This window comes from Thermaerobacillus caldiproteolyticus (assembly GCF_013761245.1).
GTDB lineage: Bacteria > Bacillota > Bacilli > Bacillales > Anoxybacillaceae > Thermaerobacillus > Thermaerobacillus caldiproteolyticus.
On record NZ_JACDUT010000002.1, the window covers coordinates 173,014 to 230,244 of the forward strand.

At 40.6% G+C, this 57,231-nt stretch carries 65 protein-coding genes and 1 pseudogene (2 of these 66 cut by a window edge); 15 read left to right on the forward strand and 51 right to left on the reverse strand.

All coding sequences use genetic code 11. The annotated features are described in order from the left end of the window. The 7 genes from HNR31_RS04335 to safA all read right to left on the reverse strand — a co-directional run. Nucleotides 1-372: the 5' portion of a YlbF family regulator gene (locus tag HNR31_RS04335; RefSeq protein WP_308806371.1), read on the reverse strand. 78 nt of this gene lie to the left of the window's left edge; 372 of the gene's 450 nt are visible here — the first part of the coding sequence; the start codon lies at nt 370-372; the stop codon falls past the left edge of the window. Nucleotides 373-575: 203 nt separating this feature from the next. Then, nucleotides 576-968: a hypothetical protein gene (locus tag HNR31_RS04340; protein WP_181555041.1), complete on the reverse strand. Its 393-nt coding sequence runs from the start codon at nt 966-968 to the stop codon at nt 576-578. A 38-nt stretch (nt 969-1,006) separates the two neighbouring features. Continuing rightward, on the reverse strand, nt 1,007-1,240 hold the full coding sequence (locus HNR31_RS04345) for a YlbE-like family protein (RefSeq protein WP_181555042.1): 234 nt from the start codon (nt 1,238-1,240) through the stop codon (nt 1,007-1,009). A gap of 12 nt (nt 1,241-1,252) precedes the next feature. Next, complete coding sequence (locus tag HNR31_RS04350; RefSeq protein WP_181555043.1) at nt 1,253-1,648, reverse strand: YlbD family protein; 396 nt, start codon at nt 1,646-1,648, stop codon at nt 1,253-1,255. Between the two features lie 671 nt (nt 1,649-2,319). Then, nucleotides 2,320-3,330, reverse strand: coding sequence for a CAP domain-containing protein (locus HNR31_RS04355; protein ID WP_181555044.1), 1,011 nt, complete (start codon nt 3,328-3,330; stop codon nt 2,320-2,322). 130 nt (nt 3,331-3,460) lie between these two features. Then, nucleotides 3,461-3,886, reverse strand: coding sequence for a CBS domain-containing protein (locus tag HNR31_RS04360; RefSeq protein WP_181555045.1), 426 nt, complete (start codon nt 3,884-3,886; stop codon nt 3,461-3,463). A gap of 22 nt (nt 3,887-3,908) precedes the next feature. Continuing rightward, the gene (safA, locus tag HNR31_RS04365; RefSeq protein ID WP_181555046.1) at nt 3,909-4,532 is read right to left on the reverse strand and encodes a SafA/ExsA family spore coat assembly protein; all 624 of its coding nucleotides are present in this window, start codon (nt 4,530-4,532) and stop codon (nt 3,909-3,911) included. 183 nt (nt 4,533-4,715) lie between these two features. On the opposite strand from safA, the gene HNR31_RS04370 reads away from it, so the two are divergent. Next, on the forward strand, nt 4,716-5,078 hold the full coding sequence (locus tag HNR31_RS04370) for a YugN family protein (RefSeq protein WP_181555047.1): 363 nt from the start codon (nt 4,716-4,718) through the stop codon (nt 5,076-5,078). Nucleotides 5,079-5,085: 7 nt separating this feature from the next. Here HNR31_RS04370 and HNR31_RS04375 read toward each other — a convergent pair whose 3' ends face one another. The 8 genes from HNR31_RS04375 to cyoE all read right to left on the reverse strand — a co-directional run bounded on the left by HNR31_RS04375 (nt 5,086) and on the right by cyoE (nt 12,136). Then, a complete protein-coding gene (locus tag HNR31_RS04375; protein WP_181555048.1) occupies nt 5,086-5,385 on the reverse strand; it encodes a hypothetical protein in 300 nt (99 codons plus the stop codon). Between the two features lie 198 nt (nt 5,386-5,583). Then, nucleotides 5,584-6,051 (reverse strand): DUF420 domain-containing protein, encoded by a 468-nt coding sequence (locus tag HNR31_RS04380; RefSeq protein ID WP_181555049.1) that lies wholly within the window; start codon nt 6,049-6,051, stop codon nt 5,584-5,586. A 113-nt stretch (nt 6,052-6,164) separates the two neighbouring features. Beyond that, nucleotides 6,165-7,067 carry a cytochrome c oxidase assembly factor CtaG gene (ctaG, locus tag HNR31_RS04385; protein ID WP_181555050.1) on the reverse strand — a complete coding sequence of 301 codons (903 nt, stop codon included), beginning with the start codon at nt 7,065-7,067 and terminating at the stop codon, nt 6,165-6,167. A 134-nt stretch (nt 7,068-7,201) separates the two neighbouring features. Beyond that, complete coding sequence (gene ctaF / locus HNR31_RS04390) at nt 7,202-7,534, reverse strand: cytochrome c oxidase subunit IVB (RefSeq protein ID WP_181555051.1); 333 nt, start codon at nt 7,532-7,534, stop codon at nt 7,202-7,204. A 4-nt stretch (nt 7,535-7,538) separates the two neighbouring features. Next, a complete protein-coding gene (gene ctaE, locus HNR31_RS04395) occupies nt 7,539-8,159 on the reverse strand; it encodes a cytochrome c oxidase subunit III (protein ID WP_181555052.1) in 621 nt (206 codons plus the stop codon). Beyond that, a complete protein-coding gene (ctaD, locus tag HNR31_RS04400) occupies nt 8,159-10,027 on the reverse strand; it encodes a cytochrome c oxidase subunit I (protein ID WP_181555053.1) in 1,869 nt (622 codons plus the stop codon). The genes ctaE and ctaD overlap by 1 nt, the downstream gene beginning before the upstream one ends. Nucleotides 10,028-10,061: 34 nt before the next feature. Further along, nucleotides 10,062-11,129 (reverse strand): cytochrome c oxidase subunit II, encoded by a 1,068-nt coding sequence (gene coxB, locus HNR31_RS04405; RefSeq protein WP_181555054.1) that lies wholly within the window; start codon nt 11,127-11,129, stop codon nt 10,062-10,064. Between the two features lie 80 nt (nt 11,130-11,209). Next, nucleotides 11,210-12,136 (reverse strand): heme o synthase, encoded by a 927-nt coding sequence (gene cyoE / locus HNR31_RS04410; RefSeq protein ID WP_181555055.1) that lies wholly within the window; start codon nt 12,134-12,136, stop codon nt 11,210-11,212. A 421-nt stretch (nt 12,137-12,557) separates the two neighbouring features. Here cyoE and HNR31_RS04415 point away from each other — a divergent pair, with 421 nt between their 5' ends. Further along, complete coding sequence (locus HNR31_RS04415) at nt 12,558-13,523, forward strand: COX15/CtaA family protein (RefSeq protein WP_181555056.1); 966 nt, start codon at nt 12,558-12,560, stop codon at nt 13,521-13,523. A 188-nt stretch (nt 13,524-13,711) separates the two neighbouring features. On the opposite strand, the gene pyc is transcribed toward HNR31_RS04415, so the two are convergent. The 3 genes from pyc to HNR31_RS04430 form a co-directional block, all read right to left on the reverse strand. Continuing rightward, on the reverse strand, nt 13,712-17,155 hold the full coding sequence (gene pyc / locus HNR31_RS04420) for a pyruvate carboxylase (RefSeq protein WP_181555057.1): 3,444 nt from the start codon (nt 17,153-17,155) through the stop codon (nt 13,712-13,714). Between the two features lie 67 nt (nt 17,156-17,222). Continuing rightward, nucleotides 17,223-18,443 (reverse strand): FtsW/RodA/SpoVE family cell cycle protein, encoded by a 1,221-nt coding sequence (locus HNR31_RS04425; protein WP_181555058.1) that lies wholly within the window; start codon nt 18,441-18,443, stop codon nt 17,223-17,225. 123 nt (nt 18,444-18,566) lie between these two features. Next, the gene (locus HNR31_RS04430) at nt 18,567-18,854 is read right to left on the reverse strand and encodes a YlaN family protein (RefSeq protein WP_181555243.1); all 288 of its coding nucleotides are present in this window, start codon (nt 18,852-18,854) and stop codon (nt 18,567-18,569) included. 154 nt (nt 18,855-19,008) lie between these two features. Between HNR31_RS04430 and HNR31_RS04435 the strand changes: the two genes are divergently transcribed. Next, the gene (locus HNR31_RS04435) at nt 19,009-19,506 is read left to right on the forward strand and encodes a peptidyl-prolyl cis-trans isomerase (RefSeq protein WP_181555059.1); all 498 of its coding nucleotides are present in this window, start codon (nt 19,009-19,011) and stop codon (nt 19,504-19,506) included. Nucleotides 19,507-19,549: 43 nt separating this feature from the next. Here HNR31_RS04435 and HNR31_RS04440 read toward each other — a convergent pair whose 3' ends face one another. Continuing rightward, nucleotides 19,550-20,881 (reverse strand): PhoH family protein, encoded by a 1,332-nt coding sequence (locus tag HNR31_RS04440; RefSeq protein WP_181555060.1) that lies wholly within the window; start codon nt 20,879-20,881, stop codon nt 19,550-19,552. A 156-nt stretch (nt 20,882-21,037) separates the two neighbouring features. On the opposite strand from HNR31_RS04440, the gene HNR31_RS04445 reads away from it, so the two are divergent. Beyond that, the gene (locus HNR31_RS04445; protein ID WP_258561015.1) at nt 21,038-21,619 is read left to right on the forward strand and encodes a YhcN/YlaJ family sporulation lipoprotein; all 582 of its coding nucleotides are present in this window, start codon (nt 21,038-21,040) and stop codon (nt 21,617-21,619) included. 33 nt (nt 21,620-21,652) lie between these two features. On the opposite strand, the gene HNR31_RS04450 is transcribed toward HNR31_RS04445, so the two are convergent. Then, nucleotides 21,653-22,108 (reverse strand): pyridoxamine 5'-phosphate oxidase family protein, encoded by a 456-nt coding sequence (locus tag HNR31_RS04450; RefSeq protein ID WP_181555062.1) that lies wholly within the window; start codon nt 22,106-22,108, stop codon nt 21,653-21,655. Between the two features lie 135 nt (nt 22,109-22,243). Between HNR31_RS04450 and HNR31_RS04455 the strand changes: the two genes are divergently transcribed. Beyond that, nucleotides 22,244-22,444, forward strand: coding sequence for a YlaI family protein (locus tag HNR31_RS04455; protein ID WP_181555063.1), 201 nt, complete (start codon nt 22,244-22,246; stop codon nt 22,442-22,444). A gap of 421 nt (nt 22,445-22,865) precedes the next feature. On the opposite strand, the gene HNR31_RS04460 is transcribed toward HNR31_RS04455, so the two are convergent. The 3 genes from HNR31_RS04460 to typA are packed head-to-tail and all read right to left on the reverse strand — an operon-like array spanning nt 22,866 to nt 25,346. Continuing rightward, the gene (locus HNR31_RS04460) at nt 22,866-23,153 is read right to left on the reverse strand and encodes a hypothetical protein (protein ID WP_181555064.1); all 288 of its coding nucleotides are present in this window, start codon (nt 23,151-23,153) and stop codon (nt 22,866-22,868) included. Nucleotides 23,154-23,157: 4 nt separating this feature from the next. Continuing rightward, nucleotides 23,158-23,481 (reverse strand): YlaH-like family protein, encoded by a 324-nt coding sequence (locus tag HNR31_RS04465; RefSeq protein ID WP_181555065.1) that lies wholly within the window; start codon nt 23,479-23,481, stop codon nt 23,158-23,160. A 20-nt stretch (nt 23,482-23,501) separates the two neighbouring features. Continuing rightward, on the reverse strand, nt 23,502-25,346 hold the full coding sequence (gene typA, locus HNR31_RS04470) for a translational GTPase TypA (protein ID WP_181555244.1): 1,845 nt from the start codon (nt 25,344-25,346) through the stop codon (nt 23,502-23,504). A 114-nt stretch (nt 25,347-25,460) separates the two neighbouring features. On the opposite strand from typA, the gene HNR31_RS04475 reads away from it, so the two are divergent. Further along, a complete protein-coding gene (locus tag HNR31_RS04475) occupies nt 25,461-25,646 on the forward strand; it encodes a DUF5325 family protein (RefSeq protein ID WP_181555066.1) in 186 nt (61 codons plus the stop codon). A gap of 32 nt (nt 25,647-25,678) precedes the next feature. On the opposite strand, the gene HNR31_RS04480 is transcribed toward HNR31_RS04475, so the two are convergent. From HNR31_RS04480 to HNR31_RS04495, 4 genes are all read right to left on the reverse strand, one after another. Further along, complete coding sequence (locus HNR31_RS04480) at nt 25,679-26,473, reverse strand: inositol monophosphatase family protein (RefSeq protein ID WP_181555067.1); 795 nt, start codon at nt 26,471-26,473, stop codon at nt 25,679-25,681. A 136-nt stretch (nt 26,474-26,609) separates the two neighbouring features. Continuing rightward, nucleotides 26,610-26,801 carry a hypothetical protein gene (locus HNR31_RS04485; protein ID WP_181555068.1) on the reverse strand — a complete coding sequence of 64 codons (192 nt, stop codon included), beginning with the start codon at nt 26,799-26,801 and terminating at the stop codon, nt 26,610-26,612. 164 nt (nt 26,802-26,965) lie between these two features. After that, on the reverse strand, nt 26,966-27,238 hold the full coding sequence (locus HNR31_RS04490; RefSeq protein ID WP_181555069.1) for a UPF0223 family protein: 273 nt from the start codon (nt 27,236-27,238) through the stop codon (nt 26,966-26,968). Nucleotides 27,239-27,255: 17 nt separating this feature from the next. Next, the gene (locus tag HNR31_RS04495; RefSeq protein WP_181555070.1) at nt 27,256-28,215 is read right to left on the reverse strand and encodes an NAD(P)H-dependent flavin oxidoreductase; all 960 of its coding nucleotides are present in this window, start codon (nt 28,213-28,215) and stop codon (nt 27,256-27,258) included. Nucleotides 28,216-28,382: 167 nt separating this feature from the next. On the opposite strand from HNR31_RS04495, the gene HNR31_RS04500 reads away from it, so the two are divergent. Together HNR31_RS04500 and HNR31_RS04505 are read left to right on the forward strand one after the other, a co-directional pair. After that, nucleotides 28,383-29,855 carry an aminotransferase class I/II-fold pyridoxal phosphate-dependent enzyme gene (locus HNR31_RS04500; protein WP_181555071.1) on the forward strand — a complete coding sequence of 491 codons (1,473 nt, stop codon included), beginning with the start codon at nt 28,383-28,385 and terminating at the stop codon, nt 29,853-29,855. Between the two features lie 192 nt (nt 29,856-30,047). Then, nucleotides 30,048-30,671, forward strand: coding sequence for a LysE family translocator (locus tag HNR31_RS04505; RefSeq protein WP_181555072.1), 624 nt, complete (start codon nt 30,048-30,050; stop codon nt 30,669-30,671). Between the two features lie 146 nt (nt 30,672-30,817). Here the strand turns inward: HNR31_RS04505 and HNR31_RS04510 are convergent, their stop codons facing one another. Next, entirely contained in the window at nt 30,818-30,940 is a 123-nt protein-coding gene (locus HNR31_RS04510; protein ID WP_181555073.1) for a GapA-binding peptide SR1P, read from the reverse strand. 150 nt (nt 30,941-31,090) lie between these two features. Beyond that, nucleotides 31,091-31,393, reverse strand: a complete 303-nt coding sequence (locus HNR31_RS04515) for a DUF3055 domain-containing protein (protein WP_181555074.1) — start codon at nt 31,391-31,393, stop codon at nt 31,091-31,093. A 126-nt stretch (nt 31,394-31,519) separates the two neighbouring features. Here HNR31_RS04515 and HNR31_RS04520 point away from each other — a divergent pair, with 126 nt between their 5' ends. Continuing rightward, entirely contained in the window at nt 31,520-31,954 is a 435-nt protein-coding gene (locus tag HNR31_RS04520) for a DUF1885 family protein (RefSeq protein WP_181555075.1), read from the forward strand. Nucleotides 31,955-32,060: 106 nt separating this feature from the next. Here the strand turns inward: HNR31_RS04520 and HNR31_RS04525 are convergent, their stop codons facing one another. The 6 genes from HNR31_RS04525 to HNR31_RS04550 all read right to left on the reverse strand — a co-directional run bounded on the left by HNR31_RS04525 (nt 32,061) and on the right by HNR31_RS04550 (nt 38,441). Next, nucleotides 32,061-32,303 (reverse strand): hypothetical protein, encoded by a 243-nt coding sequence (locus tag HNR31_RS04525; RefSeq protein ID WP_181555076.1) that lies wholly within the window; start codon nt 32,301-32,303, stop codon nt 32,061-32,063. A gap of 205 nt (nt 32,304-32,508) precedes the next feature. Next, nucleotides 32,509-33,918, reverse strand: a complete 1,410-nt coding sequence (lpdA, locus tag HNR31_RS04530; RefSeq protein ID WP_181555077.1) for a dihydrolipoyl dehydrogenase — start codon at nt 33,916-33,918, stop codon at nt 32,509-32,511. Between the two features lie 4 nt (nt 33,919-33,922). Then, nucleotides 33,923-35,230: a dihydrolipoamide acetyltransferase family protein gene (locus HNR31_RS04535; protein WP_181555078.1), complete on the reverse strand. Its 1,308-nt coding sequence runs from the start codon at nt 35,228-35,230 to the stop codon at nt 33,923-33,925. A gap of 90 nt (nt 35,231-35,320) precedes the next feature. After that, complete coding sequence (pdhB, locus tag HNR31_RS04540; RefSeq protein ID WP_181555079.1) at nt 35,321-36,298, reverse strand: pyruvate dehydrogenase complex E1 component subunit beta; 978 nt, start codon at nt 36,296-36,298, stop codon at nt 35,321-35,323. Between the two features lie 3 nt (nt 36,299-36,301). After that, nucleotides 36,302-37,411 (reverse strand): pyruvate dehydrogenase (acetyl-transferring) E1 component subunit alpha, encoded by a 1,110-nt coding sequence (gene pdhA, locus HNR31_RS04545; RefSeq protein WP_181555080.1) that lies wholly within the window; start codon nt 37,409-37,411, stop codon nt 36,302-36,304. A 391-nt stretch (nt 37,412-37,802) separates the two neighbouring features. Continuing rightward, nucleotides 37,803-38,441 carry a YkyA family protein gene (locus tag HNR31_RS04550; RefSeq protein ID WP_233414571.1) on the reverse strand — a complete coding sequence of 213 codons (639 nt, stop codon included), beginning with the start codon at nt 38,439-38,441 and terminating at the stop codon, nt 37,803-37,805. A 113-nt stretch (nt 38,442-38,554) separates the two neighbouring features. Between HNR31_RS04550 and def the strand changes: the two genes are divergently transcribed. Beyond that, a complete protein-coding gene (gene def / locus HNR31_RS04555) occupies nt 38,555-39,109 on the forward strand; it encodes a peptide deformylase (RefSeq protein WP_181555081.1) in 555 nt (184 codons plus the stop codon). Nucleotides 39,110-39,153: 44 nt separating this feature from the next. Here def and HNR31_RS04560 read toward each other — a convergent pair whose 3' ends face one another. Beyond that, the gene (locus HNR31_RS04560; protein ID WP_181555082.1) at nt 39,154-39,930 is read right to left on the reverse strand and encodes a Cof-type HAD-IIB family hydrolase; all 777 of its coding nucleotides are present in this window, start codon (nt 39,928-39,930) and stop codon (nt 39,154-39,156) included. A 534-nt stretch (nt 39,931-40,464) separates the two neighbouring features. On the opposite strand from HNR31_RS04560, the gene HNR31_RS04565 reads away from it, so the two are divergent. Both HNR31_RS04565 and rnjA read left to right on the forward strand, forming a co-directional pair. Further along, entirely contained in the window at nt 40,465-40,674 is a 210-nt protein-coding gene (locus HNR31_RS04565; RefSeq protein ID WP_181555083.1) for a DNA-dependent RNA polymerase subunit epsilon, read from the forward strand. Between the two features lie 2 nt (nt 40,675-40,676). Then, the gene (rnjA, locus tag HNR31_RS04570) at nt 40,677-42,344 is read left to right on the forward strand and encodes a ribonuclease J1 (protein WP_181555084.1); all 1,668 of its coding nucleotides are present in this window, start codon (nt 40,677-40,679) and stop codon (nt 42,342-42,344) included. A 382-nt stretch (nt 42,345-42,726) separates the two neighbouring features. Here the strand turns inward: rnjA and HNR31_RS04575 are convergent, their stop codons facing one another. The 4 genes and pseudogenes from HNR31_RS04575 to HNR31_RS04590 form a co-directional block, all read right to left on the reverse strand. Continuing rightward, nucleotides 42,727-43,416: a M15 family metallopeptidase gene (locus HNR31_RS04575; RefSeq protein WP_181555085.1), complete on the reverse strand. Its 690-nt coding sequence runs from the start codon at nt 43,414-43,416 to the stop codon at nt 42,727-42,729. A 1,075-nt stretch (nt 43,417-44,491) separates the two neighbouring features. Next, nucleotides 44,492-44,895: pseudogene (locus HNR31_RS04580) on the reverse strand (TrkA C-terminal domain-containing protein); the annotation flags it as partial. A gap of 289 nt (nt 44,896-45,184) precedes the next feature. Continuing rightward, nucleotides 45,185-45,643, reverse strand: coding sequence for a TlpA family protein disulfide reductase (locus HNR31_RS04585; protein WP_181555086.1), 459 nt, complete (start codon nt 45,641-45,643; stop codon nt 45,185-45,187). Nucleotides 45,644-45,708: 65 nt separating this feature from the next. Continuing rightward, nucleotides 45,709-46,257 carry a peroxiredoxin gene (locus tag HNR31_RS04590; RefSeq protein WP_181555087.1) on the reverse strand — a complete coding sequence of 183 codons (549 nt, stop codon included), beginning with the start codon at nt 46,255-46,257 and terminating at the stop codon, nt 45,709-45,711. 310 nt (nt 46,258-46,567) lie between these two features. Between HNR31_RS04590 and HNR31_RS04595 the strand changes: the two genes are divergently transcribed. Continuing rightward, complete coding sequence (locus tag HNR31_RS04595) at nt 46,568-47,371, forward strand: mechanosensitive ion channel family protein (protein WP_181555088.1); 804 nt, start codon at nt 46,568-46,570, stop codon at nt 47,369-47,371. Between the two features lie 144 nt (nt 47,372-47,515). On the opposite strand, the gene HNR31_RS04600 is transcribed toward HNR31_RS04595, so the two are convergent. The 4 genes from HNR31_RS04600 to HNR31_RS04615 all read right to left on the reverse strand — a co-directional run bounded on the left by HNR31_RS04600 (nt 47,516) and on the right by HNR31_RS04615 (nt 50,794). Further along, a complete protein-coding gene (locus tag HNR31_RS04600) occupies nt 47,516-47,758 on the reverse strand; it encodes a YkuS family protein (RefSeq protein WP_181555089.1) in 243 nt (80 codons plus the stop codon). A gap of 58 nt (nt 47,759-47,816) precedes the next feature. After that, on the reverse strand, nt 47,817-48,947 hold the full coding sequence (locus HNR31_RS04605; RefSeq protein WP_181555090.1) for an N-acetyldiaminopimelate deacetylase: 1,131 nt from the start codon (nt 48,945-48,947) through the stop codon (nt 47,817-47,819). A 195-nt stretch (nt 48,948-49,142) separates the two neighbouring features. Continuing rightward, a complete protein-coding gene (gene dapD, locus HNR31_RS04610; RefSeq protein WP_181555091.1) occupies nt 49,143-49,853 on the reverse strand; it encodes a 2,3,4,5-tetrahydropyridine-2,6-dicarboxylate N-acetyltransferase in 711 nt (236 codons plus the stop codon). A 71-nt stretch (nt 49,854-49,924) separates the two neighbouring features. Continuing rightward, on the reverse strand, nt 49,925-50,794 hold the full coding sequence (locus HNR31_RS04615; protein ID WP_374058288.1) for a LysR family transcriptional regulator: 870 nt from the start codon (nt 50,792-50,794) through the stop codon (nt 49,925-49,927). A 119-nt stretch (nt 50,795-50,913) separates the two neighbouring features. On the opposite strand from HNR31_RS04615, the gene HNR31_RS04620 reads away from it, so the two are divergent. Then, nucleotides 50,914-51,648: a sulfite exporter TauE/SafE family protein gene (locus HNR31_RS04620; RefSeq protein WP_181555092.1), complete on the forward strand. Its 735-nt coding sequence runs from the start codon at nt 50,914-50,916 to the stop codon at nt 51,646-51,648. Here HNR31_RS04620 and cbpB read toward each other — a convergent pair. From cbpB to HNR31_RS04650, 6 genes are all read right to left on the reverse strand, one after another. Continuing rightward, nucleotides 51,638-52,090 (reverse strand): cyclic-di-AMP-binding protein CbpB, encoded by a 453-nt coding sequence (cbpB, locus tag HNR31_RS04625; protein WP_181555093.1) that lies wholly within the window; start codon nt 52,088-52,090, stop codon nt 51,638-51,640. The genes HNR31_RS04620 and cbpB overlap by 11 nt on opposite strands. 123 nt (nt 52,091-52,213) lie before the next feature. Continuing rightward, nucleotides 52,214-52,411 (reverse strand): antirepressor AbbA, encoded by a 198-nt coding sequence (abbA, locus tag HNR31_RS04630; RefSeq protein WP_181555094.1) that lies wholly within the window; start codon nt 52,409-52,411, stop codon nt 52,214-52,216. Nucleotides 52,412-52,512: 101 nt separating this feature from the next. Then, nucleotides 52,513-52,659 (reverse strand): hypothetical protein, encoded by a 147-nt coding sequence (locus HNR31_RS04635; RefSeq protein WP_181555095.1) that lies wholly within the window; start codon nt 52,657-52,659, stop codon nt 52,513-52,515. An 80-nt stretch (nt 52,660-52,739) separates the two neighbouring features. Then, nucleotides 52,740-53,879, reverse strand: a complete 1,140-nt coding sequence (gene chrA / locus HNR31_RS04640) for a chromate efflux transporter (protein WP_181555247.1) — start codon at nt 53,877-53,879, stop codon at nt 52,740-52,742. Between the two features lie 171 nt (nt 53,880-54,050). Next, the gene (locus tag HNR31_RS04645) at nt 54,051-54,284 is read right to left on the reverse strand and encodes a hypothetical protein (RefSeq protein ID WP_181555096.1); all 234 of its coding nucleotides are present in this window, start codon (nt 54,282-54,284) and stop codon (nt 54,051-54,053) included. Nucleotides 54,285-54,343: 59 nt separating this feature from the next. Continuing rightward, nucleotides 54,344-55,561 carry an EAL domain-containing protein gene (locus HNR31_RS04650; RefSeq protein ID WP_181555097.1) on the reverse strand — a complete coding sequence of 406 codons (1,218 nt, stop codon included), beginning with the start codon at nt 55,559-55,561 and terminating at the stop codon, nt 54,344-54,346. Between the two features lie 144 nt (nt 55,562-55,705). On the opposite strand from HNR31_RS04650, the gene HNR31_RS04655 reads away from it, so the two are divergent. Next, entirely contained in the window at nt 55,706-56,494 is a 789-nt protein-coding gene (locus tag HNR31_RS04655; protein WP_181555098.1) for a C39 family peptidase, read from the forward strand. Between the two features lie 188 nt (nt 56,495-56,682). Here the strand turns inward: HNR31_RS04655 and fadH are convergent, their stop codons facing one another. Beyond that, nucleotides 56,683-57,231 carry the 3' portion of a 2,4-dienoyl-CoA reductase gene (gene fadH / locus HNR31_RS04660; protein WP_181555099.1) on the reverse strand. 216 nt of this gene lie beyond the right edge of the window, so the window shows 549 of its 765 coding nt (coding positions 217-765); its start codon lies off the right edge, out of view; the stop codon is at nt 56,683-56,685.

Below are 57,231 nucleotides of genomic sequence, written 5' to 3' on the forward strand. Positions count from 1 at the left end.
TGTCGGCACTTTGATTTGCTCAGATACAGCTTTTCCAAGCAACACGCTAATTTCATCTAATAACGATTGCAATGCGTTTTCCGCTTTTTTAAAAGCGGCCACCGTTTCATGAAAATCAAGCTCCCTTTTCACCTCACGTATCTCTTTCATGACCGTGTGGTAATCAGGATGATATTTGCCAAAGCGTTGCACTTCCTCATATCGCTCTTTCGCTTTTGTAAAACGTGCAATAAGCTCTTGGGCAACGCGATCACTCTTTAATCGTTGCAAGCAGTGGCGATATTGCTCGGCTAATTCGGACTGAACAATCATTTTTCCCAATAACTCGGCTTTATTTAAAATCTCGAGCCGCTCGAGCGTTGCAATCATCACGTGAATTTCGCACCTCCAATATAATCATATCACGAGAACAGTAAATAAGAAAAGCAAAGCGGCAAGTTTGGCTGTCAAAGTTCACCATTGAAGTGCTTGACACCCCGGAGCAAGCTGATCGGGCGCTTGCACTAAACAGCTCTTTTAAACTTATACTTTCTTATCATTAAAAAAAGTCTGACCTATTTGTCAGACCTTCCTTGCTAAGAAATATTCACCTCAAATTCATGGGACAAGCTTGATTTCCTCCCACCATCATCAACGAGTTCTAATCGAATCGTATGTTTTCCTGTAGGCAATCCTCTTATCACAAATGCCGCTGTAAACACTTCGTTAATTTTCTTTCCATTTAAGTATACATCGATATGTCCAGCACCTTTTTGAAATGTAAACCCGGTAACAATACACTCAACAAATACGTCTTTTCCCTTTATTTCATGTTTAACATGCATCGGACTGGTGGGCTGATGCTGAGAAACGACCGGAACAATTCTATTCGAATTCGTTTCTGGTTCTGGCTTATCATTTCCGCATGCTGTCATTATTAAAAGAAAAAATAAAGAGAATACCGTTATGATTCGTTTTCGCAAAGACATCACTCCTTTACGAAGTAGTCTTTGCGTTTTTTCAAAAATTAATCGCGCATCTCTTGAAGCATATGAAGCATTAATGAAGCCATTTGCAACGAATTGACTATTTTTTCTACTTTATGCGGAATTGTTTGTTCATAATAATGAAGGGCGGCAAGCTCGAACGACTGTAGTTCGTTTGGAAAGCGTGAAAGCGTTCGATACCAACGCGGCTGCTCACGAATAAAATTTTTTAACATCGCCTTTGCTTGAATATACTGCATAACTTCCTTTCTCATCCGCTAATACCTCTAGTCCTTTCGAAATGAAAATGGATGTTGGTCATGGGGAAGAGTCCCTGATGGCTGAGATTGCTTCATTCCTTGAAACTGTCCGATGACATTTTGAATGGCCGTAATCGCTTGTTGAACATTAGCAATATGTTGTTGCATTTCATTGACATCCATATTTTTTATCGTTGACACAATTTTATTGATAACACTGTTCATTTTTTCAGTTTGGTCAACTTTTTCATTCTTTTCATTTTTATACTTTTCCCAAATTTCATCATCTTCCCCGAACAAATACCATTCCTCATAAAACTCTTTCCATGTTTTTTGACCGTTACGCACTTCTTGAATAATTTTCGGATGTTTTTTGACAAACCGTTTAAATTTCTCTACTGAAGGATGTAGATTTTTTGCCACACTCCCTCTACCCCCTCTTGTTTAATCAACACGTATCTATCATATACTATCAAAAAAATGCATATGGCGTGCGCCCATTTTTCGATACGATGTGAGCAAAAATTATTTTTACTATATGACACTTCCGCTAAGGAGCAAGCTGATTTCTTCGGAATCAGTGGGACTCTTTGAAGTAGACGGAAGTCCATTTCCGACATCCGTAGTTCTCAAAATGCAGAGTGTGCCATTCCTCCTCCCACAGCACTTCCGTAGGCTAATGACCCATAGCTTACGTACCACTGCTACAGGCGTTTTTCTGTGTATCGAGCCATTAGGCTGTCTAAAGACGGTCCTTTCTCAATCAAAACCGGTTCATCCCAACGCTAAAGCCGATGGACTTTCTCGGCTGTTTTCTGTAAAGAAAGGAATTTTATCACCGTTGGCTTCATCTCGGAAATATGCACGAAAAAACCCAGGGCAAAGAAACGATTAAGAACATTCAAGAGAAAAAAGAACGATATTACCATGATCATCGTATACAGGAAGATCCTTTGTTATAATATGGAAATGGAAAATGAAAGCTTGAATGCAAATTCCAATTATCGATTCGTCCCCAAGCCCTTTCTTTCGCATCGGTGAAACGATTATTATTATGGGGGATTGAAAAAAACGGATTGCCGCTAGTCACTTCACTACCACGGTTTAAGGAAATTTTGTGTATAATATTTGTCAGCCACTCCAACACCGAGATGGGTAAATTGTCCGTTTAATAGTGTTTCGCGATGACTTTTGCTATTTAACCAACCTTCAACAGCAGCAATGGCATCAATATGCTGCGCAGCAATATTCTCACCGGCCATCTGAAATTTGATTCCTGCTGATAACAGTCGATCTTTTAAATCACCGCGGGTCGGTGATTCATGAGAAAAATACCTGTTTTCCTTCATATCTTTACTATGCTCATAAGCAACTTGTGCCGTTTTCTCGTGCCAATGCAGCGGCTTTACGCCATAGCGCTGGCGAATCACATTCGTAATATCAAAAATCTGGTAGGCATTAGCCATTTCGACCTTCTTTCGCTCTTCCGGTGATAAAGGCGATGCAGACGGTAAAGTACCTCGATAAACAAGTTCATATGGTCGCAGTTTTACGAGCGTTTCTCCATTCATTAACCGAATACTGGAAACTTTTCCGGTAAAACGATCAATATAAAGTTGTACATAGACGTTAGAAACTTTTACAATCGGCTGGGAAGCGAGATCCTGTTCCGATAGCTCAAAACGGTAAGTACCCGTACGCAATGATACATCTACATTCGAGGGTATCGGAACTTTGTTAAATACTTCTTGAAGCGGTTGACCGATTCGAAATGGCTTTACATTGACTTGTTCTCCACAGGTAAAAGCCGTCACAGCGCGACCAGCCCTGATGCCGATTTGCAAATACGTGTTAGCATGTTTATTATAAATCCACCACTTATAACCATACGCTGAATCATCGATTCGTGTTGGCTGCCCGAATTGTTTTTTTACATCTTCTTCCGTTTTTCCAATAATAGTCAAAAGACCGTTAACCACCTTCGGCTCTTTTATTGGATGATCCTTTGTCTCGCTCTTTTGAGGCGGGCTTAGCGGTGGTGTTGCGCTCGGAACAAAATAGTAAAATCCTATGATAAACAATAAAATAAACAAAAACCATTTCATAGGGCAACACTCACTTTCCTCATAAAATCCCTTATTGTCATTATATCCGTTTTTTTCGAGTGGACAAACGTAAAAAACGAAATTCCCCTTTTTACAAGGGGAATTCCATTCATCCAAACATCGTTTTTATCTAGTGCAGCTGGTTCTGTTCCGAAATTTCGCTTAAAGCACGACCAGCCCTTTCATCTGAATAGCGGTTCGTTGCTAAATCACCAAGTGAAACAATCCCGACAAGCTTTCCATTCTCGACAACAGGCAAACGACGAATTTGATGTTGTGCCATTTGCTCTGCCGCCTCTTCAACGGATGTATCCGGTGATACCGTAATCAAATGTTCACTCATTACTTCGGTAACCTGACTAGAACCTGGTCGCTTCTCAGCTATTCCGCGCACTACTAAATCACGATCAGTAATCATGCCAATTAATTGACCATTTTCAACAATAGGAATCGCTCCGACATTTAAATCTCGCATTTTTACTGCCACTTCATATACGTTATCAAGCGGTGTACAACACTCTACATTCGTTGCCATTACGTCACGTACTGTTTGCATTTTTTCCTCTCCTTTTCATCACCTATTTGCCAATGAACATTTGCGTCCAATAATGTCCGTAAGAACCGCCTTTGGCATAGCCGACGCCGATATGTGTAAAGTCTTTTTTCAAAATGTTCGCACGATGTCCCGGACTATTCATCCAAGCATTGACTACTTCTTGTGGTGTACGTTGACCAGCTGCAATATTCTCTCCTGCTGTACGATAACTAATTCCAAAGTTTTTCATCATCGTAAATGGTGAACCATACGTCGGTGAATCGTGCTGAAAATAATTTTTATCGCGCATATCCGCTGATTTATAGCGAGCGACCCGAGCTAATTGCCAGTCGATTTGTAGTGGCGGCAGTCCGTATTTAGCCCGCTCTTGGTTCGTTAAACGCACAACTTCGTTTTCAATTTGTTTGACATCGTTTAAAATCGGAACATATACTTTTTGTCCAGGATAAATTAAATTTGGGTTAGGAAATTGCGGATTGGCTTCAATAATTTCCGATAACCCAACTTGATAACGAACAGAAATTTTCCATAAAGTATCCCCCGGTCGGACAATATATGTAGTTGTCCCTTGACCATAAGCATTTTGTGGAATACTTACACTCAATAACATCGCACTAAACAAACATGCCAGCAAATACTTTTTCATTTTTTACTCTTCCTCCTTTCTCCCTTTAGTTTCACCAAAATAATGAGCGCATATAAATTTTTTTATTATCACCAATAATGAAGTATTGATTGAAAGTTGAACGCTTTCATACTATTATAAATGAAGAGGTGTTTCGTTTTTCCATTTTTCAGGACATTGTTTGTTTGATAGGAGGAATATAAGATGAGATTTGAAAATACTGGAATCGAAAATCAGACAGCGGAATTATCTCGTTTAGACGATTTAATGGAAGAATTAGGATTTGTAAGAGCGGGCCAATGGGATTACGAACGAGTTACATACGATCGAAAATTTGAAATTAAAAATGACGTTTATTATCTTCGCGTTCAAGGCTACGCTATTGAGGGTGATGTCGATTCCCGCTATGCGCTTATTAAGTTACTTACCCCAATCCTTGGGAAATATTACTATCCACACGGCGTAGAGTATGGCGAAGACGAAAACTTCCCTTCTTCATTAGTTAATCAATGCCAAAATATTTTAGCTCAAGTAAAAGAGGGGCTAACAAAAATTCAAAACGCATGAGAAAATCTCATGCGTTTGTTATAAGTCGTTTGACTATAAGATGCACATGTTCTACGGTAAAAGGAGTCATTGCTGCAATTTCGTCCATAATCTGCTTTTGCAGCTCTGTACATAGCGGAATAATGGAAGCACCGTACCTTATTGCTAATGCAATCCTCACCGTGCAGCAAGAATGGGTATGAAAAAAAATCTCCACCGTCGTTTCTTCCACAGCAATCTCGCTTTTTTCATTTAAACACATCATAATAATTGTCAATAATGTGGAGTGGGCCACACTCGGTCGCCGAAATCGAACTGTTCCCTTCATTCCTCCCCCTCCATACCGTACAGATGGTCGAACAACATTTTTATATTTATATGCACTTTGCTATTCTTTGTTTACTCTAGAAAATAAGAAAAGGGCAAGCGTTCTGCTAGGTGCAGTGGATCAATATTCTCTGCCTAGCGTTTCAGTCTACATTTATACTATTTATAAGGAAAAAACCCGACACATTTCGTCGGGTTACTAAAATCCTAAGATCGCTTTAATCATGGAAGTTGTTTCGCCACCGTGATAAAACACATAAAGAAGCAAATATACAACTACGCCAGTAATCGCTGTAAAAAACCAAATCACACTCGTAATCGGACCTAACCGTTTATGTCTAATGAGATTACTTTTTAATCCTGATAAAATCGTAACAAGGCCAAAAACAGCTCCAGCCGTCGCTAAACAAATATGAAATATTAAGAAAATGGTGTAGTAAATTTTGACGCTTTCGGGACCACCGAAGCTGGTATTCCCAATAAATACGGTTCTTGATACATAAATGATAAAAAACAATAGCGCAAACAACGCTGCCCATAACATCACTTTTTTATGTGCTTCGATTTTTCGTTGGCGTATTAAATACCATCCGTACCCCACCAACGCTGCACTAATAACAATACAGCTCGTACTAATCGTCGGCAAAATCGGTAATGAATGCTCCATACCTTTTCCTCACTTTATCTTGTCATACTATTAACGTATCTTATTTTAGTAAACATTCCATGTTTTTTCAATAAAAAATCTTGTACATCCGATAGGTGAAAGACAAATGATGCTTATGATTCAGAAAGATGAGACGATACAGCAGTTTCCAATTGTTCCTTCTCGCGCTCTTTTTGATACCATTCCATAAAAATGAAAAAGAGCATCGTCCCATACACAATTTCTTGAATAATTTTCATAAGTACTCCGCCGAGCTGCTGATCATGAATAAGCGGCATTGAAAGGAACATCTGCGGTCCCGTTAATTCAAGAGAAGCTAATGTTCCGGCCGGAACGCAAAGATGAAGCGCGTTCAGCCATGTTTGCGGATCGTAGTAAGTCGCATATAGCGGCTTATCGGCGAAAATAATTAATGCGCATGCGGGTGTGATCAAGATACCGTTTGCAAAAATATATACGACCTTTTTAATTCCCGTAAGCGTCTGCCAATCAGATAATTTATTAACTAAAGGCCACCACATCATGAGTGCCGCAAAGAAAATGACTGTTGTAACTGCAGCGTGTAAAAATATATTTGTTTTAACAATATCGAAAATGAACGGAACGTGATAAAAAGAGAAAAGCGCATTAAATAAAATAAGTGAGATAAGCGGCTTTGTAAAAAATGCGACCGTTCTCTTTACCGCTTTTATACGAAACATACGCTCAAACATCCAATTTGGAATTCCTAAAATGAGTAACTGGGGAATAATTAAGTTTAATACCGCCATTTGTGTCATATGGGCACTAAACATCAAGTGCCCCAGCAAATCAAGCGGCGAGCCTTTGCAAATATAAAGCAGCACAATGCCCACGACAAAGTATGCTTTCTGCTTGTTCGTTGGTGGTCCTTCGTTTGTAAAACGAGTGCGCCAAGGCCCCACTATCATAAAATACAGCCATGTAATCAGCAATAGCGATATAAGGAAAAAGGGGCTCCATAGCGCAACAAAACCAAACATGCTTAATGATATCATGGATATTTTCACCTCAATTCTTTCCCTTTCATTATACTACACTCATATCGTTTGTCTATTGTTAAGCGCTATCAATCAACCTGCTTGCACAATAAAAAAGGAAATCAGCAAAAACTGATTTCCTCCATTATTTATTACCACCAAACAATCGTCATAAACGCCCAAATCGTCAAAAATGCCACAAACACACCGGCATAAAGAAACACTGACGGAACTTCATGACCTTTATGGCTCATATGCATAAAATAATACAATTGAAACGCAACTTGCACAGCTGCAAGAAGAAGAATAAATGGAACTGAAAACCAAGGTGAAAATTTGTCATAGCCAACCGCAAAAAATGCAATAAGAGTTAAGAAAATCATCAACACAAATGAAATCACTTGGTGTTTCATATCTTCCGCATTTTTCTTGCGGCGATACGCTAAGTCCACATTTGGGTTTCCTGAATTTGTATGCTGTTCCATACAATCACCCCACCATTCCCATTAAGTATACAACCGTGAAAATGAACACCCATACAACGTCAATGAAGTGCCAATAAAGGCTTGCTACATAAAACTTCGGTGCGTTGTACAGATTTAAACCACGCTTTGCGTTGCGAATCATAAGCGTCAATATCCATAATAAACCAAAAGTTACGTGAGCTCCGTGCGTACCAACTAGCGTATAGAAAGAAGAAGAAAAGGCACTTGTTGAAAATTTAAATCCTTCATGCACATACTCATTGAACTCGAAAATCTCTAACCCTAAGAAGCCTGCACCCAACAGTACCGTAACGCCAAGCCATAGTTGCATTTTCTTAAAGTCAAAGTTTTTCATGTGATACATCGCGTAAACGCTCGTTAAACTACTTGTTAATAACAGCATTGTTGCAACAAATACGAGCGGCATTTTGAATAATTCCTCTGCAGTCGGACCGTTAGCCGTTTTATCCCGCAACGCTAAGAAAGTGGCGAAGAGGGAGGCGAACATTACTGTTTCGCCACCCAAGAAAGTCCAAAATCCGATAAACTTATTTTTCCCTTCGAGGGTTGCTTTTTCAGGCGATGCAGGGAATGTTTCAGCCGTTAATTTTTCTTCAACGTGCATTATGCCTTAACCCCCTTGTTTTCAGCTTCAAGAATCTCTTCTTTATGAATATGGAAGCCATGGTCATCGATGACTGAACGTAAGAACATGGAGCCAAGCGTAATCAATAAACCAGCGATTCCTACGAACAAACTCCAAGAATGCTGCTTATGATACATGAAGCCAAACGCTGCAATAAATAAACCAAGCGAAATGATAAACGGTAAAATTGAAGGGTTAGGCATATGAATATCACCAAGCGGTTCTGCTGGTGTTAAGCCTTTTCTACCTTCCATCTTCTCTATCCAGTAAGCATCTAAACCACGCACAAGAGGAGTTTGTGCAAAGTTATATTCTGGCGGCGGAGAAGCGACTGCCCACTCAAGCGTACGTCCATCTCCCCATGCATCTGCATCCGCTTTCTTTCCTTTTACTGTTGTAACAACAATGTTTATTAAAAGAACAACCGTTGCTGTTGCCATGAAGAACGCACCGATCGTACTAATTAAGTTGCCCGTTTCCCATCCTTGGCCAGGTAAATACGTAAATACGCGGCGTGGCATTCCCATTAATCCAAGGAAATGTTGGATAAAGAATGTTAAATGGAATCCGATAAAGAATAACCAGAATGTTACTTTACCAAGCTTCTCGCTTAACATTTTACCAAACATTTTTGGCCACCAGTAATGAGCGCCTGCCAAGAGTCCAAATACGACCCCACCAACGATTACGTAGTGGAAGTGTGCAACGACGAAATAGCTGTCGTGATATTGATAGTCTGCTGCTGCTGCCGCGTTCATAACCCCCGTTACTCCCCCCATAACGAAAGAAGGGATAAACGCAACCGCATATAACATCGGTGTTGTAAAGCGGATGTTTCCGCCCCACATTGTAAATAGCCAGTTAAAGATTTTAATACCAGTAGGAACTGCAATCGCCATTGTAGCAACTGCAAAAATTGCGTTTGCTACTGGTCCTAAACCAGCTGTGAACATATGGTGAGCCCACACCATGAATCCTAAAAAGCCGATTAATACAGTTGCAAATACCATTGAAGAATATCCGAATAAACGCTTTTTAGAGAAAGTCGCAAAAATTTCCGAGAAAATACCGAATGCTGGTAATACTAAAATATATACTTCCGGATGACCGAAAATCCAGAATAAGTGCTCCCAAATAATCGTATTTCCGCCCGCAGCCGGGTCAAAGAAGTTTCCGCCAAATAATCGATCCATCATCATTAAAATTAAACCAACCGTCAATGGCGGGAACGCAAATAAGATTAACGCAGAAGCAACGAATGTTGTCCAAGTAAACAGCGGCATACGCATGTATGTCATACCTGGAGCACGCATAGTCACGATTGTTACAAGGAAGTTAATACCACCAATTAATGTACCGAACCCTGAAATCTGTAAACCTAATACGTAAAAGTCAATTCCGTGTCCCGGTGATTCTAATGATAAAGAAGCATAAGATGTCCACCCCGCATCAGGAGCACCACCTAAAAACCAAGAACAGTTGAGGAATACACCTCCAAAGAAAAACAACCAGAAGCCTAATGCATTTAAAAATGGAAACGCAACGTCGCGTGCACCAATTTGAATCGGTACAACGGCGTTCATCATCGCAAACACGAGCGGCATGGCTGCCAAGAAAATCATTGTCGTACCGTGCATCGTCAAAATTTGGTTATACAGTCCGCCGACTACGAAATCATTATTAGGAACAGCAAGCTGGATACGAATAAGCAGCGCTTCAACGCCACCCGCTAGGAAGAAAATACCACCAGCAATTAAGTAAAGGATGGCGATTTTTTTATGGTCAACCGTTGTAAGGTAGTCCCATATTACGGCACCGACACCCTTTTTACGAGCTAACGTACTCACGATTTAACCTCCCTTTTTATATAAATCCCCTTCATTACTCGACTTTTAGACTCATTAAATATTTCGTCAGAGCATTAATTTGCTCATCAGTCAAGTTTCCATATGTACCCGCCATTTTATTCCCTGGTTTCACACTATTAGGATCTTTCAACCATTTTTTTAAGTTGGCTTCAGTATGATCTAAAATACCAGCAATGCGTTCGCGATCGCCAAAGTTTGCTAAGTTTGGCGCCGTACGAGCTTGTTCTGGGCGCTTGTCAACCGGAGTAACGGCATGACACCCAATACAGCTTTTATTGAAGATTTCTTCACCTTGTTTAGCAACTGGATCAGTTACAACAGGCTTAGCGTGTTTCATTTTTTCTACCCATTGATCAAATTCTTTTCTAGGCAACGCTTTTACTTTAAAGTCCATTAACGCGTGCGACGGACCGCAAAGCTCCGCACATTTTCCGTAGAAAATACCGCCCGCTTTGTCTGCCGCCTTTTGGTCAAATTCTAACCAAAATTGGTTTTTATTCTCTGTGTTTGTATCCATTTTTCCGCCGACGGCTGGAATCCAGAACGAGTGTTTTACGTCAGATGATTTTAAGTTAAAATACACTCGCTGGTTTGTCGGAACAACTAAATCTTGGCTTGTAATAATGCCGTAGTCAGGGTATTCGAATTCCCACCAATAAAGATTCGCACGAACATTGACCACAACGGTATTTTTGTCGCGCTTCTCCTTATTCATTGGCTTCACATCAGCAAGCTTAAATGTTGCAGAAACCGTCGGAACTGCCAAAATAATTAAAAGTAAAATCGGAATGACAGTCCAAATAATTTCAAGCTTATGGCTTCCTTCCACTTGCTTTGGAATTTTCTTTTCTTCACCTTTACGTTGCCGGAAGCGAATGACAACGTATACAAAGATAATCGTGACAACAATAATTACAAGAACCATAATGGCCGTACTGAGCAGCATAAGTGAATACTGCATATGTGCTACTTCACCGGCTGGCTGAAGCGTCGATAAAAACGGCTTGCCACAGCCAGCTAATAGAAGCGCCATTACACTAAAAAGAGAAAATAAGCGCCAATTGAGTAGCCATTTTTTCATAGCCTAATCAAACCCCTCTTTCTTTAAATAAAATATATAAATTCTTTCTCTGAAGTATTAGAAAGAATTATAAACAAGCTTTAGTCAATCGTGACAATGACCATCGTAACAAATAAAATTGTTAAATAATTTAACGAATAGATAAACATCCATTTTGCCCATTTAATGTCATCTTTCATTTTAAATCCGTAAAGTCCTAAAACAAGCCAACCCACATTTAATAACGTAGCAATGATTAAAAATGGGACGCCTAGAGAAAACAAATAAAATGGAAGTGGCAATAAGCAAGCAACCCAAACGACAATTTGCCGCTTTGTCATCGCAAAACCATGAACGACTGGCAACATTGGAATTCCTGCAGCGCGATACTCCTCGCAACGCTTCATCGCCAAAGCTAAGAAATGAGGTGGCTGCCATAAAAACATTAGCAAGAATAAAACGAGCGGAACCACATGGAAGTGCGGGTCAACTGCTGTCCAACCAATCACAGGAGGTACCGCACCAGAAACGCTCCCAATCACTGTATTTAACGTGTAATTCCGCTTAGACCACATCGTATATAAAAATACGTATGTGATAACGCCAATCAATCCAACGATAGCTGCTGTTACCGTTGTCATTAACAAGCTAAGCGTTCCCACGACCGTAAGAAGAATGCCTAGCCATAGGACACGCTTTGGATCCATCGTTCCTGTAACAGTCGGTCTTGTTTTCGTCCGCTCCATTAAATGGTCAATATCGCGGTCGATAAAGTTATTTAAGCTACAAGAACCAGCAATGATCAGCGCAGACCCAAAAAGGGTGAAAAACACGATCTGAAGGTTTTCTAGAAAACCTTCTCCCATAAAATAAAAAGCTAGCCATAAACCTGTAAACGTAGTAATTAAATTAGAATTGACAATTCCAATTTTCACAACAGATAAAATTTCTTTCCACACATTTATATGCTCGTGAGGACGTTCATTCGCTTGAACAGTCGCTTCATCGATTGCTCTCGGATTAGCCATGATTCATTCCTCCTTACTGCAGCGTAAAACCATTGCGCCGACTTACCAAAAACTATATATCTTACCGTATTGTAACACATTTTTAAATGAAACGTGTTGTCTCTATATATTAAATCACATTTTCTTGACGAATTGTGAATTTTTTTTGAATAATTTGTGTCAAATTTTCGTAGCAGTGGAAATGGCACGTTATAAATAATAAAAAACGAAAGCGCTTTAATTATATATTTCATTAATATTTCTAGCAAACTTATCGGCAATATTCAAGATTTTTCAATATAATTAAGCGGAGATTTGTTTTTCCAGCAAGATATATTGTAAAATGGTGTTGATTTATGCTAATGTGTTTGGCATAGCTAAACCTATACCTTACTAGATTATTGACATCATTTCGATTTTTCTATACAAGAAGGTGAAGATTTTGCAGCGTTCATTAAAATGGTTTTCCTTATTAACGACATTGGCGATGTTATTTGTGCTGATTGGAGGGGCTTTAGTAACAAAAACTGGATCTGGCATGGGGTGTGGTCGTTCTTGGCCGCTTTGCAACGGCGAGCTTATTCCCTCCACAATTACTCCCGAATTAGTCATCGAGCTTAGCCATCGCGTCGTGTCCGGTCTAGCCGGAGTGATGGTGCTCGTATTATCGGTTTGGGTATGGCGCGCGATTGGGCATATTCGCGAAACAAAGTTTTTAGCGATCGTTTCGTTTGTTTTTCTCGTCCTTCAAGGTTTAATTGGCGCAGCAGCTGTCGTATGGGGACAGTCTGGTTTTGTTCTTGCCTTACATTTTGGAATTTCGCTTATTTCGTTCGCCTCTGTGTTCTTATTGACATTGTTAATTTTTGAAGTCGATAAAAAATTTGATGCCGAATCGTTAGTCATCGATTCAAAAATGAAATTTCATATTTACGGAATTATCGCTTATTGTTATATCGTCGTCTATACAGGCGCGCTTGTGCGTCATAAACATGCGAGCTTAGCGTGTCCTAGTTGGCCACTTTGCTCGAATACGCGCATCATTCCTGTTCAACTTCACGAATGGATTCAAATGGGGCATCGTCTAGCTGCTGGTTTGATTATCATTTGGATTTTCATTGCGACTGTTCGCGCCGTGAAGTATCATAAGCATCAACGCGTGATTTATTGGGGATGGATCGCTGCATTCATTCTTGTATTGTTGCAAATGGGAACCGGCGCACTCATCGTGTTTACAGAATTGAATTTATACGTTGCCTTAGCGCATGCCCTCTTTATCTCTTGTTTATTTGGCGTACTCAGTTATTTAATGCTGCTAGCTGTACGCAGCAAGCGCAATCAGCAACAACAACTGTCATTGAAGCAAGAACAAGAGGTACAAACCATTTCGTCAATGATTGTAAAATAAAAAAAGCGCTGGATGTTTCCAGCGCTTTTTTCTTATCCAGCTCTCCGCTGCCAAATGACCTCCCTCTCGGCGTCAAACACCCCTGCGGATGAAGAACATTTATCTTCAAGGAAGCTAGGATAGCAACATTCACCGCTTACTCGCAGGACGTGGCAGTATTAGGAAAAACTGAACCGCTTTCTCTTTTTTTATTTTGTCAGCTCAATCAGCAAATCACCTGTTTGAATCGCATCTCCATTTTTCACATAAATATCTTTAATAATTCCAGAAAACGGTGCTTGCACCGTCGTTTCCATTTTCATCGCTTCTGTAATCATCAAATGATCGCCCTTGTTTACTTTTTCACCTTTTTCCACTAACACTTTCACGACCGTTCCCGGCATAGTTGCTGCAATATGATTTGGATTCGTTCGATCTGCTTTTACCCGCTCGGCAACGGCTGACTTAATGCTTTCATCGCGAATGATGACTTCACGCGGTTGTCCGTTCAATTCAAAATAGACGACACGCGTGCCATCCGCTTGCGGCTGACCGATGGCGACTAATTTGACAATTAGCGTTTTTCCTTTTTCAATTTCGACTTCAATTTCTTCTCCGAGCCGCATGCCATACAGGAACGTCGGCGTATCAAGAACGGAGATATCACCGAATTTTTCGACCGTTTGTGTATATTCAAGAAATACTTTCGGATAAAGGGCATAGGCGATCGCATCAAAATCCGTTACTTCCCGATCTAACGTATGGAACAATTCTTCTTTAATTTTGTTAAAATCAACTGGCTCTAACAATTCTCCCGGTCTGACCGTAATCGGTTCACGCCCTTTTAAAATGATGCGCTGCAACTCTTTCGGGAAGCCGCCGTGCGGTTGTCCTAAATACCCTTCGAACATTTCGACGACGGAATCCGGAAAATCAAGCGTTTCCCCGCGCTCATAAATATCTTTTTCCGTCAAATTGTTTTGCACCATATAAAGCGCCATATCCCCAACGACCTTAGAAGACGGTGTCACTTTGACAATATCGCCAAACATATCGTTAACGCGGCGATACATTTCTTTTACTTCATCCCAACGGTCTCCGAGTCCGACAGCTTTCGCTTGTTGCTGAAGATTGCTATATTGTCCGCCTGGCATTTCATGCATGTATACTTCCGTATGCGGAGCATTCATGCCGCTTTCAAACTCTTGATAAAACTTGCGAACATCTTCCCAATAACGAGAAAGTTGTTCTAGTCCATTAATGTCGATATGTGGTGCGCGTTCTGTTCCTTCTAACGCGTAATACAACGTATTGGCACTTGGTTGCGATGTTAACCCTGCCATGGAACTAACGGCCACATCAACAATATCGACTCCCGCTTCAATCGCTTTAGCGTACATATAAATGCCGTTTCCGCTCGTGTCATGCGTATGAAGATGAATCGGAATGTCCACCGTTTCTTTTAGCGCAGAAATAAGCACATAGGCCGCTTGCGGCTTTAACAAGCCTGCCATATCCTTAATCGCCAAAATGTGTGCACCGGCTTTCTCTAATTCTTTTGCCAACGATTTATAGTAATCGAGATTATACTTTGGACGCGCCGAGTCTAAAATATCCCCGGTATAACAAATAGCTGCTTCCGCAATTTTTCCGGTTTGTCGAACCGCATCAATCGCAACCGTCATTCCTTTAACCCAGTTTAAACTATCAAAAATGCGGAAGACATCAATGCCGGCATGGGCAGACTTTTCGACAAACTCGCGAATGACATTGTCTGGATAGTTTTTATAACCAACTGCATTGGCCGAACGCAGCAGCATTTGGAATAATACATTTGGAATTCGTTCACGCAACTTCAATAAGCGGTCCCATGGGTCCTCTTTTAAGAAACGATAAGCAACATCGAACGTTGCCCCACCCCACATCTCAAGCGAAAACAAGTTTGGCAATAATCTTGCTGTCGGTTCTGCAATATGAACTAAATCGGTCGTCCGCACTCGCGTTGCCAACAGCGACTGATGCGCATCGCGGAATGTCGTATCTGTTAAAAGCACTCGATTTTGCTCTTTAATCCAAGCGACAAGCCCTTCAGCGCCTTTTTCCTCGAGAATTTGTTTTGTTCCGTTTGGTATCGGCTTAGAATGGTCCACTTTTGGAATACGCGGCTTTTCAAAGACCGGTTTCTTTTTCTTGCCGATTCCCGGAAATCCATTAACCGTTACATTGCCGATATACGTAAGCATTTTCGTACCACGGTCTTTCCGTCTTGGGAAAACAAATAATTCCGGTGACGAATCAATAAATGATGTGTCATACTCTCCTGATAAAAACTTCGGATGTTGAACGACGTTTTCTAAAAACGGGATATTTGTTTTAATGCCACGAATACGGAATTCACGCAAGTTACGGAGCATTTTTCTTGCCGCTTGTTCAAATGTCAATGCCCACGTAGATAATTTTACAAGCAATGAGTCGTAATATGGTGTAATGACTGCTCCTTGGAAGCCATTTCCGGCATCCAGTCGGACACCGAATCCGCCGCCAGAACGGTATGCCATAATTTTGCCGGTATCAGGCATAAAGTTATTTAACGGATCTTCTGTAGTGACACGCGACTGAATTGCATAGCCGTTAATGCGAATATCCTCCTGTTTTGGAATGCCGACTTTCTGGCTATGAAGCGAATGTCCTTCGGCAATGAGAATTTGCGACTGGACGATGTCAATTCCTGTAATCATCTCTGTAATCGTGTGCTCGACTTGAATGCGAGGATTCACTTCGATAAAATAAAACTGGTCGCCAGACACAAGAAACTCTACCGTTCCTGCGTTCACGTAACCGACGTTTTTCATCAATTTGACTGCTGCTTCACAAATGTCATGGCGCAGCTTTTCTGATAGTGAAACGCTCGGTGCGACCTCTACCACTTTTTGATGGCGACGCTGCACGGAACAATCACGTTCATATAAGTGGACGATATTTCCCTCATAGTCCCCAAGAATTTGCACTTCAATATGTTTCGGTTTTTCAATGAGCTTTTCGACGTAAACTTCATCGCTACCGAAAGCGGCTTTTGCTTCCGATTTTGCACGCTCATACGCTTCTTTTACTTCCGCCTTGGAGCGAACAATCCGCATTCCGCGTCCCCCGCCACCTAAAGCAGCTTTGATGATAATCGGATAGCCGTATGCTTCTCCAAAACGAATCACTTCTTCTAAACTAGGCACCGGCCCATCGCTGCCTGGAATGACAGGGATTCCCGCTAATTCCGCTTGATGGCGCGCTTTTACCTTATCGCCGAACATATCTAAATGTTCTTCGTTTGGTCCAATAAAAATAATTCCTTCTTCTGCACAACGTTTCGCAAATTGAATATTTTCTGAAAGAAATCCGTAGCCCGGGTGAATCGCATCGACGTCATGGGCTTTTGCAATTTCAATAATTCCCTCGATATCTAAATATGCTTCGATTGGCTTTTTTCCTTCGCCAACTAAATACGCTTCATCGGCTTTATAGCGATGGTAAGAGCCGGCATCTTCTCTTGAATAAATGGCAACTGTTCGAATGCCGAGCTCATTACACGCACGAAATACACGAATGGCAATTTCACCGCGGTTTGCGACAAGTACTTTGTTGATTCGACGAATTTTCATGACACTTGCTCCTCTCCCTTCTTTCTAATAAAACTATAACGGTTTTTTCAATTTGTAAATACGTTTTCTAAAAAGTCAGACCTCTTTTTTGCAATTTTTTTGTTGGATTCATAGGTTTTGCGTTTTCTTTATACTTCGCTTCATACTTCGTAAACATCGATACGTTCACTAATACACCGAGCGAAATCATAAAAAGAACGAGAGAAGAGCCACCATAACTCACAAGCGGCAGCGGAACGCCAGTAATCGGAATCAGTCCTGTCACCCCGCCGACATTAATGAATGTCTGAATCCCGATCATCGCGGAAACACCAACCGCAATCAAACTGCCAAATGCATCGTTGCACTTTCTCGCAATCCATAATCCGCGTAGCACGATAAATGCTAGTAATCCTAACACAAATGTTACTCCAAACAGCCCTAATTCTTCGGCAATAATCGACATAATAAAGTCCGTATGCGACTCAGGTAAATATCCGTACTTTTGAATACTTTTCCCCAATCCGAGCCCCTTGATTCCGCCTAAACCGATGGCTATATAAGAATTGACTAGCTGAAACCCTTCATCATCAGCGTATTTAAACGGATCTAGAAAGCTATAAATACGCGACATGCGCTCTTTTGAAAAAATTTCATCTCCGATGAACGGGAAGAGAAGCGGAAAAACGACAGCCATAATCATCATAAAAAACAACAATTGTTTCCATAACAAACGGAAGCTCAATCCTGACGAGAGGATTAGGCAGGCAGCAATTAATAAAACAATCGTCGCTGTCCCGAAATCCGGCTGAATCGCAATAAGAAAACAAATAAATAACGTATAATAAATCGGAAATACTTTCGCCCGGGCTGGTTGTGATAGCCTTTTCTGCTTATTGGCAAATACAGCAGCCAAATAAATGATTAAGCCCAATTTTGCCAGCTCAGCCGGTTGCAGGTTAAAAAAACCTAACTGAAACCAGCTCGTCGCATTGTTCGCCGTATGACCGACGAACGCGACAGCAATCAAAATGACAGGCATTAGAAAAAAAATAAATTGCACAATTTTTTTGTTCGCCCATATTTTATACGGTACAATGAGCGCAAAGAAAAACCCGATCATCGCAATAATCAACCATATTTTTTGTCTTTGATAAAAATAATCGCTTGATACTCCAAAGCGAATAACGGCTGACACCATGCTGGAACTATACACCATAATCAGACCGAACGCTGAAAGCATAAAAATTGCAATAATTAAAGGGTAGTCGTAAGATTTTATAATTTTTTTCATTAACTGCTTATCCATCTTCCCTCTTCCTTACCCACTATTGTACTATAATTAATTCGTAATAAAGTTCGCTTTTCCTTCCAAAAACACAAAAACTCAAACGATTGTCACCATTTCAACCGTTTGAGTTAACGTTTATCATTATCGTACGCGTTTTTTCGTAGAGGCTTCATGAAGCGTCGAAAGCTCCCGTTCTAATGTATCAAGAAGCGCTTTCCCATCTTTTTCATCGACAAGACCTAAGCGAATCGCAAAATCGATTTCACGGGACAACCCAAACATTTGCGTATCAAGCACTTCTTCGTAAAGAGGGCATTGGGGCATTGTTAAGTTATCCATCTGTACTTGAATAAGCTTGACAATTTTATCCGCATCCGATTTTAGAAGCGCGTACGCTTTTTCACGGTAATTCATCGCATCATCTGTCACATCCATCCCTCCGTTCTCCCCTAATCCTTCTATAAATCTTAACGTGAAATGCGGAATTTTGCAAGATGAAAGACTTGTCACGAATGATTGGACATGACAAACGGCTTATTTATCATTATACTAAAAGCAGTGAACCGTATAGAGGAGGATCGCCATGGACTACATTATCCCCATTACCGGAAAAGTAAAATTCTCGATTACGCTTGATCCCGGTGTATGGATTTTCGATGACCGAAAAGTCGATTTGCTTACCTATTTTTCTGGCCAAAGCGAGGAAGAACCACAAGAAGAGGATGAAATAAAAAAGATTTCTGCTTATTGGGACCGTGAAATTCAGGAAGGAGCGGTATCACCGCCAACATTAAAGACAGAAAAACGATTTGCGAAGGAAAAAATCATTACAGGAACATTCGCCATGCCCCTTGTACCGTTTTTACGAAATGCTGAGCCTCTTCCAGAAGCAACGACGCTTACAATTGTAACAGAGCATGAGGAAATAACGATTCCACTTGAACAAGCATATGAAGCCATTCTTGGGTTTTCGAAAGACGGAAAACCTTTAAAGGAAGATGGACCTGTCCATTTTTACTTCGGAGATGGTTCGAACCGTGAGAAACCGATTACGCATGTGCGTCAATTCATTGTAGGCTAAATTCGGATGTCTCATCCACGATGAGACATCCGTTTTATGCATCTTACAATAAATCAGCGGCCAGCTGCGCAAGTCCAGAACGTTCTCCTTTAATAAGGCGAACGTGCCCAGCAATTTTTTGATCTTTAAATTTTTCAACGACATACGTAAGCCCATTATTATATTCATCAAGGTATGGATGGTCAATTTGTTCCAGATCCCCCATTAAAATAATTTTACTTTTTTCTCCGACGCGAGTTAAAATCGTTTTCACTTCATGTTTCGTTAAATTTTGTGCTTCATCGATAATAATGAATTGCTCCGGCAAACTGCGCCCGCGTATATACGTGAGTGCCTCAACCTCAATCGACCCCATTCCCGCTAAAATCGCATCTAATTCTCCCGGCTTTTTCGTATTAAATAAATATTCAAGGTTGTCGAAAATCGGTTGCACCCACGGCCTTAATTTTTCTTCTTTCTCGCCGGGTAAAAAGCCAATGTCTTTTCCGACCGGAACAATCGGACGAGCGACGAGCAATTTTTTATATGTACAAAGATCTTCTGTCTGCATCAACCCTGCCGCTAGTGCAAGAAGCGTTTTTCCCGTTCCGGCTTTTCCGACTAAGGTAACAAGCGAAACATCATCGCGCAGCAATAGCTCAAGCGCCATCGTTTGCTGAACATTTCGCGGGCGAATCCCCCATACATGTTCATGATGAAAGATGAGCTTCTTCACCTTTTTCCCTGTATAATCTACAATCCCAAGCGCAGATGTAGAACCGCCCAATGTATCTTTCATGATAATAAATTGATTCGGATAAAACGGGTGATTAGCAATTTCTGACAGAACCAATTCCCCTTTTTCATAAAAGCGACTTAAATGTTCAGCGCTTATGTATAGCTCGAGAAACCCTGTATAAATATGGTCAATATCGACAACACGATCGCTTAAAAAATCCTCCGCTTGCAACCCAATCGCATCCGCTTTGACACGGACAAGCGCGTCTTTACTTACTAAAATGACGGATCTCCCATTTTCTTTCGTTTGTTCTTCAAGAGACAAATTTTTTGCCACTGCTAAAATACGATTATCATTTGTTTTTTCAACAAAAATTTCCTGAAGCTGTTGAAAGGAGCGATGATTTAACTCGATGCGCAACACTCCACCGTTCTCTAAAGGAATTTTTTCATGAAGTTTTCCATTTTCGCGCAAACGGTCGATGAGTTTTGACACTTGACGCGCATTCCTCCCAATTTCATCCATATACCGTTTTTTCGAGTCCACTTCTTCCAATACAACAGCTGGAATGACAACTTCGTTATCCTCAAAGGAAAAAATAGAGTAAGGATCTTGCAATAATACATTTGTATCTAAAACATATATTTTTTTTCCCAAATTCCCACGCCCCCCTACTTAATTTATTTTTGGACGATCTGTTTGGACGGGACTTTTGTTTATATAGTATGAGGCAATGCATAAAGATAGAAGAATGTCTGCAAAATAAAGTAAAAAAATACAACCGAGGTGTAAAACATGAAGATTGGGCGTCAGATGCTTGTTTTATTTTTTATGATGGTTGCTTTAAGTGCCTGCAATGTCACTAATAAGCAAAACGAGGCAAACGAACGATCATTGGTTCAAGTGAAAAATACCGCTGATGAGAAAATAACGAATAAATCAGGGCAAGCGATTGCAAAACATCTTGCTACATTAGCTAATCGCGTGCCAAACGTAAACGACGCAACAGCCGTTGTCGTTGGAAAGTATGCGATCGTCGGTATTGATGTCAATTCCAACATCGATGCTTCACGGGTTGGAACCATCAAATATTCCGTTGCAGAAAGTTTGCAAAAAGACCCATACGGAGCTAATGCGATTATTATCGCTGATCCTGACTTATATGCACGGTTAAATAATATTGCCAAGCAAGTAGATAACGGCCGTCCCGTACAATCCTTTATGAATGAGCTTGCCGACATTGTCGGGCGCGTTATGCCTGAAGTTCCGAGCGATTTATTTAATCAAAAAAACGAGCAACCGACAAAAGAAAACGACTCACAACTAAACAAACGCGAAGAGCAGCAGTTAAACAATCGACAAGAACAGCAATCCAATGATTATTTGAATAAATAAGAGCTTAGCCGTCATCGGCTAAGCTCTTATTTATTACGCATTGCGTAAAGCGGCCATCACTTGATTGTCTAACTTAGCAGCCGCCTGAGCATCATATGTTTTCTCATACTTCGGTTCCACCGAAATTTTCGAACCGTAAAACATGACATCACGTACTTCGGTAATGGCCACTTCTACTAAGGCTAGCTTAAGAGGAACCCCTTCTATTTTTTCGACTTTAATGCTTGCTTTCCCACTAATCGAATACGTCGATTCGTTGGCGATAAGATTGACGACAATAAGCGGATTTTGTTGAATGTTTTGCACGATGCGCGAACGGTTATCAACGGCAAAATAAATGCGGTCATCACTCGGTGCGTAAATCCACGAAACTGCACTGACATTCGGGCCGCCCGTTTCATGGTCAATCGTCGCAATCGTGACAAACCGCTCTTTTTGTAACGCTTGGAATAACGGTTCAATCAATTTTGTTTCCACTACATTTGCCATGAAAAATCCCTCCAAAACGGTATTTATTTTAATGATATCTATTTTCTCCAAAAGTGGAAAGGAAAAAAGGGTTCGATCGCTAATAAAAAAGCGTGATATAATGAAAATAAGTTTATCAAACGATGAGGTGGACTAATGAGAGTAAAATGTGTGCTTTGCGATCAAATTGATGTCCTTGATGATGAATCATTGCTTGCGAAACGGTTGCGCAACCGCCCGATTCATACATATATGTGTGAGAAATGTTATGAACGTATTGCCGAAAAAACAAAAGCGCGCCTGGCAACAGGAAAATTTCGGGTTTATCGCTCCAAAACATCTCATGATGAATGGTAAAAAACAGGTTATAGAAGGTAGCGCGACATCATATTAGGGCTGGTGTTAAAGGCGGTCCAACCGCTGACCAAAATTCAAGTATATGTGAATATCGGTTTTACTCTGGTTCTTTGTATGGTTCCGAGTACATCGAATTTTTCTTTTATTACTTGTTTCTATTTATTTTGGAATTACATTTACGTTGATCGTTGAAAAGAAACAAGCCGCTCTTTTATGAAAAAACAGCTTATCGCATTTATGCTGATAGCTCTCTTGGCTTGTTCAAAAGAGACTCCTAAAATCGATGACATGCGCGCTCTATTCGCTGGACAATTGCACACCTTTTATATACATTTAGCCGTGTGCTGTTCAAAACAACATAAGCACCACCGTTGATGTCAATAATTTCGTACAAAAAACCGAGCTCGTTACAGCTCGGTTTTTATAACGGATAATTCATATATTTTTCAGGTTCACGCTTGATTTGCTCTAGCATTACATCAATAAGCTCGGCGGGAAAACGAGTTGTTTTTCGCTCCTTCTCCTTATCATAATGAACGATGTACATATCTTTTTCTTTTTTCACGGTCATGTTCGTGACATGAAAATCGTTCTTCAAAATTTCCACAAAGAACGCAGCTGTTTCTTGAGCAGCCTGATCATCAGGCCGCTCATTCGCAACAACTTGAATCGTCAGCCAATTATAAAGGGCATCTTGCAGGGACTTCATCGTTTCACCGCCTTATCTCTGCGTTTGCCTCTCGCTTTTTCGCTTGATGAAGACGAACTTTATAAATGATTAAGACAAGCGCAGCGACAACCAATCCTTCAGCAACCGGTAAAAACACAGCAAAAAAGGTTAAAATTGTACATCCTAACGCCAGCAACACATAAATAATGACGTTTTTTAACAACGGCAGCTTTTTGGCAAATCCAAGGCGGTACACAATAGCCGAAAGAATAAGAACGGTAACATAAAGAAACCACATCCCTTGTTCGGGATGCGTATGAACTTTATATAATGAAGCAAAAAAGGAAAGCCGGTCAACCACATTCATCGTTTTCCCTCCTTATTATTTTATTTTGCTTGCTCCGCTGCTTTCTTTTTCTTCGCAAGCTTTTCCCGCTCGTTTTTATCTAAAATTTTCTTGCGCAGGCGAATCGATTGCGGCGTCACTTCACAATATTCGTCATCATTTAAGTATTCTAATGCTTCCTCAAGCGTCATCAAGCGCGGCTTTTTTATCGTTACCGTTTGTTCTTTTGTGGAGGAACGAATGTTGGTGGCATGCTTCGTTTTGCAAATATTAACAACCAAATCATTTTCGCGCGTATGCTCCCCGACAATCATTCCTTCGTATACTTCCGTTCCCGGCTCAACAAAAATTGTGCCGCGATCTTCCACTTGCATAATGCCATATGTCGTCGCTTTCCCTGTTTCCATCGAAATTAATACCCCTTGACGTCGACCGCCGACTTGACCTTTTTGCACTGGTGCATAATGATCGAACGAATGATTCAAAATTCCGTACCCGCGCGTCAGCGACATAAATTCTGTGCGGTAGCCAATTAAGCCGCGTGCCGGCACCATGAAAATGAGGCGGACTTGTCCATTTTCGTTATGAACCATATCCACCATTTCTCCTTTACGCATACCGAGCGACTCCATAATCGCTCCTGTATACTCTTCAGGAATATCAATTTGCACCCGTTCAATCGGCTCGCAAAGCACGCCACCGATTTCTTTCATAATCACTTCCGGTTTCGACACTTGTAATTCAAAGCCTTCGCGACGCATATTTTCAATTAAAATCGATAAATGTAGCTCTCCACGGCCAGAAACAATCCATGCATCTGGTGAGTCCGTATTCTCTACGCGCAAACTGACATCCGTTTCTAATTGCATGCGTAGACGTTCTTCAATTTTTCGCGCCGTCACATACTTTCCTTCCCGACCAGCAAACGGGCTATTGTTCACTAAAAACGTCATTTTTAACGTCGGTTCATCAATGCGCAATGCCGGCAAGGCCTCTTGATGATCAATCGGACAAACCGTTTCTCCGACATTAATATCTTCCATTCCCGATACCGCAACAATATCTCCCGCTTCCGCCTCGGTAATTTCGATTCGTTTTAAGCCTATAAAGCCAAACAGTTTCGTCACGCGAAACGTTTTCACTGAACCATCTAACTTCATTAATGCGACTTGCTGTCCAACTTTCATCGTGCCGCGAAAGATGCGACCGATACCAATTCGCCCGACATAATCGTTATAATCAAGAAGAGCCACTTGAAATTGTAACGGCTCTATCCGATTATCAATGGGAGCAGGAATATGCTCAATAATTGTCTCAAATAACGCTGTCATATCGCTATCTTGCTTGTGTGGGTCAAGGCTAGCCGTTCCATGTAATGCCGATGTATAAACGACAGGAAAATCAATTTGTTCCTCTGACGCTCCTAATTCAATAAATAAATCAATAACCTCATCGACAACCTCTTCCGGCCGCGCAAACTCGCGATCGATTTTATTAACGACAACAATCGGTGTTAACCGTTGCTCAAGCGCTTTTTTCAACACAAAGCGTGTTTGCGGCATACATCCTTCATACGCGTCCACTACAAGCAGAACCCCATCAACCATGCGCATAATGCGCTCTACTTCTCCGCCAAAATCAGCATGCCCCGGCGTATCTAAAATATTAATGCGCGTATTTTTATAATGAATCGCTGTATTTTTCGCCAAAATCGTAATGCCGCGCTCCCGTTCTAAATCGTTTCGGTCTAAAGCGCGCTCTTCTACATGTTCGTTCGCACGGAACGTTCCGGATTGGCGCAACAATTGATCTACTAACGTCGTTTTCCCATGGTCAACATGGGCAATGATTGCGATATTTCGAAGATCTTCTCGCTTTTTCACTATGGTCACTCCTATGTGTATAATCGCTCGTTTATTATATCATAAAAGAGGATAGAAAAGCGGTATGTTTTCGTGTAGACTAAAGGGAAGAAGGCATTATGAGGAAAGGGGATTTCCATGAAATCATTTCACCCGATATTTTTATTCTTTGCCATACTAGCAGCATCATCAATTATGGCGATCGGTATTTTCATCGCTGAACAAAGCGTGATCGGTATCATCGTTTCTATTATTGCCTTTATCATTATTATGGGAGTAGGGTTTGCGACGAAAAAGCGAATGCGCGAAAAAGGATTATTGTAAAAACGGGGCAACGAAAAAGCTTGTCCCGTTTTTTAGTGATGTATATATTTTTGTAAAATTTCTTCATGAAGTCCCGGTTTGGAGACGAATACAGAATTTTTTCCAAGCAAATTAAGCGGCTCACCATATAAGTTCGTCACAATACCACCGGCTTCTTCGACGATGACAAGTCCACCAGCAAAATCCCACGGCGACAATCTCATCGTAATGTAGGCATCTAAACGACCAGCAGCGATATACGCCATTTCAAGAGCGGCAGAACCGTATGAGCGCGTTCCTCTCGCTTCTTTAACAAGCGGAGCGAGCACGTTCGGGTCAATATGTTTATTTTCAGTAATCCATGTTGCATTGACAGAAATGATGGACTCACGGATGGAAACCGGCTGTAAGCGTGGAAGCTGTTTGTCATTAAGAAAAGCCCCTTCGCCTTTCTTCGCATAATAAAGCTCATCGTGAACAACATCATAGATATACCCAAGCATTCCTACACCATTTTCAAAAATGCCAATGGAAATCGCAAAATTTCGCTGTTGATGAATAAAATTCATCGTCCCATCAATCGGATCAATGATCCATACAATCCCGTCTAGTGTTGATAATTCATCACCAAATCCTTCTTCCCCAAGCACATGGTGATCCGGAAAGGTGCTTCTAATTTTCTCAATGAAAAATTGCTCTGTTTCGCGGTCGACATTCGTCACTAAGTCTTTTCGATCGGATTTCGTTTGAATCGTTAGCTCGGTCTGAAACGTTTCCTGAATTCGTTTTCCTGCTTCTTTCACCCATTGCTGAGCGTATTGGTCAATCTGTTTCCACTTCGTATCCATGCTTGTTCCTCCTACACCTTGTTGTAAAAATACAGCAGCTATAAACATATATGTACGAATATAAATTAGAATAATGCAATTTTGCGCATTCAGCAAGAAAAAACGAACCGTTTTGGTTCGCAAGTACGCCTTTTGCTTATACTTGAAGGAGACGCATTAGCTCTTGGCGTAATTTCTCTAATCTCCGCTTGCATTCTTTTTTCTTTTCTTCATCATTTTCTATCATCGCCTCATAAAGAGTCGCCAATTCGTAATCAAGTTCGAGTCGCAACACTGCCATCCGTTTTTCTCCATCCGTCCGCTTGACCTGATTCACTGTTTTTTTCATGAGCTAGGCACCCCTTTCCGTATAGTCCCCGAAGCCGCCAACATAAATAACAAAATTTTCTGATACTTATTTTGTTTATATATATTATGTTGCGAAAGGGGGCTATGCAACAAATTTGTGCCTTTGTCTATTCTCTATTGTGTACAATGCTTTCCAAAAAACTTTTACTCCATTTTAATCCAGTCACCATTTTTGGCTTCTTTCGCTTTTTTAATGACATGGTAAGAGGAATAGCCGCTTGTTTTGGTAAATTCGTCACAAAGTTTTTTCTCCTCGCTTTTGCTCGGAACAATCTCCTTAAAGCGGCGGTAAGCGCTCATGAGCTGTTCTCGTTCCATTCCTTTTTCATATACGGTTTCCACCGCTTCAAAAAATTTAATGACATCAATAATTTCTTGCGTTGTCCAATCGTACGAAATCGGGTATGAATAATTCATTGATGACACCTCCACCGTTAGTTTGCCCATCGATTGCGAATTTGTTCCGCCTCGCCGATCATCCGCTTAAATAATTCCGCTACTGTCGGAACATCACGAATCAGCCCCATCACTTGTCCGGCCCATGCGAATCCTTCGTTCGTTTTTCCTTCATAAATAAATCGACGATTTGCTTCTCCACTTATGTATTCTTTTAATTGTTCATACGTTCCACCTTGTTTTTCAATCTGCAAAATTTTCTCTGTCCATTCATTGGCGATAGCACGTCCCGGTACACCCAGACTTCGTTTAATCACAACCGTATCATGCTCAGAACCTTTAACCAACATTTCTTTATACACCGGATGAGCATGAGCGCATTCTTTTGTTGCGATAAATCTCGTGCCCATTTCAATCCCTTCTGCTCCGAGTGCTAACGCTGCCATTAAGCCGCGCCCATCGCCAATTCCACCTGATGCGATCACCGGAATTGAAACCGAATCGACAACTTTCGGAATTAACACAAATGTCCCGGTGTCATGTTTTCCTAGATGTCCACCACCTTCTTGGCCGACGACCATCACAGCATCCGCTCCTAGCTCCTCCGCTTTCACCGCCTGACGCACAGCCGCAACGAGCACTAATTTTTTCACATTCACACCTTTTAACTGATCAAAAAAAGGAGCCGGATTTCCCCCCGTTACCGATATAACAGAAACCTTTTCCTCTATCGCTACTTCAAGCATATGCGCAAATGGACGACCATGTTGTCCGATCGCGAAGTTCACACCAAAGGGACGGTCCGTTTTTTCTTTCACTTTTTTAATTTCCTCGCGTAATTTCTCTGGTGTTTCTAATGACATCGCTGTAATTTGTCCCAATCCGCCCGCATTGGAAACAGCCGCTGCCAAATCGGCGTAGGCTAAATACGCAAGTCCGCCTTGAATAATCGGATATTTAATGCCAAGTAATTCTGTTACTCGTGTTTTCCATTGCATCGTTTCTCCCTCCTCTGTATCCAGTATACTATGTTTCTACCCTCTTTACCTATTTTCCTGTTTCTTCTTATCCAAATGTCAAAAATGATTCTTTGCAAACCAGAAAATAAGTGCTATAATGCATTTGTTTTATTTCTACTTTATGCAAAAAGAGGTGTGAAGAATCGTTGTCACAGTTAGAAACACCGTTATTTACTGGACTCTTAGAACATATTAAAAAAAATCCTATTCAATTCCATATTCCCGGACATAAAAAAGGAACGGGAATGGATCCTCAATTTCGTGAATTCATTGGTGAAAATGCATTAGCCATCGACTTAATTAACATCGGCCCATTAGATGACTTACATCAGCCAAAAGGAATGATTAAGCGGGCGCAAGAGCTTGCTGCTGAAGCGTTTGGTGCCGATTATACATTTTTCTCTGTACAAGGAACAAGCGGGGCGATTATGGCGATGGTCATGTCCGTTGCAGGCCCTGGGGACAAAATCATTGTTCCGCGCAATGTTCATAAGTCTGTTATGTCAGCAATTGTGTTTTCCGGAGCTACACCAATTTTTATTCATCCGGAAATTGATAAAGAGCTCGGAATTTCTCATGGAATTACACCGGAAGCGGTAGAAAAAGCGCTAAAACAACATCCGGATGCTAAAGGGGTTCTCGTCATTAACCCAACTTACTTTGGAATTGCTGGAGATTTGAAAAAAATCGTTGAAATCGCGCATTCATTTGGCGTTCCTGTCCTTGTTGACGAAGCTCATGGAGCACATATTCACTTTCATGAGGACTTACCCCTTTCAGCGATGCAAGCAGGGGCTGATATGTCAGCATCAAGTGTTCATAAACTCGGCGGTTCAATGACACAAAGCTCGATTTTAAATGTTCGTGAAGGACTTGTATCGGCGAAACGGGTTCAATCGATTTTAAGCATGTTGACAACCACTTCTACTTCCTATTTGTTGTTAGCATCATTGGATGTCGCTCGCAAACGCCTCGCTACGGAAGGACGGAAATTAGCGGAAAAAGCGATCCGTCTTGCGGAGGAAACTCGCAAACAAATTAACGAAATTCCATATTTATATTGTGTCGGAAAAGAAATTTTAGGAACAAAAGCGACATATCACTATGACCCAACGAAATTAACTATCTCAGTGAAAGAGCTTGGATTAACGGGATATGATGTCGAGAAATGGCTGCGTGAAACGTATAATATTGAAGTCGAGCTATCCGATTTGTACAACATTTTATGTATTGTTACACCGGGAGATACCGAACGAGAAATGAACATTTTAGTTACTGCTCTTCGCCATTTATCAGAGCAATTCCGCCATCAAGCAGCCAAAGGGGTTAAGCCGAAAGTGCTGTTGCCAGACATTCCAGCTCTTGCGCTAACTCCACGCGATGCATTTTATGCGGAAACAGAAGTCGTTCCATTTAACGAATCAGCGGGACGAATTATCGCAGAATTTATTATGGTGTACCCGCCAGGAATTCCTATTTTTATTCCGGGTGAAATTATTACACAAGAAAACTTAGACTATATTAAAAAGAATTTAGAAGTCGGGCTGCCGGTACAAGGGCCAGAGGATGATACGTTGCAAACGTTACGTGTCATTAAAGAGTACAAACCGATTCAATAAAGAAAAGCGCAAGCGAACCGTGCTTGCGCTTTTCTATTTTAAAGGGAAGCTCAATTTTCCTTCTCAAATCCACTTCTCTTCTCCATTCAAAAAACAGCTTGTCAAATTTAAATACCGAGGAAATTGATTCTTTATCCCTGACCTATTTGATGTATAATTGACATCAAGTAAAAATAAACGGGGGGATTGAAATTGGAATTAACGTCAATATTATCATTTTTAGGAGTGGCAATCACACTCACACTCATACCTGGCCCAGACATTTTGTTTGTGATTACCCAAAGTATATCACAGGATAAAAAAGCAGGTATCGCAACTGCACTCGGTCTTTGTTCAGGGTTAATTGTACATATAACGGCTGCAACCCTTGGAATTTCAGCAATCGTTTATCAATCAGCAGTAGCTTTTGCAGCAGTAAAATATGCTGGAGCTGCTTATTTATTATATTTAGCTTGGCAATCATTTAGAGAAAAAGAGCCTGATTTTATAATAAGCAACAACGAGCCTTTAAAGTATCAATTATTGTATAAAAAAGGAATTTTAATGAATCTTCTTAATCCGAAAGTTTCTTTATTCTTTTTAGCATTGTTACCTCAATTTGTGGATAAAACAATAGGGCATGTATCGATACAGATGCTCATTTTAGGAATAATTTTCCTCGTTCAGGCTTTAGTTATTTTTGTAACCGTTAGCGTGCTTTCAGATAAAGTGCGTTATCTATTAATAAATAATCGATTTTTCTCAAAGAAAATCAACATAATAAAAGGTTTGTTATTAGGATTTATTGGATTACAAATTGCATTCAGCAAAAAATAAAATATTCAATAATTTGCTTTTCCTGTTATAGGTAAACACAAATCAGCAAGTCTCTTTTATAACAGAGCCTAATAAAAAGAAACGCGCATGTGCCCCTTCACATGCGCTTTATCTATGAAACCTTCCCCCATCGCTTGACCGTGAATTTATTCCTGTTCATCTGTTTGATGACAGTCACATTTTGAACATTTTCCGTAAAGCGTTGTTACTTTTTCATCTTCAAAGTGACCAATTGTAGAGTTACATGTTTGGCAAACAATTGTACCCATCCCCACAACCCCTTTGTGATGATATAATGATTGATTAATTTAATAATAATATATCACATTACTATTGTCAACCCTTAAATTGTATGTCACATTTATTTTTTAACATACAAAAAAACGGGCGTAAAGCCCGCTTTTTTGTATTAATTAATATTAATATTCATATTCTGGATGTAATGGTGTTGGCGGAATGACATCGGAAAAAAATTCTGCCAAATCAGCAGCTTGTTCTTTTGTCTCAATTCGGAAAATACGTTGCAAATAATCGTGGTTTTCAACATCTTTTGGATCGAGGAGGGTTGAGCGGCCTGTTTGCATACAAATGACAAGAGGTTTTCCAAAAAACATATTCGTGTACACAATCCCAAAATCATAACGCCTATCTTTTGTTGTAAATCCGACGAACCGTACTTTTACGTTTTCATAATCATCGTAAAGCTTTTCGAATAGATTCATAAACTCCCTCCTTTATAAATATACTGAATTTCATTATAATTCAAACATTATTTGAAATCAATAGCGGAATTTTCATAAAAATGTTACAATAATAAATGGGATGTTAAACATAGAGGTGATGTTCATATGTCAACCCATGCATACATAAAACTTGTTCCGCAATCGAAGCAGAAAACGATTACATTAGAAGAGGTAAAGCAATTCCTTCATTATTATCAAGACATTACAAACAAAACTGGAAAACAACTGGACTGGGGATATAAAGAGGCCGCTTTTCCTTATCAAATTATTGAAGCATCGGAAAGAAAAGAACAATGGTTGTATTTGAAAGGAGATGGATCCCGTTATCGGACAATCATCATCGGTGTCGGACAAGAACAAACAACAAATGAAGAAACAGGGGAAACAAGCGAACAATCGTTTATTCAAATAACCCTTCCTCACGGAGCCACACACGGAGATAAGGGGAAAGCAAATGAGTTTTGCAAATTTCTTGCGAAAAAACTAGAAGGAGAACTCCACTTATTTAACGGCAGAGTGATGTACTATTACAAACGATAGCCCGATAAAGCTATCGTTTTTATGTCTTTATCGTGAATCCTCATGTTCCCCCTCCATTTGAGGTGAACATTTTTGCCGCATATATTTTGTGCTCTCCTCCTTTTTCTTAGTGAAGAGTTTCCCAAAAAAAATGTTGGCAACTAAAGTAAACGCCAGCCGTAAACATCGTTGTAAAGATCGCTTTTCGTGTGCGCAAACCAATTTTTCTCGCTAATAAAAAAGCCATGTACAAAAATATGCAAAGCAACAATCCTTTAAAAAAAGCACGATCACGTCCGGATAACCATTCAATGAGCGAAAAGCTGCTCCAAATTAACATTTGTATCAAAAAGACAACATACTCTTTCATCGGACAGCCCCCTCTCCTCTTACCATACAATATGTACGTACGAGGAAAAATATAATAGAGGACAAAAAAAGAAAAAGGGGAAACTCCCCTTTTTCTATAAAGATTATCCAATACAGAGCGATTTGTGACAAGCCAAGTCCCGTCAGGGTGGCAATCCCCCAGCCATGAAGAACTTTGGCTTCAAGAACGAATCGTCTCTGCCTTTCTATTTAATAATATGAATTGGGCTACCAAGAACGGCTTCTGCTGTTTCCATCGCAATTTCCCCTAATGTTGGGTGAGCATGGATCGTCATAGCAATGTCTTCTGCCGTCATACCAGCTTCAATCGCAAGTCCTAATTCAGCAATCATGTCAGAAGCGTTTGGACCAACGATTTGTGCCCCGATGACAACACCATCGTCTTTGCGAACAACTAGTTTCATAAAGCCATCCGCATCATTTAAAGCAAGTGCACGACCGTTAGCTGCAAATGGGAACTTCGCAGTTGTTACTTCAATTCCTTCGTCTTTTGCTTGTTTTTCAAAGTAACCAACTGAAGCGCACTCTGGGTCAGAGAATACAACCGCTGGAATCGCAAGATAATCAACTTCAGACGGATGCCCTGCAATCGCTTCAGCAGCGACTTTTCCTTCATAAGAAGCTTTATGAGCAAGCGGCGGACCAGCAACAATATCACCGATCGCATAAATATTTGGAACGCTTGTACGGCATTGTTTATCGACTTCAATGAGACCGCGCTCTGTCATTTTAATGCCTAATTGTTCTAAGCCAAGTTCTTCTGTATTCGGACGGCGTCCAACTGTTACAAGCACATAGTCAGCATCGATTGTTTTTGCTTCTCCTTTTACCTCAAATGTAACGGTTACGCCGTCTTCACGCTCTTCGACACCTTTAGCTAGCGCATTCGTATACACTTCTACGCCTTTTTTCTTTAAGCGACGCTTAACAACTGCGCTCATTTGCTTTTCGAAGCCAGAAAGAATTTCGTCCGCACCTTCAAGAATTGTCACTTTTGTACCAAAGTTAGCATACGCTGTACCTAATTCAGTACCGATATAACCTCCACCAATGACAACCATTGATTTAGGAATTTCCGGTAAGTTTAATGCGCCAGTAGAGTCAAGTACACGTTTTGAGAATTTAAATGCTGGTAGTTCAATTGGACGAGAACCAGTTGCAATAATAGCGTTTTGGAATTTGTAAGTTTGCGCGCTGTTTTCTGTCATGACACGCACAGTATTTGCGTCAACGAAATATGCTTCACCGCGGACAATTTCTACTTTGTTGCCTTTTAGCAAGCCTTCAACGCCGCCTGTTAATTTTTTGACAACGCTTGCTTTCCATTCTTGAACTTTTGAGAAATCAACAGTTACATTTTCTGCTTTAATCCCCATATCTTCGGAGTGTTTAGCAGTCTCATAACGATGGCTTGCAGAAATTAATGCTTTCGATGGAATACATCCAACATTTAAGCAAACACCACCGAGATTTGCTTTTTCCACAATCGTTACTTTTTGACCTAATTGCGCAGCGCGAATCGCAGCGACATAACCACCAGGACCCGCTCCAACAACGAGCGTTTCTGTTTCAATTGCAAAATCGCCAACTACCATTGTTTTACGCCTCCATTAATAATAATTCTGGATCGTTCAATAAACGTTTAATGTGATTTAATGCATTTTGTGCAGTTGCTCCGTCGATCATACGATGGTCAAAGCTTAACGACAATGCCAATACTGGAGCAATTACAATTTCGCCGTCACGGACGATCGGTTTCTCACTAATGCGACCAATACCGAGAATTGCCACTTCTGGATGATTGATTACCGGAGTAAACCATTGACCGCCGGCAGAACCGATATTCGTAATTGTGCAAGATGCGCCTTTCATTTCGTTCGGAGCCAATTTTCCTTCGCGCGCTTTTGTTGCAAGCTCATTAATTTCTTTCGCAAGTGCGAAAATTGATTTACGATCCGCATGCTTAACTACCGGTACAAGAAGCCCTTTTTCTGTATCAGCAGCGATACCGATGTTGTAATAATGTTTGTGAATGACTTCTTCTGTTGCGTCATCAATTGATGTATTTAATGTTGGGAATTCACGCAACGCTGATGTCAAGGCTTTGACAACATAAGGCAAGAACGTTAACTTGATACCTTTTTGCGCCGCAACTTCTTTGAACTTTTTGCGATGAGCCACAAGTTTTGTGACATCCACTTCGTCCATTAATGTGACGTGCGGAGCTGTATGTTTCGAATTGACCATCGCTTTGGCAATTGCACGACGGATGCCGCTCATTTTCTCGCGTGTTTCAGGGAATTCTCCTTCAAGTACAGTTGTCTGAGCAGCAGGTTTTGCTTCTGCTTTCGCAGCTTCTTTTGCTTCTACTGGCGCTACTGCTGCTTCTTGTGCTGGTGCTGCTTTTCCACCTGCAAGGAAGGCATCAATATCGCTTTTTAGAACGCGACCGTTTTTGCCTGTACCTTGGACAAGGCGAATATCGACTCCTTTTTCACGAGCGTATTTACGCACAGAAGGCATCGCAATAACGCGACGATTTGGATCAACTGCCGCTTCCGTTTGTGCAGACGCAACCGCTTGTTGAGCCGAAGCCTCTTCTTGTTTAGCTTCTTCTCCTTTTGGCTCATCATCATGGTCTTGTCCCTTAAATTTTAAATTTTCATACCCCGGAGCGTCAAATTTTATTAACGTTTGTCCAACTGTCGCAACTGTTCCTTCATCGACTAAAATTTCTAATACTTTCCCTTTTACAGGAGATGGGATTTCTACAACCGCTTTATCGTTTTGCACTTCGCAAAGTACATCGTCTTCATTTACTTCATCGCCAGGTTTTACAAACCACTTGACGATTTCACCCTCATGAATACCTTCACCGATATCCGGCAATTTAAATTCAAATGCCACTGTTCGTCGACCTCCTATTGTCTTTTAAAACATTTCCGTTCTGACATTGCTGGGGAGGAGGGAGTTTCAGACGTCTCCCTACCCTATTTATTAGAAATTCATTACTTTTTTCGCTGCTTCGATAACGTCTTTAAAGTTCGGTAACCAAACTGGTTCTGCTTGTGAGAATGGATAGACTGTATCTGGTGCAGCCACTCGCAATACAGGCGCTTCTAGGCTTAAGATGGCGCGCTCGTTAATTTCTGCAACAACGTTTGCTGCAATTCCTGCTTGTTTTTGTGCTTCTTGCACGACAATAGCGCGACCTGTTTTTTCAACAGAACCGATAATCGTTTCAATATCTAACGGTTGAACAGTACGTAAATCAACAACTTCCGCAGAAATTCCTTCTTTTTCAAGCTCAGCAGCTGCTTTTAAAGATTCATGTACCATTGCACCGTAAGTGATAATAGATACGTCTTTTCCTTCACGTTTGATGTCCGCTTTGCCGATTGGAATCGTATATTCTCCTTCTGGCACTTCTTGACGGAAGGAACGGTATAATTTCATATGCTCTAAGAAAATAACTGGATCGTTATCGCGAATCGCAGAAATTAACAATCCTTTTGCTTCATATGGTGTAGAAGGAATAACAACTTTTAAACCAGGTTGTTGTGCGACTAATCCTTCTAAGCTATCTGCGTGCAATTCCGGTGTATGAACGCCGCCACCAAATGGAGAACGGATTGTAATTGGCGCGTTGTAACGGCCGCCTGAACGATAGCGCATACGAGCCATTTGTCCAGAGATTGAGTCCATGACTTCATATACAAAGCCGAAGAATTGGATTTCAGGCACTGGACGGAATCCTTGAAGCGCTAGACCGATCGCAAGACCGCCAATTCCAGATTCAGCGAGCGGCGTGTCAAATACGCGGTCTTCCCCAAATTCCGCTTGCAATCCTTCTGTCGCACGGAACACGCCACCGTTTACCCCAACGTCTTCCCCAAATACTAACACGTTCGGGTCGTTTTTCAATTCGATGCGCAACGCATCATTGATTGCTTGAATCATTGTCATTTGCGCCATGGCTTACTTCGACTCCTTCTCTTTGTAAATTTCATACTGTTCTTGTAAATGGAACGGTAATTCTTCGTACATGATGTTAATTAAGTCGGTCACTTTTTGTTTTGGTGTTTCATCTGCTTTTTTAATCGCTTCTTTAATATCTTCTTTTGCTTGTTCGATCACGCTGTTTTCTTCTTCTTCGCTCCATAGACCTTTTTTCTCCAAGAACTTGCGGAAACGAACGATTGGATCTTTTTTCTCCCATTCATTTTCAAGTTCTTTAGTACGGTAACGAGTCGGGTCGTCACCTGCCATTGTATGCGGACCATAACGGAAACATAGAGTCTCAATTAATGTTGGACCTTCACCATTAATTGCACGTTCACGAGCCTCACGCACAGCTACGTATACGGCTAATGGGTCCATTCCGTCGACTTGAATACCAGGAATACCAGCTGCTACCGCTTTTTGTGCGATCGTTTTTGCTGCTGATTGTTTTTCTACTGGTGTAGAAATCGCAAAACGGTTGTTTTGAACGACAAAAATCGCTGGCGCTTTGAATGCACCTGCAAAGTTAACTCCTTCATAAAAGTCACCTTGAGATGCTCCGCCGTCACCTGTATATGTAATCGCTACTGCTTTTTTGCCGCGTTTTTTCATTCCTAAGGCAACACCAGCAGTTTGGATAATTTGCGCACCAATGATAATTTGCGGTGGCAATACGTTGACACCCTCAGGAATTTGGTTACCGTGGAAGTGACCGCGTGAGAATAAAAACGCTTGATAAAGCGGAAGTCCATGCCAAATCATTTGCGGAACATCACGATATCCCGGTAAAATGAAGTCTTCTTTTTCCAATGCGAATTGGCTTGCGAGTTGGCTTGCTTCCTGTCCTGCTGTCGGCGCGTAGAATCCTAAACGACCTTGACGGTTTAACGAAATCGAACGTTGGTCAAGCACGCGTGTATACACCATGCGACGCATTAATTCTTTTAATTGTTCGTCGCTTAAATTCGGCATCGCTGCTTCGTTTACGACTTCGCCTTCTTCATTTAAAATTTGGAACGTTGGAAACTGCTCGGAAACTTTTTCAAGTTGTTTCTTGAAATTAAATACGGATGTTTTTGCACCCATTCGATTCACCTCTACCTTTCTTAGTATAAAAAAATAAAATCATCCATCACTGAAAGCGCTGCATTCATCATTAATGTACCCAAAACTGCTTATAAAAAGACAATATTCGCGCTTTACCGAACGCACCCGTAGCAAGAAGTGGCAGCTCATTCTCCTGTATTAATCATTTTCACAAAAAAATTAGTACAATTTCTATTTACATTTTTAAGTTTACACCTTCTCACTTTATACGTCAATTACTTTGAATTATCGTTATTCTTAGAATGATGGTATGTAATTTTTTGAATAATGAAATGAATGTTAAAAAAACTGTTATAGTATATACATCGTTCTGTATTATATTCTGTTTTATCAGATCTGAAAGAAAGAAGACTGCCTTATTCGACAGTCTTTATGATTCCAACTCATTATATAAGCGCTTCTTTTCCTTGTTATACTTTTCCGTATAAAGATTAAACTTGTTATTCGCCTCGTTCACTTCTTTATAGACATTATTAATTTGTTCAATTTGTTTTTGCAGTTGTTGAAGTGTCGCATGTTGATTTTGCAATAGCTGATATAGAACTTTTTCTAATGTTAACGCTTGTCGATAACTTTGATATAGTTCCTCGTATGCTTCGTAACGTTGGATGGCAACGTCTATTAACCCGTTTGCTTGTTGCTTCATCTCCTCATCGCGTACATTCGAAAGGTTATCTTTAGCGATATTTAGCTGTTCTTTCGCTAATTGCACCGTTTTATATTCTTTTTTTATATACTTTTCGCGATCATCTAAAATTTGTAACGCTTCTTTCGATAATCGCGCAACTTTTGGAAACTGTTTCATTCCATATGACATCATTTCGTTATAAAGTTTCATTTGTTTTTGTTCTAGCTCTGCAAGAACCGTTTGTTCCTCATTTAAATTTCGCTCATATTTTGCTATCTTTTCCATTGAAGACAACAGTTCATTTTCTGGGGCTAACACATTGCACGCTTGAAGTAAAATGATTATAACAGCAAAGATGAAACTCCATTTTCCTACTTTCAACTATGTTCCTTCCTTTCCGCACGTTCTTTTGTTTTTTGTTTTTGCTTTACGATAAAAGTGCACTTTTGCTAGACTTATTCCATATATATCACTGTATAAAGGAGTGAAAAGCAATGATTACGATGAAAGATATCATTAAAGAAGGTCATCCAACCTTAAGAAAAGTTGCTGAAGCAGTTTCTCTTCCTGCTTCGGAAGAAGATAAAGAAATTTTGCGAAGCTTGCTTGAATATGTAAAAATGAGCCAAAACCCAGAGATGGTTGAAAAATACGGGTTACGCCCAGGGATTGGATTAGCTGCACCACAAATCAATGTATCGAAACGAATGATCGCTGTTCATGTGACAGATGAAAAAGGGACATTATATAGCTATGCATTATTTAACCCGAAAATTATTAGCCACTCCGTACAGATGTGCTATTTAACAAGCGGAGAAGGATGCTTATCTGTTGATCGGGACGTGCCCGGATATGTGCCTCGCTATGCTCGTATCACAGTCACAGGCACGACGCTCGAAGGTGAAGAAGTCACCCTTCGTTTAAAAGGATTGCCAGCCGTTGTATTTCAACACGAAATTGACCACTTAAATGGAATTATGTTCTACGATCATATTGATCCAAAAGATCCGTTTAAAGTTCCAGAAAACGCGATTCCGATTGAACGATGAATGAAAAGAAGGCCTATCTCACTTATGAGATAAGCCCTTTTTTGTTATTTTATTAATTCCAGCTGCTTCAATCCATATAAAATTCCTTCTTCACTCACCGGTTTCGTCACAAAATCGGCCACTTTCTTCACTTCTTCCTTCGCATTTCCCATCGCGACCCCAGTTCCGACAAATTGAAGCATTTCCATATCATTCAATCCGTCCCCGAATGCATACACATCTTCTTTGGAAATTCCAATTCTTTCAATAAGCCGGCGAATTCCTTCCGCTTTTGAGCCACCAAACGGTACAATATCCGTCGACACGTTATGCCAACGAACAAAGCGAAACTCAGGATACGCATTCACATACACATGCTCCTCTTCAGATTTGCAAAATAACAATGCTTGATAAATGTCGCGGTTCTCGTAATAGAGCGGATCAAACGGAGGATGGGCAAATTTTAAACTTTCCATGCTCACATGGATGTACGGATGGTCTTCCATACTTGCTTTCATCTCATCCGCGTCCATAAAAACGAGGGGATGTCCGTTTTGATGAGCCTGCTCCTTTAATTCATGAAGCTTATGACGGTTTAATGGATGTTTGTAAATCACTTTCCCTTCAAACACGACATATTGGCCGTTGAAGCTCACAAAGGAGTCAATGTTTAACCGTTCCCTTAAGTCAGCAAACATAAACGGGGCTCTCCCCGTCGCAATCGCTACATACACACCGGACTCTTTCAGCTTTTGAATAGCAGCCATCGTCGAATCTGGGAGATCTTTCTTTTCATCTAGCAACGTACCATCAATATCAAAAAATACAATTTTTTTCTTCACTGTCTCTCACCTTTGTCAAAAATCTTTCCCTCTCACGCCCATTGTACGCACCTTACATCATTACCCTACTGAAAAAAGGTGGAAATGTCAAATCAATCATATGAGAATTGTTCCATTTTTATCCATGAAAAACAAGCTCTTATGCTCATATAATATAAACAAAGACAAGAAGAACATTTACTTTCGACAAGAAATGAGTACAATAAAAAGTAAGGAGTGATGAAAGATGTTGAAAAAGCTAAAGAAAAAGCTGCTTCAACAATGGAAAGATCTGCTCCGTAAAAAGTCAATCGCCTAGTCCTTACCATAGCCCTTCCAAAAACGAAGGGCTTCTTTATAAAGAACAAGCAAGTGAATGAAAATATGCGATTTCGTCAAAGATGATAAAAGAAAAAGTGTACCCCTTCCCCTATTGTTTTCCCATTTCTTTTTAGTTCCACTCTTTTGTGAAATGAAAAAACATGAAAATAACCTATATTTTATATATAATAAAAAAGTTAAGGAAATAATCGGCTAGTAAGGAGAGAGTTTGTAATGATTTTTAAAGTTTTTTATCAAGAAAATCCTGATGAAGTGCCTGTGAGAGAAAAAACAAAAACACTGTATATTGAAGCAGAATCAGAACGCGAAGTACGCCAAAAACTAAAAGATCGAACAATGAATATTGAGTACATTCAGCCGCTAGAAGGGGCTCATTTAGAATACGAAAAACAAAGCCCCAATTTTAAAGTATTGGAGATTTGATAATGAAATTTTTAAAAGCAAACCAAGTTGGCGTCTTTGCTCTCGGCGGATTGGGTGAAATCGGTAAGAATACATATGGCGTACAATTTCAAGATGAAATTATCATCATTGACGCGGGGATTAAATTCCCTGAAGATGAATTGCTTGGAATTGACTATGTTATTCCTGATTACAGCTATTTAGTAAAAAACGCCGAGAAAATTAAAGGACTCTTTATTACTCACGGGCATGAAGACCATATTGGTGGCATTCCGTATTTGCTTCGACAAGTCAATGTGCCCATTTACGGTGGAAAGCTAGCATTAGGGCTTATTCGGAACAAATTAGAAGAACACGGATTGCTAAGTCAAACAAAATTGATTGAAATTCGAGAAGATGATGTTATTCGCTTCCAGAAAACAGCAGTTACGTTTTTCCGTACAACTCATAGCATCCCGGACAGTTACGGAATCGTCGTGAAAACTCCTGCCGGGCAAATCGTCCATACAGGAGACTTTAAATTCGACTTTACTCCTGTCGGGGAGCCGGCGAACTTAACAAAGATGGCGGAAATCGGAAAAGAAGGTGTCCTCTGCTTACTTTCTGACAGCACGAACAGTGAGATTCCGCATTTCACGATGTCAGAACGCCGCGTCGGTGAAAGCATTCATGATATTTTCCGAAAAGTCCAGGGGCGGATTATTTTTGCAACATTCGCTTCAAACATTCACCGACTGCAACAGGTAACCGAGGCGGCAGTTTTGAATAACCGAAAAATTGCTGTGTTCGGTCGCAGTATGGAAGCGGCGATTGAAATTGGACAAGAACTCGGTTACATCAAATGCCCGAAAGACACATTTATTGACGCTGGTCAAATCAATCGCTTACCAGCTAACCGTGTGACGATTTTATGTACAGGAAGCCAAGGAGAGCCAATGGCAGCGTTATCGCGCATCGCGAACGGCACGCATCGCCAAATTCAAATTATTCCTGGTGACACCGTCGTGTTTTCATCTTCTCCGATTCCAGGAAATACGGTGAGTGTCAATCGTACGATTAATATGCTTTACCGCGCTGGTGCCGAAGTCATTCATGGACCGTTAAATGATATTCATACATCTGGTCACGGTGGACAAGAAGAACAGAAACTGATGATTCGTCTCATGAAACCGAAATATTTCATGCCAATTCACGGGGAATATCGCATGCAAAAAATGCATGCCAAACTGGCAGTCGATTGCGGCGTGCCAGAAGAAAATTGCTTTATCATGGATAACGGCGAAGTGCTAGGCTTAAGCGAAGACGAAGCAGGGATTGTCGGAAAAATCCCGTCTGGCTCCGTTTATATTGATGGCAGCGGTGTCGGTGATATTGGCAATATCGTCTTGCGAGACCGCCGCATCCTTTCTGAAGAGGGGCTTGTTATTGTCGTCGTCAGCATTAATATGAAAGACTTTAAAATCGCGGCAGGTCCTGATATTATCTCTCGCGGATTCGTCTATATGCGCGAATCCGGCGACTTGATTAATGATGCGCAAGCATTAATTACGAAACATCTTGAAAAAGTATTAGAACGAAAAACAAATCAATGGTCAGAAATTAAAAATGAAATTACCGATACACTCGCACCATTCCTATACGAAAAAACAAAACGTCGGCCAATGATTTTACCAATTATTATGGAAATATAAAAAAAATTCAAGCGCCCTGCTTATTCCGAAAACGCGCTTGAGGACTCGCAAGGAAGCTGTTATCATCACTGCGAGACCGAAGCGTCGTGAGGAGCTGGGCGCTTTCATTAGACATCAATGACGCATACTTTTTATTTCACAAAAGCTCATCTAAACCATATTTCACAAGAGATACACATTATATGAAGAGGATAGATACATGCAGAATAATTCTCTGCTTGTTCTATCCTTTTTTGTACTACAACATTTGAACTTTACTGCTATACGATTTTTTCAAATACAATCTGTTGTTCAACGAACGATACCCGGCTCACTGAAGAAAAACGTTGCCGCAGAAGCCCTATTGGAATCGTTTATTCATAAAAAGGTTAATTCTTTCTAGTTATGCCTTTTGCAATAGATTCAACAATTCTTGTTCTGAAACGGGATGATAAAGGGCTTGATCTGCGTTAGTCATTACAGCCCAGTATCTGTCACCGTATGACCAATGCCACCATTCCGTAAAGTAATTAACAAAACCAACAGACTGAAGAGCATGTGCGAGGATCTGGCGATTTTGAATGGCTTGTCTGCTGATGTTTGTTGCATCAAAAAAAGTTGCGTTGTCCGTTTCTTGTGGTATGGCATCAAATGGTGTACCAAGATCCAATTCGATACCATTTGAGTCAATGAGGGTTAAGTCTACTGCACCACCTGTTGGATGAGGAGCTACATTAGGAGGTGCTACATATTTCGATGCCTCAGCAATGAAATGATCTAAATCTTGATTTAAAGAATTTTCTTTCACCCGCCGTAATGCCCGCTCAAAGGCTCGCTGTTGAATATGTAAAGGCCTGTATCCTTCCTTAATGAAAAAATGGATATCTTTTGGAAGAAATTTTTTAGCTAAGGAAAGTTTATTAGCTACTGAAAGGCGGACAAAAGAAAAGTAACGACTCCTGTTAGCAAGAGATGGATCCACAATGATATCTGGATCAAAGTGAACAAGGTCAACAAAGGGTTCTTGAGAAGGATGTACATTCATTGAGGAAACTAATGGATCACTCATTAGGATTTTTCTTAATTCTTTCATAAAATATCCCCTTCTTGTAATAGTTTAGCTGCCTACAAAAGCTCCAGATTCCTCCGTTCAATTTCTCCGTAAACAAATCTAAGTCTTTCATATGACAAGCAATATTTTCTATTATATATTATTCAGCCTATGCTTTCTATAAATATTTAGAAAATTCTATTATTTAACTGTATTGTCCCGATAGCGGAATAAGGAATGGGGGTGATACTGAATCGAGTTTTCACAGATTTAACTTCTGCGAAATTATATCTCAAAATATTGTTTGTTATTTTCAGCAATGTACTGTTCTGCTTGGATGAGTCTTTGCACAGTTCTTCCTTAGATAGCTTCATGTTCCTTGTTTCGATATTCTTTAGGTTTCGTTCCGTACTTATGCGCTGATAGTCGATAGTCTCTAGTTCAACAGAGCGTTTTTGAGAATAGATTTTTGAGAATTCTCTTCTTGCTTAAACATTTTGCTGTGTTGTTTATAATACTTATACTCTTGATAAACTAGTCAGGGCTCTTCACTTTCGTAGCTGATTGTGTCATGATAAGAAGTATCTCTAATGTTCGTTTAATTCCTACGGCAGAAAGAATCGATAAAACTTCATCAGTAGGAGAAGTTAGAGTGACAGCTTCGTACATCAGTTTAACCAACTCTTTTTCATGAACATCTAGCTTCATGTCATCCCTATGATGTCGTTCTACATTCCTCACAGGAACAATGTTTATCTCAGGAATTTTCCCTTCTTCTTTGTCACTGTTTATATATGAATGGGATAAGTTTACCTTAACGAAGCCAAAATTTTATTGTCTCTTCATGTTTTCCTAAGAGAATAGCTACTTCTTTAAGTGTGTATTACAACACCTCAAATATGAATATACGTCGTGAGCTTTTGTCCTAGCCATACCGCAACTATATTGTTGCAAACAATTAGCTTTAATGTGTTGTCGTGGCAGTAAATGGGGTCATTTAGAGGGCTTATAAAAACCAAAAAAGTACACCACTATACTTTAGCGATGTGCCGTTTGATATTAACAGTAATATTTTACAGAGCAGGAACAGCTTTTTTATTTTTATAACATGTACATGTTATTCATTGCTTACAACTTTCGTTTCAAAGCGGTCAATATCTTCATCCGCGCCGATGACAACAAAATATCGCCTTTGCGGATCATTTCCGATGCAAGCGGTGAAACGATCACATTATTTCCCCGCTTAATCGCAACGATATTAATGTCATAGCGGTCGCGAATATCCAGTTCAAGCAACGAATGATCGTCTAAGCGTTCACCTGCAACGATTTCATGCGATGCTCATCGGAAAGCTACAAATAGTCAAGGACGTTGTTGGAAATAATGCTATGGGTGACGCACTCCCTCATATCACGCTCCGGATGAACGATTTGGTCAGCGCCGATTTTCATGATAATCGTTTTTTGCCTTTACAGTAATATGTTTCACACCTAACTCTTTTAAAGCGCTTGCTTGAATGTTGCTGCTCTTTCACTTCGATACGGATATAGGTCATTCTCGTTTTCTTAACCGATGGCTTCTCAGTTTGCGCATTTGTTCATTCACTTGTTACTTTATCCTTCACTACCGTTTCATCTTCTACCGCTTTTAACTTGTTCGCCTGCTCTGTCATCTCTGACGATCAGGCAATGAAACTAAAAACAACGAATGTACATCCCCATCGTCTTCTATTTCATGCATGAAAGCAAGCAGCATTGCTCAAGGAAAGAAAAAAAGACCAAACATGGTTCCATGTTTGGTCTTCGTTACATTATGCTTCTGTTTTTTTATTTTCTTCAAGAACGCGGTTCACGCGTTTTTCCAACATCTTCATCCCGCTTCCTCCCGCTTGGAAATGGCGGAGTTTTCCTTCTGCATCAAACACGTAGTAAGCAGGAACATACTGGTTTTCGAACGCATCCGTTATTTTATGCTCGTTATCAACTAAAATCGGTTGAGTGATGCCGTGCTCTTCGGCTACTTTTTTTACTTGTTCAATGTCCAAATCGTTTTCCGAACGCGGCATGTGAACAGCCACAACATTTAATTCCTCTTTATAGCGATCGCGAAACTCATTTACCTGCGGCATTGCTTCTTTACAAAGGTGGCAGCTTACTGACCAAAAATGAATGAGCGTTGGCTTCTCACCAATTAATTGTTCTCTTGTCACTTCACCGTTTAAATAAGCCGTCGCTCCAGTTAATTCTGGCATTGGTTCACGTAACTTCATCATTCATCCCTCCATGTAAATAAAGGTCTAACATAGCGTTAGACCTTCCTTGTTGATATGTGAAATTATACTTCCAATGTTTTTTGGCCTGGTTTCCAGTTTGCTGGGCAAAGACCGCCAGTTTGTAAAGCTTGAAGTACGCGCAATACTTCATCAACACTGCGACCGACGTCGTTGTGATGAACAACGGCATATTTTAATTCGCCTTCTGGGTCAATAATGAATAAACCGCGAAGTGCGACACCTTCTTCTTCGATTAATACACCGTAGTCACGAGAAACAGCATGATTTGTGTCAGCTGCTAATGGATATTTGATTTCACCAAGGCCATTCTCTGTACGAGGAGTGTTAATCCATGCTTTATGAGAATATACAGAGTCAGTTGATACACCGATAACAACTGCATCTAAATCTTCAAACTCATCATAGCGGTCAGAAATCGCTGTAATTTCTGTTGGACATACGAACGTAAAATCTAACGGATAGAAGAAGAGAACTGTCCATTTACCGTTTTTTATATTTTCTTCCAAGCTGACTCTGCCGAAATCACCGTTTGGTAAAACAGCTTGCATTTCAAAACGTGGTGCTTGTTTACCAACCAGACGTTCTGCCATATGTATCCCTCCATTTTAATATTTTTAATTGAGAAAACAAACAATGTTTTCTCAACTATCTAACTTGTTCACATTTAACATTATACTAGAGAAGATATTTTTAGTCAATATTAAATGATAATTAATTTAAATAGATAGTTGTTTTTTATTACCCAATCATTCCATGTTTATTATTCCCTACATTTTCTCTTTCTTTCAAGAAGATGTCTAAAATTAGTTTAACATGTTTTAAAATAGAGATAAAATGATTCGCACTTTCATTAGTTGAAAGTGTACACATCAATGTTCAACGAAAGAAAGGATGAAACAAATGAATTGGCAGTTACCAAAAATAAATTGGGCAAACTTTTTCATGGACACTGGGATCATCATTTTGAAATTAACGGTGATTTATCTGATTTATATCATTGTCAAAAAAGTCGGCTTCAAACTGATTGCCCGCTCCTTCCAAAAGCTTGAGGAACGAAAAGAAATTTCGCTAGGACGAAGCCGTACGCTTCAATCATTAATTACGAACATATTCTCTTACGCTCTTGTGTTCGTTTTTATTGTGACGGTTTTAGAACTTTTTAATATTAAAGCGACGGCCGTTTTAGCTGGGGCAGGGGTCGTCGGTTTAGCAGTCGGCTTTGGCGCTCAAGGTCTTGTGAGCGATGTTGTGACAGGTTTCTTTTTATTATTAGAAAAGCAAATTGACGTAGGCGATTATGTGACGACGGGGTCGTTCTCCGGGATTGTCGAAGCGGTCGGGTTACGCACTACGCAAATTCGCAGCTTTGACGGCACCTTGCATTATATTCCCAACCGAATGATTACGACATTGAGCAACCACTCACGCGGAAATATGCGCGCTCTTGTCGATATTACTATTCCTTATGAAAAAAATATTGACGAAGCGATTAAAATTTTGCAATCCGCTTGTGATGCACTCGCCGAGGAGGAACCAAAAATTATTGAAGGACCGAACGTATTAGGTGTACAAAATTTAGGGACTTCAGATGTCGTGATTCGTGTCATCGCAAAAACAGAAAATATGGCGCAATGGGAAGTGGAGCGAAAAATGCGCAAAGTGCTAAAAGAAGCGCTGCAATCTCTACAAACAGAAAAAGACTAGGACGCGTCCTAGTCTTTTTACGTATTGTTTTCCGTGGCGCCTTTACTTTTTCTTGATTGTTCAGCTTCAATTCCCTAGTCTCTGCCTTCTTCCGGCAAAATACAAGTACTTTCCGCCAGAAAACAGCGCCTTCGTTTTACATCATTAACGTAGTCTTTCTTCAACTTTCTGACAAACTTCGTCTGCTGTTAAGCCGCTCGCTTCGATAACAGAACCAGCCGTAACGGTATTTTGAATTCCCATTACATTTGAATCTTGGCCAGTGATCACACAGCAATCGCAGCCTTTTGCATCATTTTCTTGACGGAGCGGGACTACCTCATGCCCTTTTGCTTTTAACGCTTCTTGTACATTTGTTAATGAATGCTCTACACCAATTTTCGCCATGTAACATCCACCTCCTCACTTAAATAATGTGCCTTAAGGAAGGTGGAAATATACGGGATTATTCGTTTCCTTTCCATGTCATATACGATGTCAACAGGGCAATCGCTTTGTCAATCGCCCGTTCGTCCGGAGTAAGCTTGGCATGATGCAATCCATATGGTGAATCAACACCTAGCCAAAACATAAATCCAGGAATTTCGGCAAGCATGTATCCAAAATCTTCTCCGGTCATCGCTTCTTTACAACGAACGACATGAACATCAGGAAGCTGTTCAACAAACTGCATAAACTCCGCCGTTAGCTTCTCATCGTTATATACTTGATGATACATCGAACCGTAGTCAATCGTTGCCTCGCATTGATAGCCGATTTCGATTCCTTTTACAATCGCTTCAATTCGCTCTTTTACCTTGTTCATCGACTCGACCGATAACGTGCGAATCGTTCCTTCAAGACGAGCTCGTTCGGCAATGGCGTTTTGTACCGTTCCTCCAGAAATTTTTCCAACTGTGATGACTGCGCTATCAAGAGGATCAACATTGCGAGAAACAATCGATTGAAGCTGTGTCACGAGTGAACAAGCGGCCACAACCATATCATTCGCCAAATGTGGAAACGCTGCATGTCCCCCTTTTCCTTTTAAATCAATAAACAATTCTGACGTATTCGCAAACAATAATCCTTCTTTGGTAGCAATCGTACCGACCGGGTATTCAGGAGCAATATGCAGCGCGACAATCATATCCGGTTTCCATGTTTTCATAATTTCACTTTCCAACATTGGCCGCGCTCCGCCCGGTCCTTCTTCTGCCGGTTGAAAGATAAACAGCAAATCGTCTTTGATCGGGTGAGAGGCGAAATGGGTAAGCACGCCGAGGGCTATGCTCATATGAATATCGTGACCGCACGCATGCATGTTTCCTTCATGTTCAGAGCAATATGGTAAATTGGTTTCTTCGGTAATCGGCAATCCATCCATATCGGCACGGTAGCCAATCGTTTTCCGCGGCGCCGTTCCACGCACTTTCACAAAAATACCTGTTTTCCATGTCTTTATCTCTAATCGTTCTTGCGGTAATGTATGAATATAATCTAATAAATATTGCTGTGTCTTAAATTCTTGAAACCCCAGTTCAGGAATTTTGTGCAGATCACGGCGGATCGCCACAAATGGGCTGAGTCGTGACATTTGTCTTCTCCTCCTTGTAAAAAAGCGTGGAATCAAGTCCACGCTCTACCTCTTGGTATCATCGGATCGCCTCCGCTTTCCTTGTCTAGCTCCAGCTCCTAGCCGCTTGAGGGCAAATAACCTTCCTCCGTCGAAGCGACAAGTGCTTCTCGCTGGAAAAACATTTGCCGTTCGCGGCTAAATGGGTCGCTTTTCTTATAACTGGCGGAGTTCTTGTTTAATTTCTGTTTTTGCTTTTGTTTTTTCGTCGATTTGTTTAATGACGCGCGCCGGCACCCCAGCGACGACCGTGTATGGCGGTACGTCTTCGATAACAACTGCACCAGCTGCCACGACAGCTCCTTTTCCGACAGTGACTCCTTCTAAAATGACCGCATTCGCACCGATAACCACATCATCTTCCACGATGACAGGTTTCGCAGAAGGCGGTTCAATAACACCTGCTAATACAGCTCCAGCGCCAACGTGGCAATTTTTCCCTACCGTTGCTCGACCGCCAAGCACCGCATTCATATCAATCATCGTTCCTTCTCCAATAACCGCACCAATGTTAATAACCGCGCCCATCATAATGACAGCATTATCGCCAATTTCTACTTGGTCACGGATAATTGCGCCCGGCTCAATGCGCGCTTTAACTCCTTTCAAATCGAGAAGTGGAATGGCAGAGTTACGACGATCATTTTCGACAACATAATCTTCAATTTTATCTTTATTAGCTTCCAACGCTGTTTGAATCTCTTGCCACTCACCAAATACAACGCCGGCATTCCCCGTAATGAACGTTTTGGCGTTTGCTCCAAAATCAATTCCTTCAAGATTTCCTTTTATGTATACTTTAACAGGTGTCGCTTTTTTGCTGTTTTGAATAAACGCAATAATTTCATTTGCATCCATCATTTTCATTGTAGCATCCTCCTTTTGTTCTCTTATTTTTTTACTTTAGCAAAACAAAGATAGCCATGACAAGCAGAAATTCATCGAATAAAATCTTTCGTGATTTTCTGAAACGCTTGCACTTGTGGAAGTTGCCATGCTGTTTCGGAGATGATCAGCCACGTATCCCTCGTCATGAACTGACCATTTTTGTCCCTTAACGGGATTTTCTTTATCTTATCATCTAGATGATAAAGAGCAATCTCCGGTAAAATCGCATAACCAATACCATGATAGGCTAATTGTTTGCAAGTCTCGATTTGGTCAACAATCACCGTTCGTTCGGGCAACGTGTGAAATCGTTCATACCACCATTGTTGAATATGAAGAGAATATGTTGAATCGCTTTTAAATTGAATAAACGGCCGATTCGTGCTACATAAATCTTCAATGCTTTCCATTTCTTGATCGACTAAAAATAACCTGTCAGTAAATAAGTGATGGGTAATCCCGCTCCAATTTGGTTTCCCCCGAACAATGCCGACATGAAAATTGTTTTCATACATCGAAGCCATAATTTCACTTGTCCATCCTGTTGTCAAAGAAACTTTTACATTTGGATATAATTCGGTAAATCGTTTTAAAATCGGGGGAAGCCAATGTTGCGCAATAATCGAGGCAACTGCCAATGTTAACGTTCCGCTTATTTCCCCGTACATTTGTCCAATTTCTTCTTTTACTCGCTTCGTTTTCGTTAACATTTCTTTAGCGAGCTGCACAATTTTTTCACCAGCTGGTGTTAACATTAAACCGCGCTGAGAACGAAAAAAGATTTTCGTATTCCAGCTGTTCTCAATGGTCTGCAAACGTTGTGATAAAGCAGACTGGGTTACATACAACCTCATCGCCGCTTTTCGCATGTTCAATTCTTCCGCCAAAACGACAAGCATCTCGTATTCGGTAATATTCAAACTCTCACCCTTTTGATAAGTTTTTCTTATCATCTTCATTCATTTTTCCGAAATGTAATTATCATGATAAAAGGTATATCATTATATTAGAAAGTTTAAGTAAGAAGGAGAATCCCATTATGGAATTTATCTTATTTATGATGATTGGATTTGCTACGTCATTTGTTGGGACCCTTGCTGGCGGCGGCGGCTTGATTGGAATGCCTGTTTTGCTTTTAACTGGTGTCCCCATCCATCAAGCCATTGCCGCCGCAAAATTTTCCAATACCGTCAGCTCGTTTTCAAGCTTTTTCGTGTTGCTTCGTGAAGGCAAAATCGGTTGGAAGCAAACGTTACTTTTAATCCCTATTAGCCTTTTTGGTGGCATCACAGGCGGATGGCTTGCTTCATCAATATCGGAAACAACGATGACAGTGATTGCCATTCTATTGTTAACATTCGCGCTAAGCTTACATCTGTTTCGAAAACAGCCAGAGCAAAAGCAACGGGCTGCTGTTTTTCCTAAAAAATTATATCCCATTCTTTATGGAATTAGTGTCTACGATGGAATGTTCGGACCGGGGCAAGCTTCATTATTAATGTACGCCTATTTGCGCACCGGTATGGAGTATTTATCTGCCATTGCTTTTACGAGATTTCAAACGTTTGTTAGCTGTTTTGGCGCCTTTGTCACATACTTATATACAGGGCATGTCAATTGGCATATCGCTCCGTTTCTAGCCATCGGTTCGTTAATTGGTGCGCAAATCTCCGTAAGGGTGGCACAAAAGCTAAAAAACAGCCACTTACGTGCAATATTAAATGCGATTACAGCTCTTTTGATCGTTCAGCTTATGTGGCATATCATTCAATAATATGATTAAAGCGCCTTACCTGTTTATTTAATCGTTTTAAGATTTCTCTTCTTGTAAAAATCCCCTCAAAATAACCGTTTTCATTTTCAACGCAGACAAACGGATGATTCACGATCAATTCGATTCCCTTCATCACGTGATCGTCTAATAACAGTCTAGGAATGTCTTTATTCATGACTTCTTCGACTTTCATCGTTTCTAAACGTTCAAATTCAATTCGCTCTAATCCTAAAATAGCGTCCATAATCATGGTTATACTAATTAATCCGTGTAGTTTATAAGATGTGTCTAACACCGGAATCGCCGAATATCCTGTTTTTGTTAATACTAACAAGGCATGATCTAAATGATTTCCCACTTGAACGTGGGCTACTTTATCAGAAGGAATGAGAAATTGAGCAATCGTCTTATCTAAAAATTCTTTACTATCTAAACTGATCATGTTGCTTTTCCGCCTTTCTCTTTTGCTTTTACCTCCTTATTCAGTTTAGCACATTTCCTGTTTCTCATAATAAAAAAATAACTATCGCCTTCAACGAGCGATAGCCTCTTTTTATGTATATAATTACATCGTTTCCTCTCTAATGCGATAATAAAGGTGCATGAGTTGCTTATATCTCTCCTCCTCTACTTGTTTATTTCCGTTTTCAATATCGGCAAGCTCACAACTAATAAGTTCCAGCGCATAATGTTGTGTAAACAAAACATCCAGAAGCAATTTTTGTTCTTCTGGAGTTAATTGTTCAAGCAGTTGTTTGTCCATATTCTCTGTTCTCCTTCCTTCGCAGTCCATTATTATATATTCGTCTACAATAAAAAAAAGTCCTGTAAAAAAATAGAAAGCCCTCGCAAATGCGAAGGCTTTTATCCTTTGCTTGTATGAATGTTTCGCAATATAAACTGGCAAGAAGGGCATGTATAAATCACATTTTGATTGGACTGGGCGGTAAGCACTTCTTCTAAATACGCTCGTTTTTGACAGCTTGGACAAATAACAACAGGTTTTTTCACTATACTGATCGCCTCTCTTTCCTAAATGTAGCAGCTCGACAAGTTGAAGCGTATTGTACTCTCTTTTCTATAATGAGCGTTCATGACGACAAAAATACTTCCCCCGCCAATGCCGCGGCGACAACGACAAACCAAGCCGGCCATTTCCAATAAACAAGAAGAATGAAGCAAATGAGCGCAATGGTAAAATGCCATGTCGAAACAATGGAAGTTGTCCAAATCGGATTATACAATGCCGCCAATAAAATCCCAACAACACCAGCATTCACTCCGTTGAATAACGCTTGGATACGGCGATTTTGTCGCAACGATTGCCAAAAAGGAAGAGCACCAAACACAAGGAAAAATGACGGCAAAAAAATCGCTATCGTCGCAAACACTCCACCTAGCCATCCACCAGTAACTGTGCCAACATAGCTTGCAAACGTAAACAACGGTCCCGGTACAGCTTGTGCTGCCCCATATCCAGCTAAAAATTGTTCGTGGCTCATCCAAGCAGGAACCAGTTCCTTTTCAAGAAGCGGCAATACAACATGTCCACCGCCAAATACAAGCGAGCCGGCTCGGTAAAAGCTGTCTAACATCGCAATCCACTTCGATTCCGTCACCGAATGTAAAAGCGGAAATAAACCCAATAATAGAAAAAAACAAGCAAATGAAATGATTCCACCTTTTTTGGACAGTGTAAGAGAAAGAGTAGAAGAGACATGTCCCAATTTTGGCTGTAGATATACAACTCCAATAAGGCCGCTTATCAATAAAAGGAAAAGTTGTACAAAAGGGGAGGGAACTAATAACGTAATGACGGCCACAGCTGTCGCTATGGTTATTCGAAAGCGGTCAGGTGTTAATTTTTTCGCCATTTCCCATACGGCTTGGGCTACAATCGCGACCGCTACGAGCTTCAATCCCTTCATCCATCCTGACTCATAAAGATGAAACACTTCTACTATATAAGCGAACGTAAGCAAAAACAGGGCAGACGGAAGCGTAAATCCGAGCCATGCACCAATTCCACCAATCATGCCGCCACGGATGAACCCGATGCCAATTCCTACTTGACTGCTTGTCGGACCAGGCAAAAACTGACAAAGGGCAACCAAGTCTCCATATGTCTTGTCATCAATCCACTTTCGACGTTTGACATACTCATCATAAAAATAACCCAAATGGGCAATCGGACCACCGAACGACGTAAGTCCTAATTTTAACGCTGCCATAAAAATCGTTATGACACGCACGAATTGTCCTCCTCTTCCTTTTTCTTGACGCTATTATACTAAATTTTCTCACAAAAAAGGGCAATCGTATGATCCGATTACCCTTTCTATCCTCATCGTTCTTACTCTAATATAGGTAAAATCATACAGCACTCGTTACTCACTTTACCATTAATAATAACGCAACGCTAAAAAAATAATTGAAACAGCCGCCAATAGGATTGCAAGAAGCCACGCGACAAACACAGGATTACGCAAATATGCATGTTCCTGTATTTTTTCAGGAATTGGCGTATCGTATTCCCCTTGCAGTTTTTGTTGCTGACCGAGCCGATACGTATACACAAAACCAATTACAGCGATCAATAAAACAATGATTGACAATATAAATGCAAATTGTGCCATAGCTCTCTTCACCTCACGCTTACTTTGCCACAAGTGAAGAATTTTATTCCGCTCTCTTCTCAATAATGGGCATCTTGCTCAAATAAATAACTATAAGACAAGTCGATAAATAAATAATGATGCTTATCAATCGGATAAGAATACGTACGAATCGTTTCTCCTGTCTCAATATCCGCATACAAATCAGAAAGAATACCTCGTTTGCGCGAGCGCATGCGAATAATATTTTCTAAAAAATACGGGCGCCAACTCCAATTTTTCATGTAATATTGCGGCTGCACTTCCCATGCATTATTTCGTTTAAAAATATTGGCAGACTGTTGAAACCCGTCTTCATCACAAATATAAATTCTGAAACAAACGTCACTTAGCTCGTCTGCGAGGCAAGAGAGAAGTTCATTAAAATTCGCTGCTTTTTTATATTTTGCCAACAAAGCGGCCACTCGCTGTTGAAACTGTTCAGAAATGTTATAGAGCGTTTGCAGTTTTTTCTTTTCTTGTTGAATAAAATGATGGCATTCTTGACGCAAACGGTCTTTTAACACATCACGCTCCAATAAGTATGGAGACGGTTCTGCCAGATAATACCCTTGATAATAACGCCCGCCATTTCGCCACGCATACTGTAGTTGAAAGGAAGCTTCGATGTCTTCATATAAAAGCGTTGCTCCAATTTTTCTTGCCAATAGAGAAATCGAATATAACACATCTTGATAAGCATAATTGATTGAGGTTTTACGCAATTCACGCAAATCAATTTTTAAAATGTCCGGTGCTAACAATCCAATTCGTTCTAAATTGCTGCTGTGTTCTCCAATGTTATCAACTGCAATTTTAATTCCATATGTACGAATATAGGTTAACAAGTGACTCAACTGATTGAAGTCTCCTTTAAAATGATGCTCATTAATTTCTAACACAATTCGCTCAAGCGACAGCCCTTTCGCTTGATACTGAAGAAGCATTTGTAAAAACGATTCAGCGCGGTCAAGCATAAGCAAGTTGGCATCGCGATTAATAAAGATCAAAGCAGTGTCATCATCTATGGAAAGAAAATGCTCGAACGCCTTTGTCGTTACAACTTCATCAACCTCAAGACGAAACTCTTCCGGAATGGTTTCATCTTGGAAAAATGGTCCTAAACTTACGATTTCTTCTCCCGATTGGTATCTTCCCAATACTTCATAGCCGATCACACAATGTTCATCTGCGCTGAAAATTGCCTGATAATATGGAAAGACATGTTGCAAATTTGCCATAATGTCTAGTGCATCCACGCTTCTCACCTCTTTCAGTCACTCACACCATTTTGCCATATTATATCATACTGCTTCGGTTTCATGTCGCCTTTTCTTCCCACCCATAAAGGAAAAAGCAATTGAAATACTATAAACAAACCGAGAAAAATAGGGGGATTGTTCATGAGACATATCAGCATGTTTCTTCTTCTTTTTCCATTACTCGGTTGTTCACCCGGTCATGACCACACACAATTGCCATCGAACACAAGTGTAAATGCTCCAGCGGACAAAGCACATCATCCAGCTTCAAACAAAACGCCGATTGGTCACTTGAGCCAACAGCAGCCAAAAACCGTTCAAACAAAACAGCGAAAAAAAGTGGTTCTTGATGTCCCACTCATTAGGCAAAATCCTGAATTAAAATACGGGTGCGAAGTCACAAGCTTAGCGATGGTGCTAAATTATGCAGGGATAAATATCGACAAAATGACATTAGCGAAAGAAATCAAAAAAGACCTTGATCCGAAAATTCGTAGTCAATCCGGTGATATTATCTCATGGGGAAACCCAGCTGACGGATTTGTCGGCGATATGACAGGCAAAACGAGCGGTTATGCCGTATTTGACGAACCGATTACAGAATTAATGGAAAAATATTTGCCGGAGCGTGCTGTCAATTTAACGGGACGGTCATTCGATGAATTGCTAAAATACGTTGAAAATAAACATCCTGTTGTTGTTTGGACAACAGGGGACTATCGCTTACCTGACCGTTGGGAAAGCTGGAAACACGGAAATCAGACCATAAAAACACCGCTCGACTTACATGTGGTTGTCCTTGTTGGATTTGACGATCAGTCCGTTTATATTAACGACCCATTATGGGGGAAAAAAGCCCATAAAGTTAACAAACAACAATTTATTCGCTCATGGATCGCTTTACAAAAACGTGCGGTTTCCTATCATTAGGAAACCGCACGTTTTTATGGAATGAATCTTCCTCTTCCTTTTTCATGCCTAGCAAGGCGAATGGCTTTCTTGTGCCGAACAGGGATTTATCCAAACTGCAAACACTTCTGATACAAAGAGCATCCAACTTCGAGAGTTACATACATTGTGCTTCTTACTATCTAACTCGTCTTACAACGCTTTTCTGGTTAAAACGGATGTCGATTCAGCCATTGTCCCCCATCCATCGTAATGCATTCCCCATTAATATACGAAGCATCATCGGACAGTAAGAATGAAGCAAGTGCGGCAATTTCTTCCGGCGTGCCAAGGCGCCCAAGCGGCACGCTCTCAAGCGTTCGCCTTTCTGCCTCTTCTGATTCCCAAAGACGTTCTGCTCCGCCTGTTCGCTCAATCGGTCCCGGAGCGATGGCGTTAACGCGAACCCCATATTTTCGTCCCCATTCCACGGCGAGCGTCCGAGTCATCGCCAATACACCCGCTTTGGCACATGCAGAATGAATGACACCAGCTCCCGCGTTCCAAGCGTATGTAGCAACCATGTTGATAATGGAACCTTTTTGTCCTTTTTGAATCCAGTAATTTCCTACCTCTCGACTGCAATAAAACGTACCGTTTAACACAATATTAATGACGCTGTTCCATCCGTTAATCGAAAGCTTTTCAGCCGGACAAATAAAATTGCCTGCCGCATTGTTAATGAGTGCATCAATTCTTCCAAACTCGCTATCGGTGCG

Coding starts and splice junctions, on each gene's coding strand:
- HNR31_RS04340 (WP_181555041.1), bottom strand. CDS start 968: ATGTCTTTGCGAAAACGAATCATAACGGTATTCTCTTTATTTTTTCTT.
- HNR31_RS04345 (WP_181555042.1), bottom strand. CDS start 1,240: ATGAGAAAGGAAGTTATGCAGTATATTCAAGCAAAGGCGATGTTAAAA.
- HNR31_RS04355 (WP_181555044.1), bottom strand. CDS start 3,330: ATGAAATGGTTTTTGTTTATTTTATTGTTTATCATAGGATTTTACTAT.
- HNR31_RS04360 (WP_181555045.1), bottom strand. CDS start 3,886: ATGCAAACAGTACGTGACGTAATGGCAACGAATGTAGAGTGTTGTACA.
- safA (WP_181555046.1), bottom strand. CDS start 4,532: ATGAAAAAGTATTTGCTGGCATGTTTGTTTAGTGCGATGTTATTGAGT.
- HNR31_RS04370 (WP_181555047.1), top strand. CDS start 4,716: ATGAGATTTGAAAATACTGGAATCGAAAATCAGACAGCGGAATTATCT.
- HNR31_RS04375 (WP_181555048.1), bottom strand. CDS start 5,385: ATGAAGGGAACAGTTCGATTTCGGCGACCGAGTGTGGCCCACTCCACA.
- HNR31_RS04380 (WP_181555049.1), bottom strand. CDS start 6,051: ATGGAGCATTCATTACCGATTTTGCCGACGATTAGTACGAGCTGTATT.
- ctaG (WP_181555050.1), bottom strand. CDS start 7,067: ATGATATCATTAAGCATGTTTGGTTTTGTTGCGCTATGGAGCCCCTTT.
- ctaF (WP_181555051.1), bottom strand. CDS start 7,534: ATGGAACAGCATACAAATTCAGGAAACCCAAATGTGGACTTAGCGTAT.
- ctaE (WP_181555052.1), bottom strand. CDS start 8,159: ATGCACGTTGAAGAAAAATTAACGGCTGAAACATTCCCTGCATCGCCT.
- coxB (WP_181555054.1), bottom strand. CDS start 11,129: ATGAAAAAATGGCTACTCAATTGGCGCTTATTTTCTCTTTTTAGTGTA.
- cyoE (WP_181555055.1), bottom strand. CDS start 12,136: ATGGCTAATCCGAGAGCAATCGATGAAGCGACTGTTCAAGCGAATGAA.
- pyc (WP_181555057.1), bottom strand. CDS start 17,155: ATGAAAATTCGTCGAATCAACAAAGTACTTGTCGCAAACCGCGGTGAA.
- HNR31_RS04425 (WP_181555058.1), bottom strand. CDS start 18,443: ATGGATAAGCAGTTAATGAAAAAAATTATAAAATCTTACGACTACCCT.
- HNR31_RS04435 (WP_181555059.1), top strand. CDS start 19,009: ATGGACTACATTATCCCCATTACCGGAAAAGTAAAATTCTCGATTACG.
- HNR31_RS04445 (WP_258561015.1), top strand. CDS start 21,038: ATGCTTGTTTTATTTTTTATGATGGTTGCTTTAAGTGCCTGCAATGTC.
- HNR31_RS04450 (WP_181555062.1), bottom strand. CDS start 22,108: ATGGCAAATGTAGTGGAAACAAAATTGATTGAACCGTTATTCCAAGCG.
- HNR31_RS04455 (WP_181555063.1), top strand. CDS start 22,244: ATGAGAGTAAAATGTGTGCTTTGCGATCAAATTGATGTCCTTGATGAT.
- HNR31_RS04460 (WP_181555064.1), bottom strand. CDS start 23,153: ATGAAGTCCCTGCAAGATGCCCTTTATAATTGGCTGACGATTCAAGTT.
- HNR31_RS04465 (WP_181555065.1), bottom strand. CDS start 23,481: ATGAATGTGGTTGACCGGCTTTCCTTTTTTGCTTCATTATATAAAGTT.
- HNR31_RS04475 (WP_181555066.1), top strand. CDS start 25,461: ATGAAATCATTTCACCCGATATTTTTATTCTTTGCCATACTAGCAGCA.
- HNR31_RS04480 (WP_181555067.1), bottom strand. CDS start 26,473: ATGGATACGAAGTGGAAACAGATTGACCAATACGCTCAGCAATGGGTG.
- HNR31_RS04485 (WP_181555068.1), bottom strand. CDS start 26,801: ATGAAAAAAACAGTGAATCAGGTCAAGCGGACGGATGGAGAAAAACGG.
- HNR31_RS04490 (WP_181555069.1), bottom strand. CDS start 27,238: ATGAATTATTCATACCCGATTTCGTACGATTGGACAACGCAAGAAATT.
- HNR31_RS04495 (WP_181555070.1), bottom strand. CDS start 28,215: ATGCAATGGAAAACACGAGTAACAGAATTACTTGGCATTAAATATCCG.
- HNR31_RS04510 (WP_181555073.1), bottom strand. CDS start 30,940: ATGGGTACAATTGTTTGCCAAACATGTAACTCTACAATTGGTCACTTT.
- HNR31_RS04515 (WP_181555074.1), bottom strand. CDS start 31,393: ATGAATCTATTCGAAAAGCTTTACGATGATTATGAAAACGTAAAAGTA.
- HNR31_RS04520 (WP_181555075.1), top strand. CDS start 31,520: ATGTCAACCCATGCATACATAAAACTTGTTCCGCAATCGAAGCAGAAA.
- HNR31_RS04525 (WP_181555076.1), bottom strand. CDS start 32,303: ATGAAAGAGTATGTTGTCTTTTTGATACAAATGTTAATTTGGAGCAGC.
- lpdA (WP_181555077.1), bottom strand. CDS start 33,918: ATGGTAGTTGGCGATTTTGCAATTGAAACAGAAACGCTCGTTGTTGGA.
- pdhB (WP_181555079.1), bottom strand. CDS start 36,298: ATGGCGCAAATGACAATGATTCAAGCAATCAATGATGCGTTGCGCATC.
- pdhA (WP_181555080.1), bottom strand. CDS start 37,411: ATGGGTGCAAAAACATCCGTATTTAATTTCAAGAAACAACTTGAAAAA.
- def (WP_181555081.1), top strand. CDS start 38,555: ATGATTACGATGAAAGATATCATTAAAGAAGGTCATCCAACCTTAAGA.
- HNR31_RS04565 (WP_181555083.1), top strand. CDS start 40,465: ATGATTTTTAAAGTTTTTTATCAAGAAAATCCTGATGAAGTGCCTGTG.
- rnjA (WP_181555084.1), top strand. CDS start 40,677: ATGAAATTTTTAAAAGCAAACCAAGTTGGCGTCTTTGCTCTCGGCGGA.
- HNR31_RS04575 (WP_181555085.1), bottom strand. CDS start 43,416: ATGAAAGAATTAAGAAAAATCCTAATGAGTGATCCATTAGTTTCCTCA.
- HNR31_RS04585 (WP_181555086.1), bottom strand. CDS start 45,643: ATGAAGTTACGTGAACCAATGCCAGAATTAACTGGAGCGACGGCTTAT.
- HNR31_RS04590 (WP_181555087.1), bottom strand. CDS start 46,257: ATGGCAGAACGTCTGGTTGGTAAACAAGCACCACGTTTTGAAATGCAA.
- HNR31_RS04595 (WP_181555088.1), top strand. CDS start 46,568: ATGAATTGGCAGTTACCAAAAATAAATTGGGCAAACTTTTTCATGGAC.
- HNR31_RS04600 (WP_181555089.1), bottom strand. CDS start 47,758: ATGGCGAAAATTGGTGTAGAGCATTCATTAACAAATGTACAAGAAGCG.
- HNR31_RS04605 (WP_181555090.1), bottom strand. CDS start 48,947: ATGTCACGACTCAGCCCATTTGTGGCGATCCGCCGTGATCTGCACAAA.
- dapD (WP_181555091.1), bottom strand. CDS start 49,853: ATGAAAATGATGGATGCAAATGAAATTATTGCGTTTATTCAAAACAGC.
- HNR31_RS04620 (WP_181555092.1), top strand. CDS start 50,914: ATGGAATTTATCTTATTTATGATGATTGGATTTGCTACGTCATTTGTT.
- cbpB (WP_181555093.1), bottom strand. CDS start 52,090: ATGATCAGTTTAGATAGTAAAGAATTTTTAGATAAGACGATTGCTCAA.
- abbA (WP_181555094.1), bottom strand. CDS start 52,411: ATGGACAAACAACTGCTTGAACAATTAACTCCAGAAGAACAAAAATTG.
- chrA (WP_181555247.1), bottom strand. CDS start 53,879: ATGGCAGCGTTAAAATTAGGACTTACGTCGTTCGGTGGTCCGATTGCC.
- HNR31_RS04645 (WP_181555096.1), bottom strand. CDS start 54,284: ATGGCACAATTTGCATTTATATTGTCAATCATTGTTTTATTGATCGCT.
- HNR31_RS04655 (WP_181555098.1), top strand. CDS start 55,706: ATGAGACATATCAGCATGTTTCTTCTTCTTTTTCCATTACTCGGTTGT.